Raw genomic sequence first — 57,671 nt, 5'->3', positions numbered from 1 at the left:
GGTGGTGGCGGCCAGCGCCGCGGCAGTGACGGTCGGGTTCGGGTACAGCCCGCCGAAGGTCCCGAAGTGCCGCTCGGGCGTCCACACGGCGGCGAACCCATGCTCGTCGGCCCAGCGGGCGCCCTCCAGCAGTAGCCGGTACTTGTTGCGGCCGCGCTCTCCGGCGTCGCTGGCAAAGTAGAACAGGCTGAAGTCGACGGGCTGGGTGGCGGCCGGTTTCCGGGCGCCGCTGAGCACCAGGTCCTCGCCGGCGAGCACGACCTTGAAGCCGCGGGTGAGGGTCCACAGCAGCTCCAGGACGGAGATGTCGAAGGTGTAGTGCGTCACCGCCAGCCAGGTGCCCGGCGTGCGGTCGCCGAACCGGTCGTCCATGGCGGCGAAGAAGGAGGCCAGGTTGCGGTGGGCGACGACGACGCCCTTGGGGCGGCCAGTGGAACCCGAGGTGTAGATTACGTACGCGGGGTGCTCCGGGGTGGTGGTGCGCTCCGGTGCCGCCCCGGCTGGAGCCGCAATCACCGTCGCGTCCGTCTCGGGGGTGACGAGCTCGACGCCGTCGGGCAGGTCCGCGGCCCGGCTACCGGGCGCGATCACATGACGCAGCCGCGCGTCCTCGATCATGAACGCGACCCTTGCGGCGGGGGCGTGCGGGTCCAGCGGTACGTACGCGGCGCCCGCCTTGAGGACCGCGAGCAGGGCGACGACCATTCCGGCCGACCGCTCCAGCCACAGGCCGACGAGGGCACCCTCGGCCACGCCACGTGCGCGCAGCCCGTGAGCCAACCGGTTCGCCGCTTCGTCCAGTTCGCCGTAGGTGAGGGCCCGGCCGCCGGAAACCAGTGCCGTGGTGTCGGGGCACTCCTCGACCCGCGCCTCGAAGGCGTCAGCCACGAACGGGGTGTCGGGGTAGGACACATGGTCCTCATTCCAACGCGTCAGCAGCAGCTCCTCCTCCGCCTCTGTCAGGCATCCGAGTTCACCGACCCTGGCCGCTGGGTCGCGGACGATCGCTCGCAGCAGCTCGGAGTAGTGGCCGGCCAGCCGCTGGATGGTCTCGGCGTCGAAGAGGTCGGTGCGGTATTCGATGCGCCCGGTGATGCCGTCGTCGCCGTCGAGCAGGTCGAGGGTGAGGTCGTACTTGGCGACGGCGCCGGGCAGGGCCAGTGGCTCAATGCCCACGCCGTCCATGACCAGGCCGGCGCCGGGCTCGGTCTGGTAGACGAACAGGGTCTGGAACAGCGGGGTGTGCCCGGGGTCACGGGGCGGGTTGAGGGCCTCGACCAGGCGCTCGAAGGGCAAGTCCTGGTGAGCCTGCGCGGCCAGGGTCGTCTCCCGCACCCGGGCGAGGAGTTCGTCGAAGGAGGGGTCGCCGGACAGGTCGGTGCGGATGACTAGGGCATTGAAGAAACAGCCGATGAGGTCCTGCACCTCGGCGCGGGTGCGGTTGGCGACGGGCGTGCCGACCGCGATGTCCTGCTGCCCAGTGTAGCGCGCCAGTAGCACGTCGAACGCGGCGAGCAGCGCCATGAACATCGTCGACTGCCGTTCGCCGGCCAGCGCGCGCAGCGCGTCGGCGGTCTCCCGGTCGAGGGTGAGCGGTTCGGTGGCGCCCGCCACCTGCTGGACGGCGGGCCGCGGCCGGTCGGTCGGCAGTTCCAGCAGGGCCGGGAGGTCACGCAGCTGGTCCATCCAGTACTCCAGCTGCGGGCGGATCTCCTCTCCTTCAAGACGCCGGTTTTGCCAGGAGGCGAAGTCGGCATATTGAACAGGGAGTTCGGGAAGACGGGCGGGCCGGCCGGCGCGGAAGTCCGAGTACAGTGTCACGACCTCTCGCCAGAGCACCGCGGTCGACCAGCCATCGGAGACGATGTGGTGCAGGCACAGCAACAGGACGTGTTCCGCGTCGCCGACGCGCAGGATCTCGGCGCGTAGGAGCGGGTCGTGCTCCAGGTCGAACGTGCGGGCCGCGAAGGCAAGGGCCAGGGGCAGCACGTCCACCGCGGCTACGTCCGTCACTGGCACGTCCAGGTCATAGGGCTCCCGGACGATCTGCATCGGGACGGTGTCCACGCTTACCACGTTCGTCCGCAGTGCCTCGTGGCGGCGGACGACCTCGCGCAGCGCGCGGACGAGGACCGCGACGTCCAGCGCGCCCGTCAGGCGCAGCGCGGCGGGGATGTTGTAAGCGGCGTTGGCGCCGTCCACCTGGGAGAGCACCCACAGGCGGCGCTGCGCGTAGGACAGCGGCAGCGGTCCGGTGCGCTCAACGGGCGTGATGGCGTCGGCGTCCGCCCCGGCGGCGGTGTCGGTGCGGGCGGCATCGATCAGCTCCGCCAGCCGCGCCACCGTGGGAGCCTCGAACAGCGTGCTGACCTGGAGCCCGACGCGGGTGGCGGCCCGTACACGGGCGACGACGCGGGTGGCGCCGAGTGAGTTACCGCCCAGTGCCTGGAAGAAGTCGTCGTGCAAGCCGACCTTTTCGCAGCCGAGGATGCCCCTCCACAGCTCGGCGAGGAGAACCTCGGTCTCGGTACGCGGCGCGACGTAGCTCTCGGCGCGCGAGGCGTCGGGGTCGGGCACCGGCAACGCCCGGCGGTCGACCTTGCCGTTCGGGGTGAGCGGCAGGGCGGGCAGCGTGACGACGGCGCCCGGGACCATGTACTCCGGCAGGTGGGCACGCAGCCGGTCGGTGAGATCGGCGGTGCGCAAGTGGGCGCCGCGCCGGGGGACGACGTACGCCGCCAGGTACGGGTCTCCGCCGTCGGTGCGGACCATTACGGCGGCATCGGCCACCCGCTCCGCGCGGCGCAGCAACGTCTCGATCTCACCGAGTTCCACACGGTGGCCGCGGATCTTCACCTGCCGGTCCGCACGGCCCAGGAACACCACCGAGCCGTCCGGCCGCTGCCGCACGACATCGCCGGTGCGGTACATCACGGAGCCCGGATCGCCGGCGAAGGGATCGGGCAGAAAGCGCTCGGCCGTCGCTCCCGGCTGTCCGGCGTAGCCGCGGGCGAGGCTCCGTCCCGCGAGGTATAGCTCGCCGGGCGCGCCTTCCAAGACGGGGCGCAGTTGCGCGTCGAGGACATAGACGCAGTAGTTGGCCAGCGGCAGCCCCACGGGGACCGACCCGTCGGCGTCGCCGGCGACGGCGGTCAGTGCACCGACGGCGGCCTCAGTGGGACCGTAGTGGTTGACCACCCGCAGTCCCGGGCGGAGCGTACGGACGCGCTCGACGAGGGGTGCGGTGAGCTCTTCGCCGCCGAGCACGAGGCAGGTAGTGGGCAGCAGTTCGGCCGCGTCCGGCGCGTCCAGCAGCGCGGCGAGATGCGAGGGGACGATCTTCAGCAGGTCGACCGGCTGTTCGCGGAAGCGGCGCACGAGGGCGTCGGGGGCCAGCACCTCGTCTGGGGCCGCGAGGAAGAGCGACCGGCCGGTGCCCAGGGCGCCGAAGACCGCGGTATGGCCCAGGTCGGCCGCCGTGGTGGCCAGCGTGCCCAGGACGGCGGCCTCGGGCAGGACGAGCCGGGCCAGGACGCTCTCGGTGTAGTTGTGGATAGCGCGGTGCGGTACACCGACACCCTTGGGGCGGCCGGTCGATCCGGAGGTGAAGACGAGATACGCGAGATTCTCCGGGTGCACAGGCACCTCGGGTGGAGTGTCCGGGAATTTAGCTGGTCCCACGGTGTTGTCCAGGTCGATGACCGGGATGCCGTCCGCCGTTCCGGGGGTGAGCAGACCGCGGTGGGTGACGACGGCCGCCGGGCGGGCGTCCTCGATCATCCCGGCCAGACGCACGGCTGGCAGCGCCGGGTCCAGGGGGACGAACGCGCCACCCGCCTTGAGGACGGCGAGCAGGGCGACGACGAAGTCGGTGGAGCGCTCGATCACGAGACCCGCCGGCACATCGGGACCGACCCCGTGCGCACGCAGCGCGTGCGCCAGCCGGTTCGCGGCCGTCTCGACCCCCCGGTAGGTCAGCCGCTGTCCACCGCAGGTCACGGCGAGTGTGTCGGGCTGGCTGGCGGCGTACCGAGCGAAGCGCGCGTGCACGAGTTCGGGGGCCGGGCGCGGCGCGCGGTCCCCGCGGCCGTGTGTGAGGACCCGCGTGGTCTCCTGGGCATCGGCCAGACCGAGGTCGTCGAGCGGTGCCTCGGGGGTGGCCGCGATGGCGCGCAGAAGCGAGGCGAGCTGCTCGGCGAGGCGCTGGGCGTGCCGCTGGGAGACCTGGCGTGAGTCGTGGTGGAGGCTCAGCCGCAGTACACCTCCGGACCCGTGGGCCAGGTCGAGGTGGAGGGCTGACGCCACCGGTCCGACGCTGAGGTCCGCTAGGGTCAGCACGGCGTCCCGGACCCGTACGGGGTCGGGCAGTGCGGTGGAGGCGCAGGTGTACGGGGGCGGCTCGGCCGCCCGCGTACCGTCGAAGGAGAACTGTTCCGCCTCGGCGTCGGCCAGCGCCGCATCCAGCTCACGGGCGACCTCGGCGAACGACGCCCTGGCGTCCATCGCGGCGAGACGCGGCACCGAACTCTCGAAGTTCCCCACCACGCCCTGGAGTTCGTCCAGGCCCCGGGAGGTGGGAATGAGCGCCATGGCGATCTGGTCGTCGCCGGTGAGCCGCCACAGCAGCACCTGCCAGGCGCCGAGGACCACGGCCGTGGGCGAGCAGCCGAGCCGGGCCGCGGCCTCCCGCACCGCCGCGACCCGGTCCGCGTCGAGGACAACCCGCACCGCACCGGGGCCGGTGCCCGCGCCGGGCTCGAAGGGCAGCGCGACCTCGCGCGCGGTGGGCAGTTCCCGCCCGAGCCAGTCGTCCATCCGTCGGCGCGCCGTGTCGTCGGCGACCTGCTCGTGCAGCCATTCCGCCGCATCCAGGTACTGGAGCGGTTCCTCGTCCTCCTGCTGCCGGCCGCCGAGCTCGGCAGCCAGTTCCGTGAACAGGACGCACAGGGAGCGGCGGTCGGCGAACAGACCGGAGACCGTCAGGACGAGCACGGCCCGGTCCGCGCCCGCCAGGAGACGGGCGCGCAACGCGCGGCCCTCCGGGCGGCGGGCGTCCTCCTCGGCCGCCCGCACGACCGCCGCGCCGGCCGTGTCACCGTCCGGGAGAAGGTCCTCGATCCACTCCGGCTCACTCGCGTCGTCCACCAGTTGCAGCGGGGCCGCAAGGCCGGGCACCGGTACCAGACGCGAACGCAGTGACTCGTGGCGCCCGACGACGGTACGGACTGCGCGCGCGACGTCGGAGGGCGGTATCGCACTGTCCAGTGCAATGCGGCACTGCGCCCACCGTGCGGCGGAGTGGGTCCACGCGTGGAGCTGCGGTGGGGAAAGGCGGAATCCGGCCGTGGCCGTGCCCGCCAGATCGGCGTCGTTCATCGAAAGCGACTCTCCATTGCTCATCAGCTGATTCGGTCGGGCGCGTACCAGCTGTACTCAGCCTCCGGCGGCGAATTCCGTGGCGCTCATCATGTCGCCGAGAGCCACGACGATCTTTCGCGTCCCGGTGAACGGACGGCGCGAATGCGCGACGAGCATGTTGTCGATGACGAGGACGTCGCCCTCCTGCCAGGTGAACGCGAGGGATTCGCGGTCCATGACTTCCCGCACCTCGTCCACCACCTCGTCCTCGATTACCGAGCCGTCACCCCAGTAGACGTTGCGCGGCATTCCCGATTCGCCGTACAACTCGACGAGCGACGCGCGGGTCTCAGGGTCCAGGCATGAAACATGGTGCAGGGCAAGCTGGTTGAAAAAGACAGGCTCCCCGGTCCGGGGGTGCCGCAATACCGCGTCGGCAATCCGCCAGGTCTTCAGGGTGCCGTCGGGACCCCATTCGAATCCCATACCGGCCTCGGCGCATTTGTGCTCGACCTCCTGTGGGTCGTCGGTGCCGTAGAACCGCTGCCAGCTCACATCGACAGACTCGATGAAGTTGCGGACGTAGCGGAGCTTCTTCCGCTCGAATTGCTCGACGAGTCCCCGGCGGAGCGCGGTGTAGACCGTGCGGCAATCGACGATTGGCGTCTCGCCGCCTTCCTGCGGCGCCACGATGCAGGAGAAGAACTGGCGCATGGGCCAGGTGTGCAGGTGGGAGCTCTCGTTGTGAAAGAGGATCGACTGGTCGGCGGGATAGGGCGTCGACTTGTAGATCCGGGCTGACTCACCCTCCCTGGGCAGATCACCGTACTCCCTGAAGAGAGTGGGACAGACGGCGCCCGCGGCCGCCTCGAAACTCTCCACCGACCCCTTGTGGAACCCCCGCAGGAGGACCGCGCCGTGGCGATGCAGATACGATTCGACGAGCTCCTTGTTCGAGCTCAGCCAGCCGGGCAGATCGGCTCCGTCGCCGGCGGGCTCGACCACGAGCGGGGTCTGCGGGAAGCCGGGCAGGAAGCCGGTCTTCACCGGGTTGATATCGGTGATCTCCACCGAGCGCCGCTTCGCACTGCGCAGGGAAAGGAGCTTGGACGTCCTGGAATTCGCTTCGGTCATGTTTCGCATCCTCGCCTCGTCGTCGGTCTCCATCCGCAGCGAGCCGATGCGCGCGTCGGGCGCCTCGACCGCGCTCGTCAGGATCTGCACCAGATGCGCCGACATGCCCTCGACCGTGGACGCATCGAAGAGTTCTGCGTTGTAGATGAAGCTTCCGGTGATTCCCTCGTCTCCTTCTTCCATGAACAGGGTCAGGTCGAATTTCGTGTGCAGCGCGTCGACTTCGATCGTGTGCGCGGAAATTCCCGGGAGTTCGAGGGTGATGTTCAGTTTCTGCAGCAGGAACAGGACCTGGAACAGGGGTGTGTGGGAGGGGCTGCGTTCCTGGCGCAGTGCGTCCACCAGCATGAGGAACGGCAGATCCTGGTGGGCGTAGGCGTCGACCGCCGTGGTGCGCACACGGGCCAGCAGTTCGCGGAAGGCCGGATTTCCGGCGAGGTCCGTGCGCAGTACCAGGTTGTTCACGAACATGCCGATCATCTGCTCGAACACCGCCCGCGTGCGGTTGGCGTTCGTCGTCCCGACGGCGATGTCGCTGGTGTTGGCGTACCGCGAGAGCAGCACCTTGAATGCCGTTAGCAGCACCATGAACAGGGTTGCCCCTTCGGCACGGCCGAGCTCGTCGAGGCGCCGTGCCAGCGGTGCGGTTACGACGAACCGGTGGACGGCGTTGCGGATCCGCTGCCGGTCCGGGCGCGGCCGGTCCGTCGGCAGCGGGAGCAGCGGCGGCAGTCCCGCGAGCTTGTGCCGCCAGTACCCCAGCTGCGTCTCGAAGACCTTGCCTTCGAGCCAGCGCCGCTGCCACTGGGCGAAGTCGGCGTACTGGTAGTCGAGCACGGGCAGGGGCGACGGCTCGTCACGGACGAACGACGCGTACAGCGTCACGAGTTCATGGACGAGGACGCCCAGCGACCAGCCGTCGGCGACGATGTGGTGGATGTTGACGAGGAGCACGTGGTCCTCGTCGTCGATCCGCAGCAGCGCCACCCGGATGAGCGGCCCCTGTTCCAGATCGAAGACGCTGCGCGCGTGTTCCTGCGCGAGGTCGTCGATCTGTTCCGGTCGCACCTTACGCACCGCCAAGTCGACGGTGACGTCCTCGTGGACCCGCTGAACGGGGACGCCGTCCACGTCGTGAATGGTCGTCCGCAGTACTTCATGCCGCTGGATCACCTCGCGCAGGGCGCGCCGCAGGACCTCGGTCCGCAGCCGGCCCACCAGGCGCACCGCGCTGGGGATGTTGTAGGTGGCGCTCGGCCCGTGGAACTGCTCGGCGAGCCACAGCGCCTGCTGGCCGAAGGACAGGGGCAGCGCGCCGTCGCGCGGCACGTGCAGCAGGGGAACGTCAACCGGCGCACCGCCGCCCAGGGCCCCACCGCGTGCTTGGCGGACCTTCGCGGCGAGTCCGGCGGCGGTCGGCGCGTCGAAGAGCACGCTGACCGGCAGATCGACGTCGAACCGCCGCCGGATGCGGGCGATCGCCTGGGAGGCCAGCAGCGAGTCGCCGCCCATGCGCTGGAAGTCGTCGTCGGGGCCGATGTCGTCGGTGCCGAAGAGCTGCCGGAAGATGACGAGCAGCTCGGCCTCGACGTCGTCGGCCGAGGCCGCCGGTGCGCTGCTGCCCTCCTGCGGCCTGCGCCGCCGTTCGGCGCGGGCGGCCAGGGCGGCGGCCGGGTCCTCGGGCGAGACGACGACGATGCCGGTACGGCCGAGGGCACACACCGCCCCGCTCGCATCACCGTCCTCGTCCCAGTGGACCGAGCAGGTGCGGTGGTCGTCCCGCTGGGTCGCCGCCAGGGCGTCGAAGAACGCGCCGAGGGCTGCGGATCGCGGCGCGTCCGGCCCACCGGTGACCGCTGCACGCCCCGAGACGAGGGCGAGGTGGCGCACGCCCGCCTCGGCCGCGGCATCGACGGCCAGGGCCGCACGTGCCCGGACGGACACCTGGGAGCGCAGCTCCGCGGGACTCGCGTTCGACACGGAGCTCTCGTCGCCTGGTGGGGGAGCGTGGAGGATGCCGTCAACCGTGCCGAAGCGGGCACGGGCCGCCGCCAGGGCGGCGGCGAGCTGCTCACGAGCGGCCGGGTCCGCGCGGACCACCAGCACCTCCGCACCCTGCGCTTCGAGAGCACGGACGGAGTCGATGTGCGCCCGGCGCGCGGCGAGGATCTCCGCGGCGCGGCGCTCCAGGTGGGCACGGTATCCCGGGGTGTCGATGCGCGCGGGCTGCTGGGCGAGGACGAGTCCATAGTCCGTGGTCGCGCGGGCGGCCTCCTCACGTGGGAAGGTCACCACGTCCGCGAAGGGCTGTTCGCCCAGGACCCGGTCCCAGGTGTCCAGGGAGACCAGCGGCGAGCGCGTCCTGACTTCCTCGTCCTCGAAGAGCCACCAGCCCTCGGCGAGCCCCCAGAGCATCTCCACCCAGCGCAGCGATACCACGGCCTCGACCAGGCACAACAGGCCGCCCGGAGCGAGCAGCCCACGCAGGTTGGCGGTCGTCTCGCCGATCCGCGGGGTGGCGTGCACGACGTCGAAGCCGATCACGGCGTCGAATGCGTACAGGTCCAGGCCCTGGGCGGCTGGGTCCCGGGAGATGTCGAAGACCTGGCAGCGCATCTCGGCGAATCCGTAGTCGACGGCCGCCTGGCGGGCCCGCCGCACGAAGGAGCTGCCGAGGTCGGTGAAGGTGTACCGCACCTCGTGGCCGCGCAGCAGCGGGGCGATCAGCCGGGTCAACTGCCCGTTGCCGCCGCCGACTTCCAGGATCCGCAGCGGCCTTTCCGGGCTGCGTTCGGCGATCCGGGCGAGCGCCCGGCCCAGGAGCTCGGCGTGGACGCCGTAGTTGCTGGCCGCCAGCAGCCCCAGGAACGCCGTCTCCAGCGGCTTGGGGTCGCCGTCGGGGAAGAGCACGCCGACGGCGTCGGTGTCGCCGCTCAAGGCCGCTGGATAGTGGCGCACGCAGTGATCGAGGAAGGCGATGGTGTCCTCGTGGCCGGGGAGCAGCGCCAGCGCGTCGGGTGTGTCGAGGAAGCCCGCGTCCTCGGGGCCGGCGACGACCTCGATGCGGTCCGGGTCCGCCGAGGCATCGCTGCGCCGGATGATCCCGTCTTCCTGGAGCACGTCCAAGAAGAAGTCTAGGAACTTGTCGAACGCGGGCAGCAGGCCCATCCGTGCGGCGATCTCCGCACGCCGGTAAGCGCACCCCGGGGTGAGGTCTACGCCCGTCGCGACCAGGGTGCGGTACACGTGGCCGCCGCAGAGTCGGTTGAGTGTGGCCTCCACGAGCCCCCGGTCGGGCCCCGGCCGTGCCGAGGCCGCGGCGGCCCGCTCGACCGCCCGCAGCGCCTCGACGTCGTCGCGCACGGGTGCCGGGACGGCACCCGCTTCCGCCGTGGCCTCGGCGCGGGCGCGCCGAGGCCCGGTGGTGGCATCGGACCAGTCGGGCCAGTCCGCTCGCTCGGGTACCGGGCCCGGCTCCAAGAGGGTGAGCCGCGCCTGATGCGCCGCCGCGAGATGGCGGGCCAGTGCCGCCGAGGCTCCGTGGAGCCCCCCGGTGACGGCATAGCTGCCCTGCTCGCGGACGGCGGCGCCCCCGCATCCGTCCGGTACGGCCTCGTACGCCTCGGTGCGCCGCACGCCGGCGCGGTAGGCGACGACGGGATCCGTGAGGCCGACGGCGGTCTCCGCGACGACCCAGGCCGCCGCTGCCTCGGCGTCGGCGTCGGCGTCGACGTCCAGGCAGCCGATTGCCAGCTCCGGGTGGCCCTGCGCCGCAGCGCGGCAGTATCCGCCCAGCGTGGCCTTGGCGGGGATGGGGGCGTCGCCGGATATCACCGCGTGCAGGCGGTCGGCGACGACGGCGAGCCGCACCGGCTGTCCTGCCGCGTGCGCGACCAGGACCTGGACCCATGCTGCGGCCGTCTCCAAGCCATCGCGCTGTGCCGCCTCGAAATCCTCTCCCGCGCCGCGGGCGCAGGCCAGGACGACGGCGTCCGGTAAGCGGCCTTCCTGCTCCAGCGCCGTGAGCAGACCGTCGATGTCCGTGGTGCGCGCCGGGTCGAGCACAAAGCCCTCACCCGGCAGGGCCGACGACGTGCTCCGGCGCGCCAAGACGACCTCATGCCCGGCCGCCTCCAGCCGTCGCGCCAGGGCGTCCGCGAACCCGTCGGCGTCACCCACCACGAGCCACCTGCCGCGTTCACGCAGCGCCTCGTGGACCGCCGCGTCGTCCAGCGGCGCCGCCCGCCACACGGGCACGTACGACTTCGCGTCTCCGGTGGCCGCCGCGGTGCTCTCCTGGGCCGCGGCCGCCGCGGGGGCCGGGTCGATCCAGTGGCGCCTGCGTTTGAACGGGTAGCCCGGCAGCGGGACGCGGCGGCGCGGCCGACCGTCCCAGAAACCGTCCCAGTCGACGGAGACCCCGGCGCAGTAGAGCGTGCCGAGCGCGGTCAGCAGTGCCTCCCCGTCGGTGCGCGGGTCGCTGCCGCTCCGGCCCGAGGTCACAATCCGCTCGGCGTCGATTCCCGTACGCCGCACCATGGGCGTGAGAGTGCGGCCGGGCCCGGCTTCCAGGAAGAGGTGCTGCGGGTCCTGGGCCGCGGTGCGCACGGAGTCGGCGAACCGCACCGTGCCGCGCATCTGGCGCGCCCAGTAGCCGGGATCGCAGACCTCGTCGCGGTCGAGCACGCGGCCGGTCAGGCATGACACCATCGGGAGGCGCGGCGCGCTGCGCGGCACCTGCGCGACGCGTGCCTCGAAGGCATGGGCGACGTCGTCGAGCATCCAGGAGTGGAAGGCGTGTGAGGTCCGCAGTCGCCGGTGCTCCACGCCCTGTCGCGTCAGTGTCCGCTCCAGCTCCTCGATCGCCTCTTCGGGGCCCGAAGCAACGCACTGCTGCGGGTCGTTGATGGCCGCCAGCGAGCAGTCGCCGAGCAGCGGGGTGAGCGCGTCCTCGTCGAGGGTCGCCGCGAGCATCGCGCCGGGGGGCATCTCGTGCATGGCCCGCGCTCGGTGGATGACCAGGTCGAGGGCGTCCTCGGTGCGGAAGACACCGGACACGGTCGCGGCGGCGTATTCGCCCAGACTGTGCCCTAACAGCGCCGAGGGCACCACGCCCCATGCCTGCCAGAGCCGCGCCAGCGCCAACGATGCGGTATAGAGCGCTGGTTGGGCGATCCAGGTCTCGTCCAGCCGCGCCCGGTGGTGCTCCTCGTCCCCTGCGGACGGGTAGATCACCTCACGCAGGTCGACGCCGAGCTGCGACCGCGCGTACTCGGCGCAGCGGTCCACCTCCCGGCGGAAGACCGGCTCGCCCTCGTATAGCGCCGCGAGCATATGCAGCCGTTGCGCGCCCTGTCCGGGAAAGAGGAAGGCGACCCGGGGCGGATCGGTGTCGTGCACCCCCGACATGACGGCAGCGGATCCTGCCCCTCCGAGGGTGGCGATCGCCTCCGTCCGGTCGCGGCAGACGACCGCGCGGCGGTGGGAGTAGGCGCGGCGCCCGTTGCTGAGGGTGAAGGCCAGATCCGGCAGCGCACCGTCCTCCGCGGCACGGAAAGCCGTCGCCAGGTCGGCGCTGAGGCTGTCGAGCGCCTGCGGCGAGCGGGCGGAGACGACAACCAACTGCTCGGGGCGGGTCGGCCCGGTGTTCTGCGTGGTGTCCTCGCGGGGCGGGGCCTCTTCGAGGACGACGTGGGCGTTGGTGCCGCCGATGCCGAAGGAGCTGACCCCGGCCCGCCGTGGCCCCTCCGTGATGGGCCAGGGACGCAGCTCGGTGTTCACGTAGAAGGGGCTGCCCTCGAAGTCGATCGCGGGGTTGGGCTGCTTCCAGTTCAGGCTGGGGGGCAGCGCCGCGTGCCGCAACGCCTGGACAGCCTTGATCATCCCGCTCACTCCGGCGGCGACATCGAGATGCCCAACGTTTGTCTTGACCGAGCCGAGCGCGCAGAACCCGCGCCGGTCCGTCTTCTCGCGGTAGGCCCGGATCAGGCCCGTGACCTCAATCGGATCCCCGATGACCGTGCCCGTACCGTGCGCCTCGACGTAGCCGATGGTCTCGGGCGCGGTTCCGGCGAACGCCAGCGCCTCCGCGATGACGGCGGCCTGTCCGGTAACGCTCGGCGCGGTGAAGCCGGCCTTGGAGGCCCCATCGTTGTTGACGGCCGAGCCCCGTATCACCGCGTGGATGTGGTCGCCGTCGGCCAGTGCGTCCCGGAGCCGCTTGAGCAGGACGAGTCCGACCCCGCTGCCGAAGAGCGTCCCCCCGGCGTCGGCGTCGAAGGCGCGGCAGTGCCCGTCGGGCGAGGCGATGCCGCCCTCCTCATAGCGGTAGCCGACGCCGCTGGGCAGCACCGCACTCGCGCCGCCCGCGACCGTCAGGTCGCAGTCGTAAGCCAGCAGGGCCCGGCACGCCTGGTGGACGGCGACGAGCGAGGTTGAGCAGGCGGTGTCCACCCCGATGCTGGGACCGGTGAGATTGAACTTGTGTGCGATGCGGGTCGGTGCGAAGCCCTTGTCGGTGGCGAAGAAAACCCGCTGCATCCCGGCCTGTTCGAGGACATCGGGTCGCTTGAGGACGTTGTGCACCAGATACGAGGGGAAGCCGACGCCCACGTAGACCCCAGTGAGGTCCTTGAGGGTGTCGGGGTTGTAGCCCGCGTTGTCGAACAGGGCCTGGGTGCACTCCAGCAGCAGCCGGTGCTGCGGATCGAGGATCGCCGCCTCCATCGGCGTGAGCCCGAAAAACTCGGCGTCGAAACGGTCCAGGTCCGCGAGGACACTGGCCGCCCGGACATAGTGCGGATCGCGCAGCTGTGTCTCGTCCACGCCGGCCCGCCGTAGGTCGTCCTCCGAGAGCCGGGTGATGGACTCGACTCCCTGGGCGATGTTGCGCCAGAACTCCTCCGGGTCCCGTGCCCCGGGAAAGCGGCCGGCCATCCCGATGACGGCGATGCTCTCGACATCCTCGTGCGCCCCGCGATCGGTGCCCTGGGCGTCGTCTGTCATGCGCTGGTTGTTCACGAGCCCTGCCTCCTGCGCTGCCGCCGCCGGACGGCGGCCTTCTGCCGGTCAGCCCGGCTCTGGACGGTTGTGCTCAGCTGCCGGGCACCGCCACCGTCCGGATCGGCGCCGAGGTGCGTGGCGAGTTGGGCGATGGTGGGGTAGGTGAAGAGGTCGACGAGTTCGACGTGGCCGAGGTCCGCGGCGGTGATGCGGGCGTGTGCCTTCGCTGCGAGCAGTGAGTGGCCGCCGATCTCGAAGAAGTTCTCGTGGATGCCGACGCCCTCGCGGTCCAGGACCTCCTGCCAGATCCGTTGCAGCGCATCCTCGATACGGTTGCGCGGCGCGACGTACGCGACCTGGCCGCCGCCCTTGAGATCGGCGGCCATGGCGCTGAGCCGACCGCGGTCGACTTTCCCGTTGAGGGTCAGCGGCAGGCTGTCCACGGCGACGACCCGGGAGGGCATCATGTACTCCGGCAGCGTCTCCCGCGCCCGTTCGCGCACGCTCGCCTCGTCGTACGGGGCGCCTTCTCGCGGCAGGACGAACGCCACGATGGAGGCGTCCCCGTCGTGATCGGAGCGGGCGACCACCGCACAGCCCGCGAGTGCCGGGTGGGCGCCGAGCACGGCCTCGATCTCGCCGAACTCGATCCGGAAGCCGCGGACCTTAACCTGATGGTCGGCCCGGCCGAGGAATTCGAAGCGGCCGCCACCCAGCGGCCGGACGATGTCACCGGTGGCGTACATCCGGGCCCCCGCCCGGTCGGTGAACGGGTCGGGCCGGAAGCGTTCGGCCGTCAGGGCCGGGCGATTCCAGTAGCCGCGCCCCACGCCCGTCCCGCCGATGTGGAGTTCGCCTGAAACGCCCATCGGCACGGGGCGGAGCGTTGCGTCGAGCACGTACAGCGCGGTGTTGGCGAGGGGGCCGCCGAAGGTGACCCGGCCATGACCGTCGGGCTCCAGGGGCTGGACCGCCGACCAGACGCAGGTCTCCGTCGGCCCGTACATGTTGAAGACGTCCGCCACCCCGGCCTCGCGCAACCGGGCGGCGAGCTCCGGGGGAGTGGCGTCACCACCGACGAGGAGCCTGCGCAGCGGTCCGCCGGGCGCCGTGCCGCGCTCCCGCTCCAGCAGCAGGTAGCGCGCGAGGGCCGGGGTGCATTGCAGGTGCGTCACACCGTGCCTGGCGAGGGATTCGGCGGGGGTGTGCGCGGGCGAGGCCAGCTCCCGGGCCAGTGCGCCCTTGAGGTGGGCGAGGTGCTCCAGCGCCTCGGTCGTCAGGTGCTCGTCGACACCGAAGTCGATGAGGCAGGCGATCTCGTCCACGCCGGCCTCAGACAGCTCGCGGACGAATCCGGCGCAGGATTCCGGCGTTCCGAACAGCGCGCTGGTGGCGAAGTATCGCTCGAAGGCGTGGTCGACGAGCACCTCGCGGTGCAGCTCCGGGTCCAGTCCCAGCGCCTGGGCTAGCCCTCGCATCAAGTCGATCGAACTGCGGAGGTAGTTCTTGAACGGCTCGCGGACGGCCTCGCGCACCACGTCCATATCGGGGTGAACGAAGGTGTGCAGCATCAGCGTCACCACACCCTCGTCGTGACCGGCGGCGGCGCGCGCCGCGCGGTAGACACCGACCTTGCGGGCCAGTTCACGGACGTTCTGGCCCAGCAGATGGGTCAGCAGGTGCGCGCCGTTCTCGCCCGCGCGGCGGAAGGTTTCCTCGCTCCCCGCGGCCGTCGCCCACACCGGCAGTTCCGACTGCACGGGCCGGGGGAGCGGGCTCACCTTGACCTCGTCGCCGAGCCCGTTCCGGCGCAAGATCTCCTCGCCCTCCCAGAGCCGGCGGACGGTGTCGATGTTGCGCCACATCGACTCCTTGCGGTCGGCGAACCGCTCAGGCGCCAGCACGAAGTCGTCCGGCTGCCACCCCGAGGCGAAAGACAGTCCGACACGGCCGTCCGAGAGGTTGTCCACCGCGGCCCACTCCTCGGTGACTCGCAGCGGGTCCTGGAGCGGCAGCACGACGCTCCCGGCGCGGATCTCGACGCGGTTGGTCACCGCGGCGACGGCGCCCGCGAGGACCGAGGGATTGGGGTAGGCGCCACCGAACGCGTGAAAATGCCGCTCCGGCACCCATACGGCACGGAAGCCGTTGCGGTCCGCGAAGCGCGCTCCGTCCATCAGCAAGCGGTACAGCGCGCTGCCCTTGCGTTCCCCCGTCTCGGCGGCGAAGTAGAAGAGGCTGAAGTCCACCGGCCGCACCGCCTTCCGGGCGACGTGCGAGGCGGTGGCCTCCGGGCGGGAGGTCCAGCGCGCGTTCTCGACGACGACCTTGTACCCGCGGCACAGGGTCCACAGAAGTTCCAGGACGGAGATGTCGAAGCACACGCTCGTCACGGCGAGCCAGACCGGCTGCCCGTCCCCGGTCGGCGGTTCGCCACCCACCGCCTCGTCCAGGCCAGCGAACAGATTGGTGACGTTGCGCCGGGTAATCATCACGCCCTTCGGGTGCCCCGTCGACCCGGAGGTGTAGATGACGTAAGCGAGCGCCTCGGGCGCGGCCGTGGGCAGCGGCGCCGGCGCCAGGTGCGCGGCCTCGGCGGCGAGGGCGTCCAGGGGGACAACGGTCCCGCCGTACGACCGCAGCGCCCGGCTGCCCGTCTCATCGGCGACGCACAGCGCGACGCGGGCGTCGTCGACCATGTATGCGACGCGGTCCGGCGGATAGGCCGGGTCCAAGGGCACGTAGGCGCCGCCAGCCCGAGCGATCGCGAGCATCGCCACGACCAGGTCGACCGATCGCTCGGCGCACAGACCCACCCGGGTCTCCTCTCGTACGCCCCGTGCGCGCAGTGCTGCGGCAAGCCTGCCGACGCGCTCGTCGAGCCGCTCGTAGGAGACCGACTCCTCGCCGCACACCAGCGCCGGCGCCCGGGGCGTGCGCTGCACCTGGGCGACGAACTCGGCCAGCCACGACTGCTCCTCGAGCGGCACGGCCGAGCCGCGCGCGTCCCGCAGCAGGGTCCGCCGCTCACCGTCGGCAAGCACCGGGAGCGCGGAGACCGGGGCGTCGGGGCGGTCGGCGAGTGCGCCGAGCAAGGTGTGCAGGCCCCGGGTGAGTCGCTCGACGGTGCTCCGTTCGAACAGTGCGGTGTTATACGTCCAGGTGCACACATACCGCTCGTCCGCCTGATGCACCGCGAGCACCAGGTCGTACGGGGCGCCCCGCTGCCCCGAGGCGGCCAGTACGTCGAGTGGCGAGTCCTGATTCCACTGGCGGGTCTGCTGCCAGACGTACATGACCTGGAAGAACGGCGAACGGCTGGGGTCCCGCTTGGGATTGAGGTGCTCGACGAGCAGCGGGAAGGGGTAGGGGTGGTCGAGGGCGCGGAGCACCTCGGTGCGCGTCGCGTCCAGGACGTGCGTGAAGGCGGGGTCCCCTGCCAGGTTGGCGCGCACCACGACCGGGTCGGCGAAGAAGCCGACGGTGTCCTGGTAATGGGGGGCACGCGGCCCGGCGGCCGGGGTGCCTACGATCACCTCGTCAGAGCCGCCGTACGTGCGCAGCAGTACCTGGAGGGCGGATAGGAAGAGCATGTTGGGCGTGGCGTCCGCGTCCCGCGCGAGGCGTGCCAGCCGCCTCGACAGCGCCGGGTCGAGCTCGGCCGAGAGGCGGTCGCCACGGAAGGTCTGCGCCGCGGGGCGCGGCCGGTCCAGCGGCAGATTCGTCACCGGCACGCCGCCACTCAGCCGCTCGCCCCAGAAGGCGAGGTTCCGCTCCGCCTCAGCACCGTTCAGCCAAGCGGCCTCGGCGTGCACGTGAGACACGAACGAGCCGCTGAGCTCGGGTAGTTGAGCGCCATGACCTTGCAGGTGGGCGCGGTAGGCCGTCAGCCACTCCTCGACGATCACATCGATCGACCACAGGTCCGAGGCGATGTGGTGGACGACGAGCACCAGCACCGGTCGCCGGTCCTCCGGCGAGGTGCGCAGTAGCAACGCCCTGACCGGAAGGTCGCCTTCCAGATCGAACGGGCGGTCCATGAACGACTCGATGACTCTGTCGGCCGTGCCTTCGCCGACCGTCTCCGTGTCCAGGACACGCTCGGGCACCCGGTCGGCGTGCTGGATCGGCTCGCCGTCGTCCCACGTGTACGTGGTGCGCAGCACCGCGTGCCGGGCGAGCACCGTGCGCAGCGCGCTGTCGAGCGCCTCCTCGTCGATGGGGCCGTGGTGGTGGGCCGCGAAGGCGAGGTTGTAGGCGGGACTGTCCGAGGTGAGGCGCTGGTGGAGGAGGAGGCTGCGCTGGCCCGCGGTGAGCGGGTGCGGGCCGTCCTCCCCCTCCAGGTAAGCGACGATCCCTTCCTTGTGTGAGCGCACCTCCTCCAGCAGCGCGGGCGTCAGGATGTCCCGGGGGCCGCGGCACTCGAGCCGGCCGTGCTCGGCGAAAACCCGTACGCCGTGTTCGGTGAGCGTCTGCACGAGTTCGGGGACGCTTTCCGGCATCGTCATCTCCTTGCCCCATTCGGGCCGGTCAGCCGAGCGCAACGTGGACCTCGCCGCCAGCCTCGCCGCCCCGCGCGCGGCGGCGGACGACTTCGGCGAACTCCTCGACGGTGTGCGCGTCAGCGACGTCGGACAGGCTGAGTTCGTAGCCGCTCGCGGCGCTCAGATGGCCGAGCAGCGCAGTGGCCTTGAGGGAGTCCCCGCCGAGTTCGAAGAACCGGTCGCGGATGCCGACCCGTTCCACGCCGAGGGCCTGGCTCCAGGCATCGGCCACGGCCCGCTCGATCTCGTCCCGCGGCGCGGTGTACGGGGCACGGGAACGCTCCTCGGGCTCGTACTCGCCCGCGAGATAGGCAGCCCGGACCGCGGACCGCTGGAGCTTGCCGCTGGACGTGCGACGGATGCCACCGCGTGGCGCGAAGGCGATCTCGTGGACGGCCACGTCATGGTGTTCGCCGATGCGGTTCCGGATCGCCTCGGCGACCGTCCGGCGGTCCGCAGCACTCGCTCTGGGGGGAGTCTCGACGGCCAGGACGAGCTTCTCGGCTGCGCCGGCGTCCACGGAGAAGGCGGCGCACCGGCCGATCCGATGGGCAGCGCACGCCTCCTCGGCGGTGCGCTCCAGGTCATGCGGGTAGTGGTTGCGTCCGCGGAGAATGATGAGGTCCTTCAACCGGCCCGTGACGAACAGCTCGGCCGTGCGGAGGAAACCGAGATCGCCGGTGCGCAGGAACGGGCCCTCGCCGGTGTCGGCGACCGTCGCCCGGAAGGTGGCCTCGGATTCCTCGTTGCGGTTCCAGTACCCGTGTGCGGCACTCGGGCCGCTCACCCATATCTCGCCGACGACGCCGTCCGGGCAGCGCAGCCGGGTCAGGGGGTCGACAATGGCGATGTGTTGGCTGGTATCGGCGCTGGGGCCGCATCCGACGACCGCGCGAGTGGTCTTCCCGGGCGTCGTCTCGAGCACCCGGCCGCGTTCGAACTCCGCCGCGTCCAGATGCACGAGGGAGGTGCCCTTGGGGGCGGTGGCCACGACGAGGGTGTTCTCCGCGAGTCCGAAGGACGGGTGGAAGGCGTCGCGGTGGAAGCCCGCGGGTGCGAAGGCTCGGGCGAACCGGTCCATCGTCGTGGCGCGAACGGGCTCGGCGCCAGAGATTGCCACCCGCCAGCGAGACAGGTCCAGTTGGGCCACCTCGTCCGGAGCTGCGGCGGCCGCGCGGGAGCACATGTCGTAGGCGAAGTCGGGGGCGGCACTCACATACGCGCCGTACTTCGCCATCGCGCGGACCCAACGCATCGGCTCGCGCAGGAACGCCAGCGGTGCGAGCAACTGCGCTTGCCCGCCGCAGAAAAGGGCCATGAAGATTCCGCCGATGAGGCCCATGTCGTGGTACGGGGGCAGCCAGAAAACGCCGTGCATCCGCCCCGCTAGGCCGTACACGTCCCGCTCGGTGCGCAGGTTCGCCAGCAGGTTCGCGTGCGAGAGCATGACTCCCTTGGGGCGCCCCGTCGAACCCGACGTATACTGCAGCACGGCGAGGTCGTCGGACTGTGTGCGCAACGGCCGCCATTCCGAGCTGAGTTCCACGCTGACGCTCGGGGTGACGATCCGCTCGACCGTGGCGAGCGGGCCGTCGACGGAGCCCCCCAGAGCGTGCGCGGTGTTGTCGTCGACGAGCGCGCAGCACGGCCGGCAGTCCTCCACAATGGCGCGGATGCGCTCCAGCCCGCGGCCGATCCGTGTCTTCTCTGGGGGGTACGCGGGTACCGCGACCGTTCCGGCCAGCATGCTTGCGTATACGCCGACGAGGTAGTCCGGCCCTGGCTGATTGAGGATCAAGGTCCTCTCACCGGACCGGGAGACGGCCTGGATGCGGGCTGCCAGGGCCCGGGCCCGCAGGTGGAGTTCCTCGTTCGTCAGAGCGTGTTCGCGCCACGTGTCCCCGCCCTGGAACTGGTCGAGGAAGGTGTACGTGATGCCTGTCGGATCATCTTCCGCACGCCTGCTCAGCACACTGTTCAGATCGTTTTCTTCGGCCACGACGTCCTCGACGCCCCTTCCTGGCGAGTAGAGAGGCACGTTGTCTCGCTCAGAGCTGTCCGGTGCCGGGCAGTCCCGACAGGGCCTGGCCGTCGCCCATGGCCCTGCGCAGGCCGAGCGGTCTCATGTCCGTCCAGACCTCGTCGATATGCGCAAGGCAGGTGTCCTTCGGCCCCGTGAAGCCGGTTGCCTCCCAGCCGGTGGGCAGCTCCCGGTCAGCCGGCCAGACGGAGTACTGCTCTTCGTGGTTGCGCACCACCACAAAGGATTCCCGCACGGTTTCTGCTGTCACTTGTCCAACTCTCCTAGGCGTTTGGCAGCGATCTCCCCGGCGACGATTTTCGGGGCCGGCTGCAGACGCGCCGGGCCATGACCCGGCACCGCTGGGCCATTCGAATAATGTGTGGATCGAGCTGTAAAAGGTGGGGCGGCACGAGTCGTAGGTGCGGCTCACCAATCAGCAGGGACGATGCACAGGAAGAGGCCGACTAGACGGTGGTAGACTTCCGCGAAACTGGTCAAACCATCTCCCTCGACGGCACTGACCGCGCGAACAGTAAAAGCTCAGCCCCGGTCGCACACCGCGCGAGAGCGCTGCGCCCGGACCGGTGAACGCAACATTACTCGTGCCATGATTCAGAGTCCTGTCACCAGAAGAGGTGACATCCGGAACGGTGAAGATCAGGTAGTCTCGCGCCGGTCCCCCTTATCGCCACCACCGAAGCCATCGCCCTCGGTCTCGCTACTCGGGACAGGACGCGATACGGAGTGCTGCCCGCGTGAGATCCGCTTTATTTCCCAGATTGAGCTTGGTCCGCACCCGCTTGATGTACGTGTTCACCGTGTTCGTGCTGATACTGAGCCGCCGGGCAATTTGGGCATGGGTGAGGCCGTCGGCGATGAGCCGGAGCACCACGCGTTCGCGGGTCGATAGGGAGGTGCCCCCGTGCTCCGAACTGTCCTGGTTTTTTCGGGGTTTTCCTGCCGCCGCCCGGCGCACGGTCTCGGTAAAACGTTCTAGGGTGCTGTTCTTGGGCACGTGTGCCACCGCCCCGGCCCTGATGTACTGCTCTACGTCCGCAGCGTTACGGCATTCGGAATGCACCACCACGAGCACCGACCGGGAGAGCGTCTCGATGCTCGAAAGGAGCGTCCCGTCCAGCCCCGAACAAGCCTCCATTAACACCACGTCAACACGTCTCAGGTCTAATAATTCAGGTATTGTTCCAGAGGTCGTGACGGATATGTCGCTGGCCGATTCCAGAGCTCGCTCCAGCCCCAGCAGAACTATCGGATGACTGTCGACGAGTCCAACGCAAATCATGCTATCTCCATATCGATCACGATGCAGTTAGGTGATACATGCACGCGTTTCTCGCGCGCTAAACATGAATATCGAGTTCCGCTTAAGTAAAGCGCGTTTGGTTTGAGTAAAGTCGCGCGATCTGCCCCCGACTATGTTGCTACTTCAACAATTGGCGGCGGGGCAGGGGAAGTGCACGAAACCACTGCCGACAGGGATGGGGAGTTGGACGAGATGCGGACATCGCCGGAAAGGTCGGACACTAGCGCGCGGACGCCCGACCCGGAGACGGTGGAGCGGGGATCGCCACAACAGACGAATCCGAAAAAAGCCAAAAGGCGCCGGAGGATGAAAACCGTCGCTGCGGTGCTGTCCTTCGCGCTCATCGTCTGCGGCGGCGCGGCCACCTGGTACGTCTACCGGACCGTGCATGCTGCGTTCCCGCAGGTTTCCGGAACGCTCCGGCTGGACGGCCTTAACTCTCGGGTCGAGGTGGACCGCGACGAACGGGGTATCCCCCAAGTCTACGCTGGCACGGCCCATGACCTGTTCTACGTACAGGGCTACGTCCAGGCGCAGGACCGGTTCTGGCAAATGGACGTCTATCGCCACACGACCGCCGGCAGCCTGTCCGACATGTTCGGGCCGGGCCAGATCGGTACGGACACCTTCATACGCACCCTGGGCTGGCGTCGAGCCGCCGAGCGCAATTACGACAGGCTCTCCCCGGCCACCAAGGAATATATCGCCGCCTACTCCGCCGGCGTCAACGCCTATCTGTCCGGACGCTCGGGCGCGGCACTGGGCCTGGAGTACGAACTCCTGTCCCTCCGGGTCTCGTACCAGCCTCATCGCTGGACCTCGCTGGATTCGGTCGCCTGGCAGATGGCGCTCGCCTGGGACCTGCGCAACAACGTGCAGCAGGAGATCGACCGTTCGCTGGCCGCCGGGAAGCTGCCCCCGCGCCAAGTCGACGAGCTCTATCCGCCCGACCGGCTCGATGTCCATCCGCCCATCGTGCCCCAGGACGCAGTCGCGAGCGGCGGCGCCGCGAGGGGGAAACCGGCTTCGGCTCCCGATCTTCCGGAGGGAGCCCGCACCCAGCTCGCGCACGTCACGGAACTCATCCGGTCGATGCCAGCAGCGACGCTTCCGGTGAACGACGGTGCCGGTTCTAACTCCTGGGTGGTGTCGGGGCGTTACACCACAACAGGCAAGCCCCTCCTGGCTAACGATCCGCACCTGGGACCCGAACTCCCCTCCATCTGGTACCAGATGGGATTGCACTGTACTAGGAACAGCTCCAACTGCCCCTTCGATGTGACCGGTTTCACCATCCCTGGGATGCCGGGCGTGTTTATCGGCCACAATGACCGCGTCGCTTGGGGGTTCACCAACGGCGCGGAAGACGTGGCGGACCTGTACCTGGAGAAGGTACGGGGGAACTCTTACCTGTACGAGGGGCGGTGGTATCCGCTCGAAGAGCGCAAGGAGACCCTCACCGTCGCAGGGCGGAAACCGGTGACCGTTACCGTGCGCGCCACCCGGCACGGCCCCCTGATCTCCGACGCTAACGACGATCTGAGGGAGGTGGGTACGAGCGCGCCCGTGCCGGGCTCGGAGCGCGCCGCGCCGCATGGCGGAGGCAGCGGCTACGCCGTGGCCCTCCGTTGGACGGCACTAAACCCCAATCGCACCATGGACGCACTGTTCGAGCTGGACAAGGCACGGAACTGGACCGAGTTCCGGTCGGCCGCCTCCGACTTCAGCGTCCCGTCGCAGAACATGGTGTACGCCGACGTCGAAGGGAACATCGGCTATCAGGCCCCGGGACAGGTGCCGATCCGGAAGAGGGGCGACGGCGCCTGGCCGGTGCCGGGCTGGACCGGCGCATACGAATGGACCGGCTACATTCCCTTCGGCAAACTTCCCCACGCCTACAACCCAGCTGCCGGATATATTGCCACGGCCAATAACACCATCATCGGCCCGCCCTACCCGTACCTCCTATCCAAGGACCCCGACTACGGCTACCGCAGCACGGAGATCCTCCGGCAGCTCAGGCAGGCCACGGTGAACGGCAGGAAGATCTCGCCGGCCGACATGAGCCGCATCCAGAGCGACCAGTACAGCCCGATCGCAGCGTCCCTGGTCCCCTACTTGACGAAACTGAAGGTCAACGACAGCACGGCCAAGGCCCAGAGCCTGCTTGAGGAGTGGGACTTCACCCAGCCGGCCACCTCGGCACCCGCGGCGTACTTCAATCAGGTCTGGGCCCTCGTGCTGCGCCACGCGTTCGCCGGCAGGTTGCCGAAGAGTGTGCGCGTCGACGGCGGTTCCCGCTGGTTCGCTGTGGTCGAGAGACTCCTTCCGGACGCTAGCAGCGCGTGGTGGGACAACCCGGACACCAAGCGGCGCGAGAACCGTGACCAGTTGCTGACCCGCGCTATGGAGGAAGCCGCCGCGCAGATGGGCCGCGCCTACGGCACCGACCCGAAGGCATGGCGGTGGGGCGCCATGCACACCCTCACCCCGACCAACCAGACGCTGGGCACCGCAGGCCCCGGCATCGTCAAGTGGCTCCTCAACGGTAGCCCGCTGCCGGTCGGCGGTGGCACAGCACTCGTCGACGCGACCGGCTACAACGCCGAGAAGGGATTCGCGGTGACGATGGTGCCGTCGATGCGGATGGTCGTGGACGTTTCCGCGTTCGACCGATCGACCTGGATCAACCTCACCGGTGCCTCGGGGCACGCCTTCCACCCGAACTACCTCGACCAGGTGCCGTTGTGGCAGCAGGGCCGCACCCTGCCCTGGTCGTACTCCCGAACCGCAGTACGTGCCGCCACGAAGCACAGTCTCGTCCTGCTACCGCGCCATACATAGGCCGCGCTCCGACATGCGCCGGTCATACCTGCAGTGGCCGGCAGTAAGCCGTTGCCCCGGCCGTCTGCTCTCACGAAGCCCGAGGTGGGTGCCCCGTGCCCGACACCACCCCTTCCGCCCCCGCGTCCGTGCCGGAGACCCCCGACGGCCGACGCTGGACAGTACTCGTCTTCCTGGCTCTCACCCAGCTGATGACCGTGCTCGACTCGACCATCGTGAACATCGCACTGCCGGCCGCCCAGCACGACTTGGGCATTTCCGGGGCCGACAAGCAGTGGGCCGTCACTGCCTACGCTCTTGCCTTCGGCGGTCTCCTCCTGTTGGGCGGCCGCATCGCCGACCTGTGGGGCCGTAAGCGGGCTCTCGTGACCGGCCTCGTCGGCTTCGCGCTGGCCTCCGCCCTGGGTGGTGCCGCCCCAGGAGGAGCGACGATGTTCGGTGCCCGCGCCCTCCAGGGCGTCTTCGCCGCGCTGCTCGCCCCGGCCACCCTGTCTCTGCTTGCCGTGTTGTTCACCGACACCAAGCAGCGTGCCAGGGCATTCGGCATCTATGGCGCGATCACCGGCGTCGGCGGCGCGTTCGGTCTGATTCTCGGTGGTTTTCTCACCGAGTACCTGAGCTGGCGCTGGACCTTCTTCGTGAACATCCCGTTCGCCGTCGTAGCGACGACGGGTGCGCTTTCCGTCATCCGTGAACCCGCCGACAGCCGCCACCGCGCACCACTCGACATACCGGGCGGCCTGCTGGCCACCACCGGCCTGGTGGCGCTGGTATGGGGCTTCACGCGTACCGAGGCTGCGGACGGGCCGGGCACCCTGACGGTGTCATTGTTCGTCGCCTCGGCCGTGCTGCTCCTCGCCTTCGTGCGCACCGAGGCGAAGGTGCGATTCCCGCTGCTGCCCTTACGCATCCTGACCGAGCGCAACCGCGCCGGCGCCTACCTCGTGCTTGCCCTCGCCGCCGTCCCGATGTTCGGTCTCTTCCTGTTCCTGACGTACTACCTCCAGCTCGTGAAGGGCTACTCTCCCGTCCGGACGGGCTTTGCGTTCCTGCCGGTGATCGCCGGCCTGATCGTTGGCTCCACGCAGCTCAGCCCCCGCCTGATGACGCGTGTCCCGCCACGCCTTGTCATGGCGCCGGCCCTGCTGCTCGCCACGGTCAGCATGGTGCTCCTGACCCGACTGGAGGTGGGCTCGGCGTACGCAAGTCTGCTCCTGCCCGCGCAACTGATGTTCGGCCTCGGCACAGGCACGGCCCTCACGCTCGCCATGTCGCTCGCCACGCACGGCATCGAGCCGCACGACACCGGAGTCGCCTCCGCCATGGTCAACGCCTCACAGCGGGTCGGCGGCGCCGTCGGGACAGCCCTGCTGAACACCGTCGCGGCCTCCGCAACGGCGGCCTACCTCACCACACACACGGCAGATACGACCACCCCAGCCGCACACCAGCTGCTCCAGGCCCAGGCCCTGGTCAACGGCTGCACTCAGGCCAGCTGGTGGGCGACCGGCATCCTCGTTCTGGCTACCCTGACGTCCATCGTGCTCGTCAATGCCGGTATCCCCCTGAGCAGTCCCCCATCCTCGCACGTCAACACGACCAGCACCACGGACACCGAAGGCGCGTCGCAGATGCCCGAGCGATGAGATTGCCGATCGGCGGGGAATGTCATGGTGTGTGTCTGGAAGCTGAGCAGGAGGCTTCCGCCGAAGACAACAAGGCACAGCAGTGACGGGAAATGACATGGAAGCCCCACCGGTAGCGTCTTCAGGCTAGCGTCGCTTAAGTGAACGCGGCTTGCCTGGTAGCCGTGCTGAATAATGCGTGAGATCCGAGATCGAGAATTCCCCCTTCGCGTATCCAACCTGAGTAAACGTCAAACCGGTGTGAAACATGTAAGTGCATTGACGTAGGGCCTACAGTGAGTGCAGGGCGTTGCCGCGGCGCGGCACGAGGCTGGGGCGAGAACGATCTTCGGGCGTCCGCCGCTCGGCGACGCGGTCGGTGGAAGGGGGTCGATGGAGCGGATGCTTAGAAGGCACTCGCCCCATCATCCTGTGCATGGCGCCTGACCTGCAAAAACGTGGCCCGCTCATACTGTCCCCTCGGGGCGTGGGGGACACATGGGGGAACGGCAGGCTCCTGGTGACTGGGGGACACGGGGGTTCCAAGTGACCGCGTTCAGGCTCTCATATCAGCTTCACCGCTTGGCGGGCCTTTGTGGAAACAACCTTGGACCTTGCGGACGTTGCAGGTCCCGGAGCGAGGAGAGGAAGGTGTCGGGGCTGAAGCTGTTCCACACGATGAACGGCGGTCTGAGCGAGGTCGCGCCGCGTCTGGCTGAGGTCGAGGCGGATGTGCAGCACCTCATTGAGGCGCACATGGAGACGATGCTGGGCGTGCGGTTCCTGGCGAGCGAATACGGCACCGGGCCGGTGCACGGCGGGCGGATCGACTCGCTGGGCCTGGACGAGAACGACGCGCCGGTGGTGGTCGAGTACAAGCGCGGCACGGATGCGGGCGTGATCAACCAGGGCCTGTTCTATCTGGCGTGGCTGATGGATCACCGGGCTGAGTTCGGTTACCTGGTCCGCGAGCGCCTAGGGGCGGCCGCTGCCTCGCGCGTGCGGTGGAGCGCGCCGCGGCTGATCTGCGTGGCGGGCGACGTCACCCGCTACGACGTGCACGCGGTGCGCGAGCACCGGCGCTGCATCGACCTGGTTCGCTACCGCTTCTACGGCGAGCAGTTCGTCGGTTCGGAGACGGTGGCATCCATCGTCAGGCAGGCGGCGGTTTCCGGGTGCGGGGCGGCAGGTCGGGCGGCCGCTCTCTCGGTACACCCCTGCGTCGGGAGAGAAGGCGTCCGGTGCTGCTGCGGTCCGGTCGGTGCAGGGGTTGCAAGCCCTGTGGTGGCGGGTCCCTTCCCTGAGCAGGCGGGCGGCCGGACGCCGCAGGTGGGTTTCCCGGCCCCCTGCGGCGGGGGAAGGGGCGGTTCCGTCGGGGACGTGACGCGCTGTGCGGGTCGGTGCGGGGAGCCGGTGCGCCTCGGTGGTGGGCGGTCTCGTGTCAGCCCGGCGTGATCGACTGGGAGACGGATGGGAAATCGGCGCGGCGGTTGCCTGCGGGCAACTGCCGCGAGGTGCCGGAAACTGCGGGAAACGGACAGGCGTGGGCGGCGGTGTGGCCGGTGCGGGTCTCGGCGGGGTGGCGCACGCATCGGAGCCGCCGCACCGCGTCCCGGAGGCCGCCACCCGGGCGGAGCGGGGCACCGCCGCCGTCTCCGGCGGCCCTACCGGCAGCGCCGCCCCCGCCCCGCAACGCCCCGTCAGTCCTCCGCGGAGTGCCCGACCTCGGCCAGCGTCCCGCCCCCGGTCAGGCGTGCGCTGACCTGCGCCCGTGCGTTCGCGGGGGCCCGTACGGCGAGGGTCCGCCCCGCCGCCGAGGCCCGCACCGCCCCCGTCGCCTCGATGCCGGTGACCGCCCGGCTGCCCGCGGCCAGCAGGTAGGTGTGTCCGGACTGCGCGCGCCAGCCTGTGCTCGCGACGACGTGCTGACCGAAGCGGCTGCACGCTGCGGTCGACCGCTCTCGGGCCACCACCCGTGGCGCCGCCCCGGGCGCGGTGAACCGTACGCTCACCTCGCCCGGCCCGCGCCAGGTGTCGGCCCGGACGCAGGACCACACAGCCTGGCCGGCTCCCTCGGGAAGGGGGTGTCCGGCGAAGTCCCATACGTTGACGGCGCGTACGTCCTCGGGCAGCCCGGCCAGGTGGCAGGCCGTGCGTGCCCAGCTCGTCAGTGCGGCCGTGCCGGTGGCCTCGCGGGGCTGTCGGGTCGGGGTGCCGCCGCCAGGCAGGGGAGTGTAGGTCAGGTGGGCCGGCACGTGGCCGCCCAGATCGGTGACGAGGAAGGTGTGCTGCTCGACGATGCGGGCCGAGGAGCGCAGTTGGAGCGCGGGCCAGGAGGCGCACGGGCCGGATGCGTCGGGGCTGGTTGCGGCGGGACCGCGCAGCGGTTCGGTGATGCCTTCGGCCGAGATCCGCACCGGTCGTGCGGGCACATCGGGCCGCAGCAGGTCGCGTGTTGCTGAAGCGGCGATCCACGGAGCGGTCAGGTAGCGGGCCGCGCCGTACGTCCGGCTGACGACGAGTGCGGCGGCCGTCGTCACGTCGCTGCTGTCCGTACGGGCGAAGTCGAGGGTGGCGTGGCCGCCGGGGGAGAGGGGCTCGCTGTAGCGGACGGTACGCAGGCCGTCGTGGAGCAGCACCACGGCGTCGCCGTCCACCTCTCCCGCGTACAACAGCTGCGTACCGTACGGGGGAGGGCCCGTGAACGTGCCGGGTGTACGGGTGATGCGGGTGTCGCGCGGCGGCCGGGACCAGGTCGTGAGGGCGCGGTCGAGCAGGTCACGGTCTCCGGCCCGTCCGCCTCGGGGCGGCCAGGCGGTGAAGTCGACCCTGGAGGTGTCGGCCCACTCCGTGCGGGGAACCCGTACCAGGCCCGCGGCGGTGACCTGGCCGACGGCCGGGCGTGCGAGCCGCTGGTCCGGTGCCGAGCCGGTCGCGGTCAGGACCAGGGCGCCGACCGCCACCACCGCGGCCACGGCCCCGGCGAGACGGTACCGCTGCCTGCGGCGCAGCAGGTCGGTGGGCCGGGTCTGCACGGAGCACGCGTTGAACTCCGCGGATCGCAGGAGCGTCTGGGCGGCGGCGACGGCCGGGGCGTCGAGCTGCCGCGCAACCCGCAGGGACCGGTCCGGACGGCCGGCGCCGGCGGCTTCGAGCAGCGCCCGGACCTGGACGTCGGGCAGCTCGTCCGCCCGGGAGAGCACGAAGGCCGCGCGGACGTCGGCGGACAGCCCGGACAGTGCCTGCCCCAGGGCGATCTCCTCCCGTCCGCCCGCGCGCGGGAACAGCCGCAGCCCCCACACCACCGGCAGCATGGGCCGCAACGCACGCGGCGGCGGCAGGCCCTTCGGCCACCAGCGTGGACGACGCTCGTACGCCAGCGCCGCGCGCAGCACCCGCTCCCGCACCCACGCCGGCCCGAGCCGCTCGGGTCCGAGCCGCGTCGGCCCCGGGCGCTGGGCCGGGACCCGCGGGGCGCTCTTCCGGAGCCGGAAGCCGGGCAGCGCGCGCTGCACCAGGCCGTGGGCCGTCAGCACTCTGCGGTGTCTGCTGAGCGACGGGGGAAGCGTGAGGTAGGCGAGACGGACCAGAGCGGTGTAGTGCTCGACGAGGCCGGCCTCGGCTTCGTGGAGCGTCATCCGTTCACGGCCGTCCGGAGAGCGGCGCTGCGACGTGACCATGGGGCGGAGCGCCTCCCGAAGGCTGACGGCAGCAGGGCACCTACCTCCTTCAAACGAGTGAACGCCGATGGGGTCACCGCGCAGGTCCGACGGTTGCCGGCCCAGTTCGGCGAGACGTCGGCAGACGCGTACGCCGGTCGATTCCGTGGGGAGCCGGTACGGGCCCAGGGGGCTCGCCGAAGACCTGCCCGAACGCCTGCCCGGAGACGCGCTCGGCGGTGCGGGGCGTGAGGGCCTGCGTGGTCAGGGTCGGGTTGGGGCCGCCGGGAAGACACGCCGGGGCAACGGCACCGGCGACGGCGGGGGCTCGGTCATGGGCGGCTCCGTCCGGCCCTGCGCCAGCGCCCCGCGCCCGGTCCAGCGCCCCGCGCCCGGCTCGTCGGCCCCGCACACCGCGGTGAACGCCCGTCAGGTACCAGGAAGGGTCAGGTACCGGGCAGGCCCGGCGCCCTTCCGTCAAAGGGCGGTCGCCACCTCGCTGTCGGGGTGGCAGGTGAAGACCTGATCGAGGCCGACATAGCGCAGGATCCGCAGCGTGTTGGCGGGCACGGCGGCCAGCGCGACGTCCGCCTCGGCGGCGATCGCGTGGTGACGGGCCGCCAGCAGGGCGGTGATGCCGCTGGAGTCGCAGAACTCCATCGCCCGCAGGTCGAGCACCAGGCGCTGGCCCGGCTCCAGCGTGAGGCCGGAGACGACGGAGCGGAGCTCGTCGGCATGGTCGTAGTCGAGGTCCCCGGCGATTTCCAGTACAGGACCGGTCGCGGCGTCTCGGGGGGTTATCTTCAGTGAGCTCATCTCTGGGGTGGGGTCGTAGGGGCAGGGGCAGGGGCAGGGGCGGAGGCGTCAGGGCAGGCGCCGGCCGGAACGCCGAGGGCGAGTAGGGCGGTGTCGTCGTCCAGACCGTCACCGAAGCTGTCCAGCAGTCCGGTCAACGCCTGGATCACGGTGTGCGGTGGCGCCCCGCTGTGCCCGGCGGCGAACGCGCGCAGGGCGTCGTCCCCGTAGAGAGCGCGGTCGGGGCCTGTACGGGCCTCGGTGATGCCGTCGGTGTAGAGCAGCAGGCTGTCGCCCGGCGCCAGGGTGGTGGCGGCGGTGGTGAACCGCGGGTCGGGCAGGATGCCGACGAGCAGCCCGCCGGGGGTGGGCAGGAAGTCGCACGTGCCGTCGGCGCGCAGGACCAGTGCCGGAGGATGGCCGCCCGAGGCGATCCGTACGGCCGTCTCCCCGGTGTCCGGGTCGGGCTCCAGCACGCCGAATATGGCGGTGCAGTAGCGCGGGTCGCCGCCGCTGTAGCGCTCGTGCAGGACCGTGTTCAAGGTGGCCAGAGTGACCACCGGGTCCGGATCGTGCAGGGCGGCGGCGCGCAGGGTGTAGCGGGTCAGTGATGTCAGGGCGGCGGCCTTGGGCCCCTTGCCGCTCACGTCCCCGAGGAAGAACGCCCAGCGCTTGCCGTCCAGGGCGAACAGGTCGTAGAAGTCGCCGCCGAGCCGGTCGGGGGAGGCGGTGTGGTAGTACGTGGCCACTTCCAGGCCGGGTATGTCGGGCAGCACGGTGGGCAGCAGGCTCTGCTGGAGGGCGGCCAGCGCCTCCTGCAGCCGCGCGCGGTCCGCCTCCGCCTGCTTGCGGGCCTTCTCCGCCTCCTGCTGCCGCCGCAGCAGCTCCTCCTCGTACGCGCGGCGGTCCCGCGCGTCGAAGAGGGTGGTACGGATCAGCAGCGGCTCGCCCTCGCTGCCGTACTTGACGGTCGAGGAGACCAGGACCGGTATCCGGGAACCGTCGGCGCGCTTGACCTCCAGCGCGATGCCGCTGATATCGCCCTGCATGCGCAGCAGCGGCGCGAAGTGCGTCTCGTGGTAGAGCTTGCCGCCCACGGTGAGCAGGTCGGTGAACCGCATCCGCCCGACCACCGCCTCACGGGCCAGGCCGAGCCAGTCCAGCAGCGTCGCGTTGATCTTCGCGATGGTGCCGTCCATGAGCGTCGAGACGTAGCCGCACGGGGCGGAGTCGTAGAGCTCCTCGGCGCTGTCCTCCAGCAGCGCCGCGAACGCGGCGTCCGTGGTGCTGTCGCCGCCCGCACCGTACGGGTCGGGGCCCTCCTGTCCGGCGCGGCTCATGACCGCAGCCCCGTGAGGAAGCCGGTGATCGCTTCGTTGGTGGCCTCGGGCGCGGACAGGTGCGGGCAGTGGCCGGTGGCGTCCAGGGTGACCAGCGTCGAGCCGGGGACCTGGGCGTGCACGTACGCGCCGACCTCGCGCGGGGCGATCACGTCCTGGGTGCACTCCAGCACCAGGGTGGGCACCTCGACCGTCTTCAGGTCGTCGCGGGAGTCGGACAGGAAGGTGGTACGGGCGAAGACCCGGGCCATGTCGGGGTCGGTCGCGCAGAAGCTGTTGGTCAGCTCGTCGCCCAGCTCGGGGCGGTCCGCATTGCCCATGATCACCGGAGCCATGGCGGCCGACCAGCCCAGATAGTTGGAGTCCAGCGAGGCCAGCAGCTCGTCGATGTCCTCGGCGGTGAAGCCGCCGCGGTAGCCCTCGTCGTCGATGTAGCGCGGGGACGGCGCGACCATCACCAGCGAGCCGATGCGCTCCGGGGCCCGCCGGGCGGCGAGCACACCGGTCATGGCACTGACCGAGTGCCCGACGAAGGTGGCGTCGCGCAGGTCGAGGGCCTCGGCCACCTCCACCACGTCCTGGGCGTAGCCGCCGAGGGAGGCGTAACGGTCCTCCTGGAACGCCGACAGGTCGGAGCGGCCGCAGCCGACGTAGTCGAACAGCACCACCCGGTAGGCATCGGTCAGGGCAGGCACGGTCAGGCGCCACATGTTCTGGTCACAGCCGAAACCGTGCGCCAGCACTACCACCGGCCCGTCAGGGTTACCGGTGACGGTGACGTTGTTCCTGCGCAGGATGTCCATACGGCCCATCCTCGCATTCCCCGCGAGCGGCCCGGAGCGCGCCCGGCGGCGGAGCGCCGGACCCGTGCGGGAGCCGTGCGGGAGCCGTGTCGGCGGTGTGTCGGTGACATGTCGGAGGCCGCCGCGATCTTGGCGTACGGGATGGCCCGGCGCCGCAGCGGACGGCCGGGGCACCCGCCGCCACAACGGCCCGCCGCACGCTGTCGAGGAGTCACGATGTCTGACCGCGCCCAGCCCTCTGCCCAGCCCTCTGCCCAGCGTCCCTCCCGTCCCTCCGCCCCGTCTCCCGGCCGGTCCGCCGCCAAGCCCCGGCCCCCGCGCCGGTCGCCGTCCCCGCCGTGGGACGTGCACCGGCTGCCGTCGGCCGAGGGCAAGACCTTCCTGGTCACCGGCGGCAACGCGGGCATCGGCTACTTCGTCGCGGAACAGCTCGCCGGAACCGGGGCCACCGTCGTCCTCGGCAGCCGGAGCAGCTCGAAGGCGGCGGCCGCCGAGGCCTGCATCCGCGCCCGCGTCCCCGGCGCCCGCGTCCGCCACGTCCCGCTGGACCTGGCCGACCTGCCGTCCCTCGAAGCCGTGGCCGGCGCGCTCGCCCTCGGGCACCTCGACGCGGTGGTCCACAACGCCGGGGTGGCGCTCGACGACCCGCCCCGGCGCGTGACCGAGGACGGTCATGAGCTGATGTTCGGGACCAACCACCTCGGCCACGTCGCCCTGACCCGGTGGCTCGCTCCCCTGCTCGCCGCCGCGCCGGCCGCCCGCGTCGTGACCGTCGGCAGCTTCGCGGCGAAGACGGAGCGGCTCGACCTGGCCGACCTGGAGTCCGCCGGGGACGACTACCGCCCGAAGCGGACCTACGGCCGGTCGAAGCTGGCGCAGATGTACTTCGGTCTCACCCTCGACCGCCGCCTGCGCGCGGCCGGCAGCCCCGTACGCAGCCTGGTGGCCCACCCCGGCGGCGCGCTGGACTCCCTGACGCCGTCGCGTCCGCCGGTGCACGTACGGACCTCCGGCGAGCGGTTGCGCGGGCTGCCCGCCGGTCTCCTCGTCCAGGGCAAGGACGCCGGTGCCTGGCCTGTCGTACGGGCCGTGCTCGACCCGTCGGCGACCGGCGGGTCACTGTGGGGCCCGAGGGTTTTCGGACTGCGCGGGGAGCCCCGTAGGGAGCCGGTGTGGGACCACCTGAAGGACACCGCCGTCGCGGAGCGGCTGTGGGACGTCAGCTGTGCGCTGATCGGCGCGGAGCCGGGTCCGGGCTTCGGGTGAGCGGCCGGGCGGTCCGCTCGGCACGCAGGATCTCGTTGACCCGCGCACTGTCGAGGACGCGCTCCCAGCGGGCGACGACGAGGGTGGCGACGCTGTTGCCGGCGAGGTTGGTCAGGGCGCGGCACTCGGACATGAACTTGTCGATACCGAAGATCAGCATGATGCCGGCGGCCGGTACGGTGCCCACGGTCGAGAGGGTGGCGGCCAGGGCGATGAAACCCGCGCCCGTGACACCGCCGGAGCCCTTCGAGGTCAGCAGCATGACGGCGAGCAGACCGAGCTGCTGGCCGAGACCGAGCGGTGTGTCGGTGGCCTGGGCGATGTAGACGGCGGCCAGCGAGAGGTAGATCGAGCTGCCGTCGAGGTTGAAGGAGTAGCCGGTGGGCACGGTCAGGCCGACGATGTCGCGGCGGATGCCGAGCCCTTCCAGCTTCGCCATGAGCCGGGGGAGGGCGCTCTCGGAGGACGAGGTGCCCAGGACCAGCAGGAATTCCTCGCGCAAGTGGTGCAGCAACCGGAAGAAGCTGATCCTCAGCAGCGCGGTGACACCGCCCAGGACCACGACGACGAACACCAGTGACGTGCCGTAGAAGAGGGCGATGAGCCGGCCGAGGCTGGTGAGGGTGGAGATGCCGTACGTTCCGATGGTGTACGCCATCGCGCCGAACGCCCCGAGGGGGGCGGCCAGCATCACGTGGTGCAGGATCTTGAACACCACGACACCGAGCCGCGCCACCCCGTCGACGATCGGCTGCCCGGCCGCGCCCACGGTCTTCAGGGCGACCCCGAAGAGCACCGAGAAGAAGATGACCTGGAGGACGTTGCCCTCGGCGAAGGCACCGGCCGCGCTGCTGGGCACCAGGTCGGTGAGGAAGTGCCACCAGCTCTGGTCCGACCCGCGTGCCGCGTACCGGGCGGCGTCGCCCTCCAGCCGCAGGCCGCCGGGATCGGCATGTACGCCGACGCCGGGCTGGAAGACGTTGACGGCGAGCAGCCCCAGGAGGAGGGCCAGCAGCGTGCCCGCCTGGAAGTAGGCGAGCGACTTCAGGCCGACGCGGCCCACCCGGCCGAGGCTGTCGACGCTGCCGATCCCGGTCACGATCGTCAGAAAGACGATCGGCGCGATGAGCATTTTGATCGCGGCCACGAACGTGGTGCCGACCGGACCCAGCGCCGCCCCGGCCGCCGGCCACAGCCAGCCGGTCGCGATGCCGGTGACGATGGCGGTCAGCACCCAGAAGTAGAGCTGCCGGTACCAGGGTTTGGCCGGTGGCCCGGCCGGCCCGGCGGACTCGGGTGGTGCCATGGTGCATCACCTCGTCTCACCTCGTCGCGGAGGAACCGGCTCGCGAAGGAACCGGCTCGCGAAGGAGCGGGCAGGTCAGAGAAGTTCGAGGAGCGCCTCGGTGAACTCCGCCGTCGTGGCGGTGCCGCCCAGGTCGGGCGTGCGGACGTCCGTCTTGGCCAGGACCGCCGCGATGGCGTCGGTGACGTCCCTGGCCGCCGCGGGGTGTCCGAGGTGGTCGAGCATCAGGGCGGCGGACCAGATCGCCCCCAGGGGGTTGGCGATGCCGCGCCCAGCGATGTCGGGTGCCGAACCGTGCACCGGCTCGAACATCGAGGGGAACTCGCGTTCCGGGTTGAGGTTGGCGGCCGGTGCGATGCCGATGGAGCCGGCCACGGCGGCCGCCAGGTCACTGAGGATGTCGCCGAAGAGGTTGGAGCCCACCACCACGTCGAACCGGGCCGGTTCCAGCACGAACTTGGCGGCCAGCGCGTCGATGTGCTCCTGGTCCCAGACCACTCCGGGGTGCGCGGCGCCGCGTTCGGCCACCAGCTCGTCCCAGAAGGGCAGGGTGTGCACGATGCCGTTCGACTTGGTGGCCGAGGTCAGCCTGCCCCCGCGGCTCGCCGCCAGCCCGAAGGCGTAGTCCAGCACCCGCGTCACCCCGGCCCGGGTGAACACCGACTCCTGCACGGCCGCCTCCTCGGGGAACCCGCGGTGCAGACGTCCGCCGATCTCGCTGTACTCGCCTTCGACGTTCTCCCGTACGACGACGAAGTCCACCTCTCCGGCCGTCGCGCCCCGCACCGGGCTGTCGATGCCCTCGAAGACGCGCACCGGCCGCAGGTTGACGTACTGGCGGAAGCCGCGGCGGATGGGGATCAGCAGTCCCCACAGCGAGACATGGTCCGGTACGTCCGGGCGGCCGACCGCGCCGAGCAGGACGGCGTCCTTGTCGCGCAGCTGGTCGAGGCCGTCCGCGGGCATCATCGCGCCCTCCCGCAGATAGCGTTCGCAGGACCAGTCGTCGTACGAGGTGCAGGAGAACGTGAAGCCGTGGCGGCGGCCGACGGTGTCGAGCACCTGCTGCGCCGGGGGCAGGACCTCGGTGCCGATGCCGTCGCCGGGGATCAGGGCGATGCGGTGGTTCGTCATGGCTCCGATTGCAGCAGCGGGGCCTGCCGGCGGTCCAAGACCCAGTTCCGATCTGCCTGATCAGCGGGGGCTATCAGCGGGCGTGGAGGTGGGGGAGACCCGTCAGCGCCCGGCCCTCAGCACTTGGCCTCAGCGCCCGGCCCTCAGCACTTGGCCTCAGCGCCCGGCCCGGGGCAGCGCCGTCGTCACAAAGGCCCGTGCGGCCGGCGACAGCCCCGTACGGCGGCTGACCAGCCCGATGTTCAGCGTGCTCCGCGGTGCGATGTCCAGCACCCGGGCACCGGCCTGTTCGGCCATGGCCCGCCATGCCTCCGTCACCACCGCCGACCCCACCCCCGCCAGGACCAGGGGGAGCAGGGCGACCCGGTGCTCGGTCTCGGCGGCGACGGTGTACGTGACGCCGCGTTCGCGCAGGCCGTCCACGTAGGCGCGCATCCCGGTGCCCCGCTGGCCGACGATCAGCCGCTGCCCCGCCAGTTCCTCGCAGGCCACCTCGCGCCGCCCGGCGAACGGCCCGTCGGGGGCGACCACGAGCACGAAGCGCTGCTCTCCGGCGGGCAGCGCCACCACCTCCTTGTCCGGCAACGGGCCCGTGGTGGCCAGCAGTCCGAGTTCGACCGTGCCGGTGCGGACCATCTCGACCACGTCCCGGGAGGTGAAGGCGGCCTTGATGACCACGGACACTCCCGGGTGGCGGCCGCTGAAGGCGCGGATCATCGTGGTCAGCGGCTCCACGGCCTGGGACGGCATGGCGGCCACGTCCACCGGGCCGGTGCGCAGTTCGTGCACCGCCGCGACGCTGGCCCGCGCGGTGGCCAGGCTGCGTACCGCCGCACGGGCCGGTTCGATCAGGGCCCGGCCTGCCTCCGTGAGCACCGCCCGCCGGCCGACGCGGTGGAAGAGGTCGCTGCCCAGGTCGCGTTCCAGCGCCCGGACCGACTGCGACAGCGACGGCTGGGAGACGTACAGAGCCGTGGCGGCGCGGTGGAAGCCGCCCTGGTCGACGATGGCGAGGAAGTACTCCAGCTGCCGGATGTCCATCCGCCGATTCTCACCCGTACGGCCACCGGGCCCCGGACGGCCCCTGTCCCTCCTTCCGCGCCGCTCAGTTGCCCTCCGCGGGCTGGGGTAAGGCGCCGTTGCAGCCCGGCGCCAGTTCGGTGACCGTCCACGGCCGCCCGGAGGCGGGCAGGGCGGCGACCGCGGCCTCGACGTCGCGGTGGGCGGGCAGCAGCCAGGCGGTGCCGGTACGGGCGGTCAACTGGCGCGCCACGGGGCTGGCGCCGACCAGCACCACTCCGCCCCCGGTCGAACGCAGCAGCATCGACAGGCGGGCCAGCGCCCCCAGCGCCTGCACGTCCAGGTCACCGGCCGCGGTCACGTCCACCAGGACCGTCGGGGTCGTCGCCCCGGACCGGACAGCCCTGACCAGGCGCGCGGCGGCCGTCGGGGGATGGCCGGTGAGGGTGAGCAAGTGGTAACGGGAACCCGCGGCAGGCGAGGTCATGGCCGGCCACCTTTCGTCGGAGCGGTTCGGGAAGCGCGCTGCGCGAAGGTCCGGGTTCTCCGACGACGCGTGTGTTACGCCTCCGCCGACGTACGCGAAAATCAGTTCCCATGGCGCGGTCGCACGTTTGTACGCGCCCTCCGGCGGGCGGAGATGGCGAAGATGCAACGTTCTCGTCCGTGGCGGGCGGCCGATCCGCCGGGAGGTCCGCGCCCCTGACCCGAGCCGTGCGGGAGTGCCCGGATGCCGGGGGCCGGAGAGGCGGGGGTCTGCCCTGGTCGAACCGGAATGTCAGACCCATGCATTACTGTGCGTCGCGTAAGTAACGGAACCGGCCCAGGTGGCGTTTACGCAGCACCGCCACGGGTGGAGCAACAGGGGTGGGACGTGCACAAGCACATCGCGCGGCGCGTGGGAGCGACGCTGGCGGCCGTGGCCGTGGCGGCGAGCCTGACGGGCTGCCAGGACGGCGGGGACAAGACCAAGGCGGACCGGGGCGCCGAGCAGAGCGCGGGGCAGAGCACGTCGGTGCAGGCGCTCACGGCGGCGTACAAGAAGACGGCGGCGGCGAAGACCGCCAAGGTCTCGATGACCATGACGGTGCCCGCGTCGCTGAAGGGCGGCGGCGAGAAGCGGGTGGTCGGCGTCATGGGATGGCATCCGCTGGCCATGGACGTGACGGTGACCGACGGCAAGCCCGGCGCGGCGGCCGGCGACGCCGGGAAGAATCACGTGATCTGGGCCGACGACGCCTTCTACACGGACCTGCGTACCGGTATGGGCGCGCCGGCCGACGAGTACGGTGACAAGAAGTGGGCCAAGATCGACCTGAAGGCGGCCGCGGCGGAGGCCGGCGGCAAGGCCGTCCAGCAGATGGCCGCAGGCTTGCAGGACATGCAGCAGGACCCGTCCCAGCAGCTCGCCGTGCTGCTCAACTCCCGGGACATCAAGGACCTCGGGCCTGCCGAGGTGGACGGCCGGAAGGTGCGGCACTACCGGGGCTCGCTGACGGTCCAGGAGGCGATCAAGGGCCGGAAGACCGTGGAGCTCCTCACGCCCGCCGAGCGCGAGAAGCTGGTCGCGAACATGGAGAAGACCGGCATCAAGGGGTACGACTACGACGTCTGGGTCGACGGTGACCAGTACCCGGTGAAGATGGACTCGCAGATCAAGACGCCGCAGGGCACGATGCGTATCACCTCGACCTACTCCGACTACGGCATCACGGCGTCGGTGAAGGCGCCGCCCGCCGGCGAGACGGCCGACCTGATACAGATGCTCAAGGACATCGCGGCCCAGGCGAAGGGGGGCGCCGGCGCCGCCTGACGCGTGGCCGGGCCGGGACGCGGGCCGCTTCCAGGAGTGCCGTGTGCCGGCCTCCGGGGGCGCCACGTTCCGGCTGCCGTGGGCCCGGTGGCCCGATGCGCGCCGGGCGGATGCGCGGACGTGCGGCCGGGCAGACGTGCGGCCGGGCGGCCGGGCGGCCTCGGCTGAGCCGAAGGGATCGGTGACACGTTCGGTCGCATCTCGGTCCCGTCGGCGTGCACCGGGCGGTTCCGGGGGTACCGGTCCAGCCTCGGCGTCGTCGGAGGAGGCAGCATGGCAGTCAGCCCGTTCCCGGAAGAAGGCGGGCCCGGCGGCCCGGAACCGGAACCGGAAGCGGAGGAGGTGCCCCTGCGGGGTTACGCCGTGCTGGCCGGGACCTATCTGACGGCCACGGCCCTGTTCGCGCTGGGCTTCCGGAGGTCCGGACGTCCCCTGCCCGCCCGGGTGCCCCCGTGGGACGTGCTGCTCCTGGGTACGGCGACGTACAAGGTGTCGCGGCTGCTGGCCAGGGACAAGATCACCAGCCTGGTGCGGGCGCCGTTCACCCGGCGTACGGGAAGCGGTGACGCCAGTGAAGTCATGGACGAGCCCCGGGGCCACGGGCTCCGCCTGGCCACCGGCGAACTGCTCGCCTGCCCCTTCTGCCTCGCCACCTGGGTCGGCACCTCGCTGGTGTGCGGTTACGCCGTCGCCCCGCGGGCCACCCGGCTGGCCGCCTGCGGACTGACTGCCGTCACGGTCTCGGACTGGCTGCAGTACGCCTGGAGCGTCACACAGGAGCGGGCCGAGGGGTGAGAGGCACCGCCCGGGAGTCAGAGTGTCGGCGGCTCCAATGCATAGGTGGTGCCGCAAGCGCCGCAGGCGAAACGGCCGTTGAGGCCGTCGTTCGCGCTCTGGCACTCCGGGCAGGTGGCGGAGGTGAAGTACACCGGCAGCGGTTCGCCGGCGCTCACACTTTCCTCCGTCGGGACACCATGGTTCTCTGTCATCCGGCTGCTCCGCAGTTGCATGACGATCTGCCGTCGGGCCCGTGGATGACCTGGGCGCCGTACTGGCTGTCACACATGATGCCCTCCCCCCGGCCCCCGAAGTCCATGACTCCCCCAAGCACAGAGTGCGCCTACAAAAACATCACAAAACCCCCTAGGAACGGTTACGTCGAGGCCACGGACGCGCGGCACCGGCGCACGAAGCGCATACCGGAGCACGGGGCGTCATCAGGGGGCGCAGAAATCATCCACGGCGCACCCCGCCACTGATCAGCCGCCCCAGAGGCCGCCGCACGGCCGGGCCCCGGACGGCTCACCCGCCCGGAACCCGGCCCACCACTCCGCCGCGCAGCAGCACTCCCTCAGGGAGCGCTGGGCCACCGACGGAGCACTACTCCATCCGCGGCACGTCGCCCCGCCCGCAGCACGTCACTGCCCGGCGAAGCCGCACGCCACCCGCGGCCCTCTCAACTCCCCGTATCGCTCGCTGTCGCCGGGCCGCCTCCTGAAGCGTCCGTGTGCTTGGGGAGCAGCAGCATCAGTGCCGCCGCCACGACGTAGCACGCGATCTGCCACGGCAGGACGGAGGAGAACGCTTCTCCGTAGGCCGTGAGCGGGGGAGCCCCCGCCGCTGAGGCCGTGTCCAGTGCGGTGAAGAATCCCACGCCCAAGGCGGCCACACCGATCGCGTTCCCGATCTGGCCGACGGTGGTGAGCACTCCGCCGGCAGCGCCGGCGTCCCGCGCGGGCACCCCCGTGAGGACGACGTCGACCAGCGAGGGCGAGGTGAGCCCCAGCCCGAGTCCGCCGATGAACAGCGGCAACGCCAGCTGCCAGTACGAAGGGGCGGCCCCGTCGCGTACGACGAGCAGCAGGAGGAGCTGCGAGACGGCGAGGACGAGCGAACCGGTGACGAGCAGCAGACGTCCGGCGCGGGCAGCCAGTTGCACACCGGCTCCCGACGTGAGGATCGAGCCGGCCGCGTACGGGAGGATCACCAGCCCGGCTTCCAGGGCCGAGCGTCCGGTGCCGTACTGGAGGTAGAGCGACAGCAGCAGGAAGAACGATCCGATGGCGCCGAAGAACAGCGCGGAGGCGGCCAGCCCGCTGCTGAAGGCCCGTACCCGCAACAGTCCCGGATCGAGGACCGGCTGTCCGCCGCGCGCGACCAGGCGGCGTTCCCTCCTGAGGAACAGGGCCGTGGCCGGTACCGACAGGGCCAGGAGGACGAAGCCCCACCAGGGCCAGCCTTGGTCGTGCCCCTGGACCAGAGGCAGGAGGACGCACACCGCGGCCGCCGCCGCGAGCGCCGCGCCGGGCAGGTCCAGCCGGGCCCGCCCGGCCCCGTCCGACTCGGGCAGGAACCGCACGCCGAGTACGAGTCCGACAGCCGCGACCGGAACGTTCACCCAGAAGATCGTCCGCCAGCCCAGGCCGAACACGTCCGCGTCGACGAGCAGACCGCCGAGCAGCGGACCCGCCACCGAGGCGAGCCCGAGCACCGCACCGTACGCGCCGAACGCCTTCGCCCGGGCGGCCGGCGCGAAGGACGACCGGATGATGCCGAAGACCTGGGGCACCATCAGGCCGCCCGCCAGCCCCTGGCCGACACGGGTGGCGACGAGGACCGCTGGGTCCGGCGCGAGCGCGCAGGCCGCCGAGGCCACCGCGAACGCCGCCAGCCCGGTCAGGAAGACGCGCCGCCGTCCGAACTGGTCGCCGACGCGCCCGCCGGTGATCAGCCCGGCGCCGAGCGCGAGGGTGTACCCGGCGACCGTCCACTGGAGGGCGGCCGCACCGGCCCCGAGCCCGTCGGCGATCGCCGGGGCGGCGACCGTGACGATCGTCGCGTCCAGAAGTTCCATGAACGAGGCGACGAGCACCACGACGAGGGCGATCACCGCGGAAGGGCCGGAGGCGGCGGCGAACTGCGAGCCCGGCTCCGGCTCGGGTGCCGTCTGATCTGCCGGGGCGGCGGCCGCCGCGCCGCCGCCCGGGTGGGAAGAAGTGGTCATGCAGGCCAGCGTCACAGGGGTACCGGCCACCTGACGGCCGCTATTCCTGGCACGTTGGGGCCATGGCAGAAACATCGGCGCGTCTTCTCCGCCTGCTCTCCCTCTTCCAGTCCCGGCGCGACTGGCCGGGTCCGGTACTGGCGGAACGCCTGGAGGTGAGCCCGCGCACGGTGCGCCGGGACATCGGCCGGCTGCGGGAACTGGGCTATCCCGTACGCGTCAGCAAAGGGCCGGGAGGCGCCTACCGGCTGGACGCGGGCGCGAAGATCCCGCCCCTGCTGTTCGACGACGAGCAGGCCATCGCGGTCGCCGTCGCGCTGCAGACCGCCCCCTCCACGGTGGCCGGTCTCGGCGAAGCGGCCGCCCGCGCACTCGCCACCGTCCGCCAGGTCATGCCGCAGCGGCTGCGGCAACGGGTCGACGCGGTGCGGGTGACGTCGATCGACAACGCCTGGGACCTCGCGGCGCCCCCGGTCGACTCCCGGGTGCTGCTCGCCGTGGGCACCGCCGTCCGCCACCGCGAGGTGCTGACCTTCGACCACGCGAGCAGCGGCGGGCCCGGCCGTACGGCGGGGGCTGCGGACAGGGAACCGGGGCGGCCGTTCCGGGTGGAGCCGCATCACCTCGTGATGTGGTCGGGCCGGTGGTACCTCGTCGCATGGGACGTGGAGCGGTCCCACTGGCGTACCTTCCGGGTCGACCGGATCGCCCCGCACGCGCCCACCGGGCTCCGCTTCGCGCCGCGGGACCTGCCCGGCTCCGACGTGACGGCGTTCGTCGTCGGGCAGCTCGACCGCGGTGACGCGCCCGACCAGTGGGCCTGCCACGGCGAGGTGATCCTCGACGCCCCCGCCGCGGTCGTCGCCCGCTGGGCGCCCGGCGGTGCCGTGGTCGAGGAAGCCGGGCCGGGCCGCTGCCGGCTCGGCCTCGGCGCCTGGTCGTGGCCGGGGCTGGCGGCCCTGATCGGGACCTTCGCCTGCGACATCGAAGTGATCGGCCCGCCGGAACTGGCCGCGGCGTGCGAGGAACTGGCCCACCGCTACGCGAAGGCGGCGGCGGGCCACCAGGCCGGACGGCCCACCGGTGGGGAGGCCCCGGGGAGCCCGGCGTCGCCGGTCAGTTTCCGTGCGCCGTGACGGCGTACCCCTCGGGGCCGGCGAAGGTGAAGGCCAGGCCGAACGGAGTGGTCCGCGGCGGGCTGAGGATGCTCACCCCGGCGGCGACGAGCTGGTCGTGGAGCTCCTGGGCGTCCGTGGTGCGGAACCACAGGGCCACCCCGAGGCCGGGCCGGTCGGCCTCGTCGAGGTCCACGCCCGGCAGCGGCTCGCGGACGGCGAAGGCGACGGGCTCGGTGGCGAACACCACCGCGCCGGGGGGCGACGCGGGGGCCCGGCGCAGGCCGAGGTGCTGCTCGCAGAAGGCGGCCGCCGCTTCGACGTCGCGTACCTGCAGAGCGACGAAGTCGGGGCCGAGGAGGGTGGCGGTCATAGGGCTTCCCCATTCCGTGGTGTCCGGCATGCCGGGACCGGTTAAGTCAGGACTTTGACATCGAGGAATGTACGGACGGCGGGAAGCTGTGTCAAACTCCTGACATGGAAGACCGGAAGCCCGCAGAACACCGGAAGCCCGCGCAGGAGCGGACGGCCGCGGAGGGCCGCGCGCCCGTGCAGCCGCCGCACCCCGCCCAGGACATCACCGAGCACGTGGGATACCGCCTCAAACGCTCCGCCGCCGCCCTGCGCGGAGCCATGGACAAGGCCCTGCGCGAGTACGGCCTGACGGTGCCGCAGTACTCCTGCCTCGAACTGCTCGACCACCAGCCCGGCCTGTCCAACGCCGAACTCGCGCGCGGCACGTTCGTCACCCGGCAGTCCATGAACGTCGTACTGCGCGGCCTGCAGGACGCGGAGCTGGTCTCCCGGCCACGCACCACGGACCACGGGCGCGCCCTGCCCGCCCATCTGACCGACGCCGGACGCGACCGTCTCGAACTGGCCCGTGACGCCGTCTACGCCATCGAACGGCGGATGGTCGCCGCCGTCCCGCAGCAGCGCCTGACCGCCCTCCTCGCCGACCTCGACCGCATGACGGAGGCCCTCGGCGACTGACCGCGGCCGCCACGCAGCGAGCCCCTGCCGCCGCGGTGTCGCGGAACATCGGCAGGGGCTCGGTGCGCCGTGTCGGCTCGCCGTGCAGGTGCGCGGCGTCAGCCCGCGGTGTTGGTCTGCCAGATCGGGCGGCCGTCGGCGTTGTAGATGACGACGTTGCCGTCGTCCTGCACGGAGAACAGGGCTCCGGGGTTGCCGCTGGTGTCGGAGTGCCAGATCTGCCGGCCGTTGGAGTCGTAGACGACGAGGTCGCCGTTCAATTCGAAGGCCGCCGTGTCGCCGTTCGGGTACACGTTGTCCGCCTGCCAGGCCGCCTTGCCCTGGCGGTAGACGACGAAGTTGCCGTCTTCCTGCAGGCGCAGAAGGGTGTTGCCGTCACCGGATGTCCAGGCCTGGTTCCGGCGGATCGACGTCCTGGCCCGGAAGTCCGCGTTGGCCATGTCTTCCCCCTCGCTCCGGCTCGGGGCCGCTCCCCGGGCCGCCAGCCAAGATAGCCCTGCGGGAACCGGAATCCGCAGGGCGAATGACGCCGACCGGTTCGCTCGGTGCGCAGGCCAAGAATGCGGCCATCCGCCGGTGCACGGCACATCCCGTCGTCGCCTCGGGCGGGAGGGGCGCCGGTGAGGGGCGGGGGGCCGCTGGGTCGGCAGCGTCGCCGGAGGGACGGGTTTTCTGGCGGAATACCGCCCGTGCCGGAGCATCAGAATGCCCGTGGGCCGCACGGGACGGCCGTACTCCGGCCAGTCGACTCCCGTCTTCGGCCGCCCGGCCTGGCGCACCGGCCACCTTGTGGGCGGGGCCGGAGGTCCGGATGGCCCGGTTGTTCGCGGAGAGGTGTGGGCGACAGCACCTGGCGCGGTGGATTCATACAGGTGAAGGTAGGGGCAGATTGTGGGGCGGGGCTCGTGATGTGAGCTCTCGTCGTATGTGTCCGTAATGCTGGTTGTTCCTGGAGTTGTCGTGTCGCTGACGCACCGTTCGCTGTTCCCGTTGGTCCCGCAGGCCGATCCGGCGCAGGAGGCGAGACAGCTCCATACGGAAGGGGGCCTGGTGCCGGTGAGACTTCCGGGTGACGTGGCGGCCTGGGCGGCGGTGGACCACACCACCGCCCAGCTGGTCCTCGGTCACCCGGATCTGACCAAGGACGCCGCGTACTGGCCGGACCTGGCCTCCGGCCGCGTCCCCGACCACTGGGAACTGATCGCCGTCATCCGCGGCGCCGGCATGCTGCACGCCGGCGGTGACGATCACCGGCGGCTGCGGAAACTGGCGAGCAGCGCGTTCACCCGGGCGCCCATCGCGGCCCTCGAAGGCCGGATCACGGAGATCGCCGGGCAACTGCTCGACGACCTCGCGGCGGCGGACCCGCGCGAGCCGGTCGATCTGCGCGACCGCTTCGCCTACCGGCTTCCGGTGCGGGTCATCTGCGAGGTGCTGGGCGTGCCGGACACCGCGGTGTCCGGGCTGCGCGACGCCTTCGAGCGCCTGGTCACCCCGCAGGAGGACGGAGCGGAGGACATCCGCGTCGCCCAGGCGGAGATCCACCGGTCGCTGACCGCGCTGATCGCCACCAAGCGGGCGGCGCCGGGCGACGACCTGACCAGCGCCCTGATCCAGGCACGTGACGACGGTGACCGGCTCAGCGAGGAGGAACTGGTCGAGACGCTCTTCCTGATCCTCATCGCCGGACACGAGACCACGCTCAACCTCATCAGCAGCGCGGTGCACGCGCTGCTGGAGCATCCGGAGAAGCTGGCGCACGTACGCGAAGCGGCCCGTGGGGGGAGTGGAGGGGGTACGTGTCCGTACGCTCACGGCGGCGGCCGTGGCGTCCGTACCGATGCGGGTGCCGACGACGGAAGCGCGGACACGGACGCCGAGGCCGACGACACGGGCGTCAAGGCCGACGACACGGGCGTCAAGGCCGACGACATGGACACCGGCATGGACACCGACATCGCGGACCCGGACGACGGCATCTGGACCGCGCTGGTCGACGAGACGCTGCGGTTCTCCTCGCCGGTACGCCACGCGCTGATGCGTTACGCCGTCGAAGACGTCGACATAGCCGGTGTCCGGGTGGCCCGGGGCGAACCCGTCCTCGCCGGCCTGTTCGCCGCGGGCCGGGACCCGGGCCGCCATACGGAACCCGACGTCTTCGACCCGGCCCGCCCCACGCGCCGTGACCACCTCGCGTTCGGTCACGGCGCGCACTACTGCCTCGGGGCGCGACTGGCGCGCCTGGAGGCGAGGATCGCGCTGGCGGCGCTCTTCACCCGCTACCCGGACCTGGAAGCCGCCGGAACCCCGGAGCGGCTGGCGTCCATCTCCGTCCAGGGCGTCCGCGCCCTGCCGGTCCGTCTGAACGCCGGACGCCCGCGCGGCTGACGGTACGTCCAGGGGCTGTGACCGGGGGCTGTGACTCCGCCCGTGCGCGGTCACAGCCCCCGGTCACCGATCTGTCGTCGCCGCCCGCCTACCGCGGAAGAACCCGCTTCCGCCACGACCCGCGGCCGGGAGCCGCGGCCGCTGGGTCCGCCGCGGCAGCCGTGGCGGACGTGGCGGACGTGCTCCGGGACTCGACGCGGGGCTGCGGCTGGGCACCCGCGGGCGCGCCCTGCTTGGGCCGCTGCGGGGTGAAGTGCACGGGCAGGGTGTTCAGGCGGCTGGACACCATCGAGGTGGTGACCGACAACTCGGTCTCCGGCACCGAGAGTTGAATGTCGGGGAGCCGTGCGAGCAGCGTGTCGATGGCGGTGTCGGCGATGGCCCGTCCGATGTCCATGCCGGGGCACTCGTGCGGGCCCTTGCCGAAGGCCAGGTGCGAACGGTTGCCGTGCACGGGCGTGGACAGGTCCGGGCGTACGGCGGGGTCGCGGTTGCCGGCGGACAGACCGAGCAGCACCATGTCGCCGCCGTCGATCCGCTGCCCGCCGAGCACCGTGTCGCCGGTGGCCCAGCGGTTCGGGATCAGCGAGAGCGGCGGCTGGTCCCACATCACCTGGTCCAGCGCGTCCGGCAGGGTCATCTGACCGCCCGCCAGGTTGCCGCGGAAGCGGCGGTCGGTGAGCACCATCCGCAGCGTGTTCGCCACCAGGTTGGCGGTGTTCTCGTTCGCGGCGACCAGGGCGTGCCGCAGGTGCTGGAGCACCTCGTCGTCGGACAAGCCTGCCTCGTGGCGCAGCAGCCAGCTGGTGAGGTCGTCGCCGGGCGCGACCTTCTTGCGCCGGATCAGCTCTTCCATCGTCTCGACGACGATCTGGTTGCTCTTCACGGCGGTCTCGGTGGGCCGCACCAGGTCGCGGACGGCCTCGCCCAGCGGCAGCGCGTCCTGCTCGGGTATGCCGAACTGCCGGCTCAGCACCAGGATCGGCAGCTTCTCCGCGAAGTCGGTCACCAGGTCGGCCTGGCCGGCCGCGGCGAACGCGTGGAGCAGGCGGTCGGTGTAGCGCACCACGTAGCGGCGGTTCCCGTGCCGGTTGATGCGCGCCAGGCTGTCGGTGACCGCGCTGCGCAGCCGGGCGTGCTCGTCGCCGTCGGCGAAGGCGATGACCGGCTGGTACGCGGTGATGGGCAGCAGCGGCGAGTCGGGCGCCAGGCGGACGTTCCAGCGGCGGGAGTCGGCGGAGAACAGCAGCGGGTTGCGCAGGACCTCCAGGTTCTCCTGGTGCCCCAGGACGAGCCATGCCCTGATCTCGCCGGGCAGCAGTACGGGCGCCACCGGCCCGTGCTCCTGGCGGAGCCGCTCGTACAGTTCGTGCGGTGCGCGTTCTGCCTCGGGCCCGTACAGCCGCCGCAATCCGCCGGCTCCCTGTGCGTGAGCAGGGCACTGCGCGGGCGGGGACGGCAGGGACGGGGTGCTGGGGGAGCCGGGAAAGGGGCTGGTCACAGGTCCTCCGAGAAGCAACGGCGGGGCAACGCGCAGCATATCGCCGGGGCGTGGCGCTCCCGTACCCAGCCCGTACACGGTCCGCACGCCCTGCGGCCGGAGCGGCTCCGGGCCGAACGGAACGGGCCGGAAAGGGCATGCAAGGAGGAGATGAACGGTCCCCCCGGGGCGGAAACCGGCCCGGGACGCCCCCTTTACGGCACCTGCCGGACAATTGATCATGATGGATGGCCGGTCGGACCGGAACGGAGAGGCAACGATGTCAGTGCGGCACGACGGAAGCGCGGCGGGCACAACGCCGCCCCTTCGCACCGCCCTTGACGGCGCCTCTCCCGCTCCGGCCCGCCGGTGTGCGCCGTACCTTCCGGTGCGGCGTTCCGCCCGAGCAAAGGACGAGTCGTGGCAGTAGCGGAGCAGTCGGTCGGTACGGAGTCGGTCCCGCGCGCGCCCGGAGCGGTGCCGCTGCTCGGGCACGCGGTGAGCTTGTGGCGCAACCCCTTCGGGTTCATGACGTCCCTGCGGGAGCACGGCGAGCTCGTCCGACTCGACCTCGGCACGATGCCCATCTACGTGGCGACATCCGCCGAGGTCGTCCACGAGGTGACGGTGCGCCAGGCCCGCTCCTTCGAGAAGGGACGTTTCTTCGACCGGCTGCGGCCCCTCGCGGGCAACGGCCTGGCCAACGCCAACGGCGAACTGCACCGCGCGCACCGGCGGCTCATCCAGCCGATGTTCGCCAAGGAGCGCATCGCGGCCTACTCCGACACGATGCGGCGCAACGCCCTCGCCGTCTCCGACCGGTGGACGGCCGGTCAGGAGCTGGACGTGGCCCACGAGATGGCCGCCTTCAGCATCGAGACGCTGGCCTCCACCATGTTCTCCTCGGACATCGGCCGGCCCGCGGTGGAGGCCATCCGCAGAAATCTGCCGATCGCCCTGAAGAACCTGCTCCTCCGCGCGGCCTCCCCGAAGATCCTGGACCGGCTGCCGATCCGCCCCAACCGCGAGTTCGACGCCGCGGTCGCCGAGCTGCGCCAGGTCATCGACGAAGTGATCAGGACCGCGCGTACCGAGCAGCACACCGGCCACGACGACCTGCTGTCGCTGCTGCTCGCGGAGGGCGACCGGCTGTCCGACACCGAGGTACGGGACGAGCTGAGCACCATCCTCTTCGCCGGCGCCGAGACCACGGCGGGCACGCTCGCCTGGGCCTTCCACGAACTGGCCGGGCACCCCGAGGTGGAACGGCAGGTGGTGGCGGAGATCGCGGAGGCCGTCGGCGACCGCCCGGTGACCGTCGAGGACGTGCCCCGCCTGCCGACCGTGCGCCGGGTCCTGGACGAGGTGATCCGCCTGCACGGTGTCACCCTCCTCATGCGCCGGGCCACCGAGCCGGTGGTCATCAACGGCGTGCGGCTGCCGGCCGGCACCGAGGTCGCCTTCAGCCTCTACGCCCTGCACCGCGACCCGAACGTCTACGCCCACGCCGACCGCTTCGACCCCGACCGGTGGCTGCCCGAGCGGCAGCGGGAAGCCGGCCTCGGCCGCGAGACGTTCATCCCCTTCGGGGCCGGCAACCGCAAGTGCCTCGGCGACCAGTTCATCTACACCGAGGCGACCATCGCCCTGGCCACCTGGCTCCCGAGGTGGCAGCTCGTCCCCGTACCCGGCCACACCCCGAAGGAGATCGCCTCCGCGGTGGCGGCGGCCGACCGCATCCCCATGACCGTCACCGAGCGCCGCCCCTGACATGGCCGGAAAGCCACCACTCATGATCGTGCCGCGCGGAAGTCCGATAGGTTCGCGGCGCGGTCCCCGGGCCCGGCCCCGGCAGCTCCGGCCCGGCGGCCCCGGTCCGGCTCCGACCCAGGCCCCGGCATAAGGAAACTCCCTGATGAGCACCTCGGACAGCGTCGACGTCCCGGACGCGCTGGCCGCGTCGTACGGCAAGAGCGACGCCGGACGGGCCTGGCTCGCCGCCCTGCCCGCCCAGGTCGCGGATTTCCTGGAGCGCTGGGAGCTGAGGCGGGACGGTGCGGCCCGGTCCGGGATGGCCTCGCTCGTCCTCCCGGTCGTGCGTACGGACGGGACGCGCGCCGTACTGCGGTCCCAGATGCCCACGGAGGAGACCGACGCCGCACTGGTCGGACTGCGCACCTGGAACGGTGACGGCGCCGTACGGCTGATCGCGCACGACCGGCCGAGCGGCGTCATGCTGCTGGAACGGCTGGACGGAGCCCGTACGCTCGCCTCCGTCGCGGACGACGACACCGCGACGGCCATCCTGGCCGGACTGCTGCGGCGCCTCGTCGCCGTTCCCGCCCCAGCGGGCCTGCGCGGACTCGGCGACATCGCCGCCGGCATGCTGGAGCAGACGCCGGAGGCGGTGACGGCGCTGTCCGACCCCGCCGACCGTCAGCACCTGCGGCACTGGGCCTCGGTGGTGGCCGACCTGGCCGGCGAGCCGGGCGACCGGTTGCTGCACTGGGACCTGCACCACGGCAACGTGCTGGCCGGGGAGCGCGAACCGTGGCTCGCCATCGACCCGGAACCGCTGGCCGGCGACCCCGGCTTCGACCTGTGGCCCGCCCTGGACAGCCGGTGGGAGGAGATCGCCGCGACGGGCCGGGCCCACCGCGTGGTGCGCCGCCGGTTCGACCTGCTCACCGAGGCGCTCGGGCTGGACCGCGAACGGGCGGCCGGCTGGACGCTGGGCCGGCTGCTGCAGAACTCCCTGTGGGACATCGAGGACGGGGCGACGGCACTCGCCCCGTCGCAGGTCACCGTCGCGGAGGCGTTGCTGCGCCGGTAGCGGGGCGCCGGTGCGACGCGCGTGCGGCGGGGTGGCCGTACGGCGTGGCCGTGTGAGGAGCCGGCCGTACTGCGGGGCCGTCCGGCAGGGGTGCCCGCTCCGTGACTCAGACCACAGCGACAACGCCCGGACGCCGGGTGTAAGGCCGGTCGGCCGGGACACACGAGCGGCAGTGCTTCGGAACCGTAGGCACCCTTCCCTTTTCTCGGCCGAGGGGCCCGTCTGCCGTCTTCCGGACCGGCCTCTCGCCTGCCTGTGACCACCCAAGTGAAGCGGTAAAGGAGAGCCGGCGATGGCCACCCCCGCGACCGCGCGCCCCCATGAGCGCGGTGCCAAGGATGTCGACACCAGTGACGAGTTCCGTCTGCTGGCAACGCTGGAGGACGGGCCGGTCAAGGAGCAGATACGCCGGCGCATCATCACCGCCTGGCTGCCGATGGCCCACCGCCTCGCGTACCGGCTGCGGGAGCGCGGCGAACACCTCGACGACCTGAAGCAGGTCGCCGCCCTCGGCCTGGTCAAGGCCGTCGACCGCTTCGACCCGGACCGCGCGGACGCGTTCGAGCAGTTCGCCGTGCCCACCATCACGGGCGAACTCAAGCGGCACTTCCGCGACCACACCTGGCACGTGCACGTACCGCGCCGCATCCAGGAACTGCGCAACAAGGTCCGTCTCGCGGTCAAGGAACTCAGCACCACCCTGGACGGGCGGACGCCCGGCACCGAACAGATCGCCGCGCACACCCGGCTGTCGGAGAAGGATGTCACGCTCGGGCTGCGGGCGCTGGAGAGCTACCGGTCGCTGTCCCTGGACGCCGCCCTCGACCAGGGCGGCGAAGGCGGCGACGAGCACACCCTGCTGCACGTCCTCGGCGCCCTCGAAGACGCCTTCGCGCTCGTCGAGGACCGCGAGACGGTCAAACCGGTGCTGGCCCGGCTGCCCGAACGGGACCGCCGCATCCTGTACCTGCGGTTCTTCGAGGACATGACGCAGAGTGCCATCGCCGCCGAACTGGGCGTGTCGCAGATGCATGTCTCCCGCCTGCTCAACCGGGCGCTGACCCGGATACGTACGGAGGCGACCCGGGCCCCGGCGGAGCAGTACCGCAAGGCTGCCTGAGCAACCGTACGGCCCCTGCGCGGCCCCACCTCGTCCCTTGCCTCCGCCCTGTTTCCGCTCCGGCGGGACGGGCGGGGCATGAGGTGTGGCCGCGCCGAAGGGGTACCGAGTGAAAACGTACGGTCCACCGACAGAAGCGGACCGGAAGAGGAACGGAGCATGCATGGCCGGTCAGTCGCGGAAGCAAGAGCCCGTACAGCGCGGGCCCGCACGGCAAGGAACCTCGCAGGGCCACCGCGAGCAGCCCGCCGAGCAGGGGCGCCTCGCCCGGGTGCGGCAGTGGTGGAGCCGGGCCTGGGGCTCGGCGGGGCACGAACGCCACACGCTGCTGCTGATCGGCAAGAGCACGCTGGCGGCGACCGCCGCCTGGGTGCTCTCCTACAACCTGCTCGACGCGGAGTCACCGGCGTTCGCGCCGTTCTCCGCGGTCCTGATCATGCAGGTGACGGTGTACCAGTCCCTGCTGCAGTCGCTGCGGTACGTGGGGGCGGTGGCGACCGGGGTCGCCGTGCAGGCCGTCCTCGGGTACCTGGCCGGCCCCGACCTGCTCACCTTCGCCCTCGTGGCGGTGGTGGCGCTCACCATCGGCCGGTGGCCCGCCCTCGGGTCGCAGGGCTCCCAGGTGGCGACGGCGGCCTTCTTCGCCTTCTCCACCTATGTCTCGGCACCGGCCGGAATCGGCAAGATCACTCACCTGGGGCAGATCATCCTGCTGGTCCTCATCGGGTGCGGCGTCGGCGTGATCGTCAACGTCGCCCTGGTCCCGCCGCTGCGCTACCGCAGCGCCGAACACGGCATCCACACCCTCGCCCGCGCCCTGTGCGACCTGGTCAGCGACATGTACCCGGCGATGCGGGAGGGCGAGATGGAGGAGGAGCGCATCAGCCACTGGCGCAGCCGCGCCGAACAGACCGGCGGGCTGATCAACCAGGCCGAGAACGGGCTGCGGACGGCGCGCGAGAGCCTCTACTACAACCCGCGCAACCGCCTGGGCCGCCACCGGGGCCGTAAGGGCTTCGAAGGGTACGGCACGGTGCTCAGGGCGCTGGAGCGGACCATGTACCAGATGGCCTCGCTCACCCGCAGCCTCGACCAATGGCGCCAGGACGGCAGCGAACGGGACCGGCGCTTCCTGCGCGGCTACGCCGACTTCCTGGAGTCCGTCTCCCGGATCACCCAGGTCCTGGGGCAGCTGACCGAGGAATCGCTGTCCGACCAGGCCGGCGAACTGTGCGGTCTGGCGGACCAGGCCCAGGAGTGCTGCCGTGGGGTGACCGAACAGGCCGAGCAGGACGGGCTGCCGCTGACCGACCCGGCCTACCCCTACGGAGTGCTCGTGGTGGAGGCCACCCGGCTGATGGACGAGTTCCAGTACACCTGTGACGTACTCCAGCAGCAGGTCGATGACGCATGACGTCCGTGCCGGGTTCCCCCAGGTGCGGACCTGTCCGGGTGATGTTCGCAGCCGGCCGGCACCAGCACCGTGCGCCGCCGCCGTCGTTAGTCCTTTCAACCGACAAGGAGAACGACATGTCTGCTGAGACCACCGACGCTCCCACCCTGCCGGGTGACGGGTCCCTGTGCATTCACAACGACTGGTTCGAGAGCGGCTGGCCCGTCGTCATGCCGCTCCACCAGGCCATGTGGGCGGTCATGCTGTTGAGCACCGCGACGGCCCGGGGGGTGAGGGGCGACCTCGACGCCGTCGCCGTACAGGTCTTCGGCGACGACCCCCGGCGTGCCCCGCGCGGTATCGGCGGCCAGGGACTGGAGTCGCCGCTGGTATGGCTGGACGCGGAGGCCGTGGAGGCGGCGGACAGCCCCGAGGAAGCCGCGCGGATCACGGCGGACGCGCAGAAGCACCGCGCGTGGTGCGAAGAGGCGCTGCGCGCGGCCGGCCTCCCGGCCCCGTCCACCATGCGGGACCTGGCAGTGGTCCTGGAGCGCCTGGGGATCGCCCGGTGCGAGGACGGGCGGTGGACGATGCCCGACTGCTTCCCCCGGCCGGAGGACGTGCTGCGGCTGCCGGAAGAGCTCCTCGAACGCCTCCGGCGCCTCCGGCGGATGCAGGACGGCGAACCGGCCGAACGCGCCCTGCTGCACTACGTCACCCACACGCTCGGCCGCCCCGCGCAGTTCATCACGACACTGCAACGGCTGAAGCAGGCCACCGGCTTCGGGGCCGGCAGGCTGCGGGACACCCTCGACCACCTCGTCACCGTCACGGGCGAGATCAAGCTGTACCGCGGCCAGCCGCCCGTCACCGTCATGGCGAAGGATCTGACCGGGCAGAGCCGCTTCCTGGTCGCCGTGGACTGGGCCCGTATCGACGAGGGCCGCAACCAGGTGGTGCGCGTCGTCTGACGGTCCCGCGTCCTCCTCGTCCTCACGATGGGCGCCAGGCGATGCTTACCGCCGACTTACCGCACTTCCGTGCAGGATGGGCAAGGTTTGCACCGCCGCGTACTGCCGTACTCCCGTTTACTGCCGTACTGCGCAACACCTGAGGAAGGAACAGCAGTGGGCCCGTTTCCCGTCCCCGTCCCCGTACCGGTCGCCTTGTCCGTTCTGCGGGGCTGCCGGGGCTGACCGCCGTGCCTGTCCCCGCCGAGCCGCACCCGTCGACGGTCCTGCCTCCGAAGCCGTCCGCCGGCCCGGAGCCCGCGCTCCGGCCGGTGCGATGGTTCCGGCCGACCATCCGGATACGGCTCACGCTGCTGTACGGCGGCATGTTCCTGATGGCCGGCGTCGTGCTGCTCGCGATCATCTACATGTTCGCGGCGAACACCCTCAAGGAAGGCACCCCGGAGTTCCAGGTCTTCGGTTCGGACATCAGCCTGGGCAACGTGAACTGCCGGGACCTTCCGGCGGTCGCCACGGTCGACGACATCAACGCGGCCATCAGCAACTGCCTCCGCGAGCAGCGCGCCTCGGTGCTCCAGACCTTTCTCAACCGGTCGCTGCTGGCGCTGCTGGGCCTGACCGTCGTCGCGTTCGCCTTCGGGTACGCGATGGCGGGGCGGGTGCTGTCGCCGCTGGGGCGGATCACCCGTACCGCGCAGCGGGTGGCCGGTTCGGACCTGCACCGCCGGATCGAGCTGGGCGGTCCGGACGACGAGCTCAAGGAGCTGGCCGACACCTTCGACGAGATGCTGGACCGGCTGGACCGGGCCTTCGAGTCGCAGCGCCGGTTCGTCGCCAACGCCTCGCACGAGCTGCGCACGCCGCTGGCGATCAACCGGACGCTGCTGGAGGTGCAGCTCGCCGATCCGCAGGCCTCGCCGGAGCTGGCGCAGCTGGGCAAGACGCTGCTGGCCACCAATGAGCGCAGTGAGCAGCTGGTCGAGGGTCTGCTGCTGCTGGCGCGCAGCGAGAACAAGATCGTGGACAAGAAGCCGGTCGATCTGGCCGAGGTGGCCTCGCAGGCCGTCGACCAGGCCCGCGCCGAGGCGCAGGCCAAGGGCGTGGAGATGCGCGGCGTGCGCCAGCAGGCGTTCGTCCAGGGCAACGGTGTCCTGCTGGAGCGCATCGCGCTCAACCTCGTACAGAACGCGGTGCGCTACAACGTGCCCCAGGACGGGTGGGTGGAGGTGACGACGGAGCCGCAGCAGGGCTGCGCGGTGCTGGTGGTCTCCAACACCGGCCCGGCCGTCCCGGCCTACGAGGTGGAGAACCTCTTCGAGCCGTTCCGGCGCCTGCGCACGGAACGCACCGGCAGCGACAAGGGCGTCGGCCTCGGCCTCACCGTCGTGCGCTCGGCGGTACGCGCCCACGACGGCACCACCACGGCGACACCCCGCGAGGGCGGCGGGCTGACCGTCCGCGTCGTCCTGCCGCTCTGAGACAGCCGTACCCGGCCGGGAAACCGGCCGGGTACAGGGTTGTCGGGGCCTTCGCGGACCGGTGACCTACTTCTTCACGATGGCGAAGGTGTCACCGGCGACATCGCTCACCGTGCAGTCCATGCTGTTGTAGCGGTCGACGAAGGTGCCGGTCAGGTAGGCGTACGCGTCGTACGCCTGATCACCCAGGGGCAGCCCTTCCCGGACCCGGAACCGCAGCTGCACATGGACGGATTCACGCGGCTTGAGCGTCTTGGGGGCCGGGACGGCGCCCGAGGCGACCTCGCCTTCCCGCAGCGTCTGCCACGCCTTCCGCGCCGGGTCCCAGTACTGCAGGTCGGCGTAGGGGCTCAGGTAGCGCTCGCCCGGGTTGTAGACGTGATTGCTCACCTTGGCGCTGAGGCTGAAGGACTTCATCTCCTTCTTCGAGGTGTTGGTGAGGGTGGCGTTGAAGGTGTTCCACCTGGTGCCGAGGGTGATCGTCTGGGGTACGCCGAAGGACCGGCCCACGAACGCCTGGTTGTGGTGCCCGCCGATCTCGTGGCAGGGCGGCATCTCCTCGGCGGGAGCCGCCTGTGCGACGGGCGCCGCGGCCAGCGCCACCGGGAGCAGGACGGCCGTCGCCGCCGAGGCCGAAAGGGCACGGCGTATCTTCATGGGAACCTCTTTCTCGTACTTCTTCTTCGTACGTTCGCGGATCGTGCGGGGCGCGGTCCCGCCGCTCACGCGGTGGCGTCCGTGCCACCCTGGGCGGCCGCGCCCCGGCGCCGCCGCGAGCCGAACACGGCTCCCGCGCCGACGGCCATCGCGGCGCCGCCGGCGAGCGCGACGGTCGGCAGTGCGGTGGCGGAGCCGGTCCGGGCGAGCTGACCACCCTGCGGCCCGGCGCCGCCGTCGGAGCCGGCACCGGCGTGAGTGCCGCTCTGGGCCGCGTCGCCGCCCGGCTTGCCGGACTGGCCCGGCTTCGTGGCCGGGGGCTGTGTGGGCTTGCCGCCGGCAGGCAGGATCGTGAAGTCGGTGAAGGACTCCTTGGCCGAGCCGCAGGAACCGTCGCGGTTGCGGTAGTCGCCCGAGGCGAGCATGAACCCGGAGCCGGGCTTGGCGTTCTTCACCACACGGGTACGCAGCTCCAGCGTGACACTCTTGTGCGCGCCGATCGCGAAGGAGCCGAAGAGCTCCCTCGTGTCCGCGTCCTGGAAGGTCTTCCAGGAATTCGTCCTGCTGTCGTGGTACTCGGTCTCCAGCTCCAACCACGGCCGGTCCACGTCCTCCGAGGAGGACACGTGCAGGAACGGCTGCACCTGCTCCATGGCCTTGCCGGTGGTGTTGCCGAGCGTCATGGAGAACCGCGTCCAGGCGCCGCCCGCGACCAGCTGGGGCGGAACCTTGTTGACCGCCACCCGCAGCTGGTCGGACGCGAACGCGCAGGTCTGGTCCTGGCCTTCGGTGCTCTCGCTGCCCTTGGCGGCTTCGGAGCCCTTCGTGCCTTCGCCGCCCTCGGGGTTCTTGCCCGTACCGGCGGCAGGGCCGGTACCGGGGGCCTTGCCCTCCTTGCCCGCTTCGGTGTCCTTATCGGCCTTGTCGGCCTTGTCGGCAGGCTTGGCGTCCTGGCCTTTGTTCCCGCCCTGCTCGCCCTTCTCGCCCTCATCGGCTGTGCCGGCCTGGCCCGGGTTCCCGGCTTCCGTGGGGCCGGCGGAGGCGGGGGTACGGACACCGGCCCCCGGCGCCGGCTCCGTCGCGAACGCGGCGGCGGGCGCGGCCATGACGGCGACGGGTGCTAGTACGGCGGCCGCCGCGGCGACCGTCAGGGCACGGCGTATTTTCATCCAGCACACCTCTCGAATTCCAGCTGCCACATAGGTGGCACGAGCATCTGTACACCTGTCCTGACGGCCGGTGCCGAGGAACG

The 57,671-nt window shown here is 71.3% G+C and carries 36 protein-coding genes (1 of these 36 running past the window's edge); 15 read left to right on the top strand and 21 right to left on the bottom strand.

Features of this window, described 5'->3' with window-relative positions:
- The 6 genes from OEIGOIKO_RS02190 to OEIGOIKO_RS02165 all read right to left on the bottom strand — a co-directional run.
- Positions 1-5,376 carry the 5' portion of a non-ribosomal peptide synthetase gene (locus OEIGOIKO_RS02190; protein WP_125051305.1) on the bottom strand. It extends 3,372 nt beyond the left edge of the window, so the window shows 5,376 of its 8,748 coding nt (coding positions 1-5,376); it begins with the start codon at positions 5,374-5,376; its stop codon lies off the left edge, out of view.
- Positions 5,377-5,433: 57 nt separating this feature from the next.
- Positions 5,434-13,512, bottom strand: a complete 8,079-nt coding sequence (locus OEIGOIKO_RS02185) for a type I polyketide synthase (protein ID WP_125051303.1) — start codon at positions 13,510-13,512, stop codon at positions 5,434-5,436.
- Complete coding sequence (locus OEIGOIKO_RS02180; protein WP_246177145.1) at positions 13,509-17,996, bottom strand: MupA/Atu3671 family FMN-dependent luciferase-like monooxygenase; 4,488 nt, start codon at positions 17,994-17,996, stop codon at positions 13,509-13,511. Before OEIGOIKO_RS02180 ends, OEIGOIKO_RS02185 begins: the two co-directional genes overlap by 4 nt.
- Positions 17,997-18,024: 28 nt before the next feature.
- Positions 18,025-20,037, bottom strand: coding sequence for an AMP-binding protein (locus OEIGOIKO_RS02175; RefSeq protein ID WP_246177142.1), 2,013 nt, complete (start codon positions 20,035-20,037; stop codon positions 18,025-18,027).
- Positions 20,038-20,086: 49 nt separating this feature from the next.
- A complete protein-coding gene (locus OEIGOIKO_RS02170; protein WP_218039967.1) occupies positions 20,087-20,329 on the bottom strand; it encodes an MbtH family protein in 243 nt (80 codons plus the stop codon).
- A 450-nt stretch (positions 20,330-20,779) separates the two neighbouring features.
- Complete coding sequence (locus OEIGOIKO_RS02165; protein ID WP_125051299.1) at positions 20,780-21,361, bottom strand: response regulator transcription factor; 582 nt, start codon at positions 21,359-21,361, stop codon at positions 20,780-20,782.
- 327 nt (positions 21,362-21,688) lie between these two features.
- Between OEIGOIKO_RS02165 and OEIGOIKO_RS02160 the strand changes: the two genes are divergently transcribed.
- The 3 genes from OEIGOIKO_RS02160 to OEIGOIKO_RS42465 all read left to right on the top strand — a co-directional run bounded on the left by OEIGOIKO_RS02160 (position 21,689) and on the right by OEIGOIKO_RS42465 (position 27,306).
- Positions 21,689-24,226: a penicillin acylase family protein gene (locus tag OEIGOIKO_RS02160; protein WP_246177140.1), complete on the top strand. Its 2,538-nt coding sequence runs from the start codon at positions 21,689-21,691 to the stop codon at positions 24,224-24,226.
- A 191-nt stretch (positions 24,227-24,417) separates the two neighbouring features.
- Positions 24,418-25,872 (top strand): MFS transporter, encoded by a 1,455-nt coding sequence (locus OEIGOIKO_RS02155; protein ID WP_125058387.1) that lies wholly within the window; start codon positions 24,418-24,420, stop codon positions 25,870-25,872.
- Between the two features lie 630 nt (positions 25,873-26,502).
- Positions 26,503-27,306 (top strand): PDDEXK family nuclease, encoded by an 804-nt coding sequence (locus OEIGOIKO_RS42465; RefSeq protein WP_246177137.1) that lies wholly within the window; start codon positions 26,503-26,505, stop codon positions 27,304-27,306.
- A 245-nt stretch (positions 27,307-27,551) separates the two neighbouring features.
- On the opposite strand, the gene OEIGOIKO_RS02145 is transcribed toward OEIGOIKO_RS42465, so the two are convergent.
- The 4 genes from OEIGOIKO_RS02145 to OEIGOIKO_RS02130 all read right to left on the bottom strand — a co-directional run bounded on the left by OEIGOIKO_RS02145 (position 27,552) and on the right by OEIGOIKO_RS02130 (position 32,448).
- Entirely contained in the window at positions 27,552-29,489 is a 1,938-nt protein-coding gene (locus OEIGOIKO_RS02145) for a hypothetical protein (protein ID WP_246177135.1), read from the bottom strand.
- A 498-nt stretch (positions 29,490-29,987) separates the two neighbouring features.
- Complete coding sequence (locus OEIGOIKO_RS02140; RefSeq protein WP_125051295.1) at positions 29,988-30,326, bottom strand: STAS domain-containing protein; 339 nt, start codon at positions 30,324-30,326, stop codon at positions 29,988-29,990.
- On the bottom strand, positions 30,323-31,645 hold the full coding sequence (locus OEIGOIKO_RS02135; RefSeq protein WP_125051293.1) for a PP2C family protein-serine/threonine phosphatase: 1,323 nt from the start codon (positions 31,643-31,645) through the stop codon (positions 30,323-30,325). The genes OEIGOIKO_RS02140 and OEIGOIKO_RS02135 overlap by 4 nt, the downstream gene beginning before the upstream one ends.
- Positions 31,642-32,448: an alpha/beta fold hydrolase gene (locus OEIGOIKO_RS02130; RefSeq protein ID WP_125051291.1), complete on the bottom strand. Its 807-nt coding sequence runs from the start codon at positions 32,446-32,448 to the stop codon at positions 31,642-31,644. Before OEIGOIKO_RS02130 ends, OEIGOIKO_RS02135 begins: the two co-directional genes overlap by 4 nt.
- Before the next feature lie 216 nt (positions 32,449-32,664).
- On the opposite strand from OEIGOIKO_RS02130, the gene OEIGOIKO_RS02125 reads away from it, so the two are divergent.
- Entirely contained in the window at positions 32,665-33,714 is a 1,050-nt protein-coding gene (locus tag OEIGOIKO_RS02125; RefSeq protein WP_125051289.1) for an SDR family NAD(P)-dependent oxidoreductase, read from the top strand.
- Here OEIGOIKO_RS02125 and dctA read toward each other — a convergent pair.
- The 4 genes from dctA to OEIGOIKO_RS02105 all read right to left on the bottom strand — a co-directional run bounded on the left by dctA (position 33,668) and on the right by OEIGOIKO_RS02105 (position 37,661).
- Positions 33,668-35,020: a C4-dicarboxylate transporter DctA gene (gene dctA / locus OEIGOIKO_RS02120; RefSeq protein ID WP_125051287.1), complete on the bottom strand. Its 1,353-nt coding sequence runs from the start codon at positions 35,018-35,020 to the stop codon at positions 33,668-33,670. The genes OEIGOIKO_RS02125 and dctA overlap by 47 nt on opposite strands.
- Positions 35,021-35,095: 75 nt before the next feature.
- Entirely contained in the window at positions 35,096-36,154 is a 1,059-nt protein-coding gene (locus OEIGOIKO_RS02115) for a tartrate dehydrogenase (protein WP_125051285.1), read from the bottom strand.
- Between the two features lie 156 nt (positions 36,155-36,310).
- Positions 36,311-37,195, bottom strand: coding sequence for a LysR family transcriptional regulator (locus OEIGOIKO_RS02110; RefSeq protein ID WP_125051283.1), 885 nt, complete (start codon positions 37,193-37,195; stop codon positions 36,311-36,313).
- Positions 37,196-37,259: 64 nt separating this feature from the next.
- Positions 37,260-37,661 carry an STAS domain-containing protein gene (locus tag OEIGOIKO_RS02105; protein WP_125051281.1) on the bottom strand — a complete coding sequence of 134 codons (402 nt, stop codon included), beginning with the start codon at positions 37,659-37,661 and terminating at the stop codon, positions 37,260-37,262.
- Between the two features lie 387 nt (positions 37,662-38,048).
- On the opposite strand from OEIGOIKO_RS02105, the gene OEIGOIKO_RS02100 reads away from it, so the two are divergent.
- Positions 38,049-38,987: an SCO4651 family lipoprotein gene (locus OEIGOIKO_RS02100; protein WP_125051279.1), complete on the top strand. Its 939-nt coding sequence runs from the start codon at positions 38,049-38,051 to the stop codon at positions 38,985-38,987.
- Between the two features lie 273 nt (positions 38,988-39,260).
- A complete protein-coding gene (locus OEIGOIKO_RS02095) occupies positions 39,261-39,782 on the top strand; it encodes a DUF1360 domain-containing protein (protein ID WP_125051277.1) in 522 nt (173 codons plus the stop codon).
- 17 nt (positions 39,783-39,799) lie between these two features.
- Here the strand turns inward: OEIGOIKO_RS02095 and OEIGOIKO_RS41350 are convergent, their stop codons facing one another.
- Positions 39,800-39,940, bottom strand: coding sequence for a hypothetical protein (locus tag OEIGOIKO_RS41350; RefSeq protein WP_154806352.1), 141 nt, complete (start codon positions 39,938-39,940; stop codon positions 39,800-39,802).
- A 503-nt stretch (positions 39,941-40,443) separates the two neighbouring features.
- Complete coding sequence (locus OEIGOIKO_RS02090) at positions 40,444-41,991, bottom strand: MFS transporter (RefSeq protein ID WP_125051275.1); 1,548 nt, start codon at positions 41,989-41,991, stop codon at positions 40,444-40,446.
- Positions 41,992-42,053: 62 nt separating this feature from the next.
- Here OEIGOIKO_RS02090 and OEIGOIKO_RS02085 point away from each other — a divergent pair, with 62 nt between their 5' ends.
- Positions 42,054-43,127 carry a helix-turn-helix transcriptional regulator gene (locus OEIGOIKO_RS02085; protein WP_125051273.1) on the top strand — a complete coding sequence of 358 codons (1,074 nt, stop codon included), beginning with the start codon at positions 42,054-42,056 and terminating at the stop codon, positions 43,125-43,127.
- On the opposite strand, the gene OEIGOIKO_RS02080 is transcribed toward OEIGOIKO_RS02085, so the two are convergent.
- Positions 43,108-43,479 (bottom strand): VOC family protein, encoded by a 372-nt coding sequence (locus OEIGOIKO_RS02080; RefSeq protein ID WP_125051271.1) that lies wholly within the window; start codon positions 43,477-43,479, stop codon positions 43,108-43,110. The genes OEIGOIKO_RS02085 and OEIGOIKO_RS02080 overlap by 20 nt on opposite strands.
- A gap of 104 nt (positions 43,480-43,583) precedes the next feature.
- Between OEIGOIKO_RS02080 and OEIGOIKO_RS02075 the strand changes: the two genes are divergently transcribed.
- A complete protein-coding gene (locus tag OEIGOIKO_RS02075; RefSeq protein ID WP_125051269.1) occupies positions 43,584-44,099 on the top strand; it encodes a MarR family winged helix-turn-helix transcriptional regulator in 516 nt (171 codons plus the stop codon).
- A gap of 98 nt (positions 44,100-44,197) precedes the next feature.
- Here the strand turns inward: OEIGOIKO_RS02075 and OEIGOIKO_RS41345 are convergent, their stop codons facing one another.
- Positions 44,198-44,539, bottom strand: a complete 342-nt coding sequence (locus OEIGOIKO_RS41345; RefSeq protein WP_170251497.1) for a hypothetical protein — start codon at positions 44,537-44,539, stop codon at positions 44,198-44,200.
- 520 nt (positions 44,540-45,059) lie between these two features.
- Between OEIGOIKO_RS41345 and OEIGOIKO_RS02065 the strand changes: the two genes are divergently transcribed.
- Entirely contained in the window at positions 45,060-46,487 is a 1,428-nt protein-coding gene (locus OEIGOIKO_RS02065; protein WP_125051265.1) for a cytochrome P450 family protein, read from the top strand.
- A gap of 88 nt (positions 46,488-46,575) precedes the next feature.
- Here the strand turns inward: OEIGOIKO_RS02065 and OEIGOIKO_RS02060 are convergent, their stop codons facing one another.
- Complete coding sequence (locus tag OEIGOIKO_RS02060) at positions 46,576-47,988, bottom strand: cytochrome P450 (RefSeq protein WP_246177133.1); 1,413 nt, start codon at positions 47,986-47,988, stop codon at positions 46,576-46,578.
- Between the two features lie 399 nt (positions 47,989-48,387).
- Between OEIGOIKO_RS02060 and OEIGOIKO_RS02055 the strand changes: the two genes are divergently transcribed.
- The 6 genes from OEIGOIKO_RS02055 to OEIGOIKO_RS02030 all read left to right on the top strand — a co-directional run bounded on the left by OEIGOIKO_RS02055 (position 48,388) and on the right by OEIGOIKO_RS02030 (position 55,762).
- A complete protein-coding gene (locus OEIGOIKO_RS02055) occupies positions 48,388-49,737 on the top strand; it encodes a cytochrome P450 (protein ID WP_125051263.1) in 1,350 nt (449 codons plus the stop codon).
- Positions 49,738-49,882: 145 nt separating this feature from the next.
- Positions 49,883-50,800: an aminoglycoside phosphotransferase family protein gene (locus tag OEIGOIKO_RS02050; protein ID WP_125051261.1), complete on the top strand. Its 918-nt coding sequence runs from the start codon at positions 49,883-49,885 to the stop codon at positions 50,798-50,800.
- Positions 50,801-51,092: 292 nt separating this feature from the next.
- Complete coding sequence (locus tag OEIGOIKO_RS02045; RefSeq protein ID WP_125051259.1) at positions 51,093-51,920, top strand: SigB/SigF/SigG family RNA polymerase sigma factor; 828 nt, start codon at positions 51,093-51,095, stop codon at positions 51,918-51,920.
- A gap of 163 nt (positions 51,921-52,083) precedes the next feature.
- The gene (locus OEIGOIKO_RS02040) at positions 52,084-53,334 is read left to right on the top strand and encodes an FUSC family protein (RefSeq protein WP_125051257.1); all 1,251 of its coding nucleotides are present in this window, start codon (positions 52,084-52,086) and stop codon (positions 53,332-53,334) included.
- A gap of 116 nt (positions 53,335-53,450) precedes the next feature.
- Positions 53,451-54,284, top strand: coding sequence for a DUF6042 family protein (locus tag OEIGOIKO_RS02035; protein WP_125051255.1), 834 nt, complete (start codon positions 53,451-53,453; stop codon positions 54,282-54,284).
- A 266-nt stretch (positions 54,285-54,550) separates the two neighbouring features.
- Positions 54,551-55,762 (top strand): sensor histidine kinase, encoded by a 1,212-nt coding sequence (locus tag OEIGOIKO_RS02030; RefSeq protein WP_246177936.1) that lies wholly within the window; start codon positions 54,551-54,553, stop codon positions 55,760-55,762.
- A gap of 66 nt (positions 55,763-55,828) precedes the next feature.
- Here OEIGOIKO_RS02030 and OEIGOIKO_RS02025 read toward each other — a convergent pair whose 3' ends face one another.
- Complete coding sequence (locus OEIGOIKO_RS02025) at positions 55,829-56,419, bottom strand: hypothetical protein (protein ID WP_125051251.1); 591 nt, start codon at positions 56,417-56,419, stop codon at positions 55,829-55,831.
- 65 nt (positions 56,420-56,484) lie between these two features.
- Complete coding sequence (locus tag OEIGOIKO_RS02020; RefSeq protein ID WP_125051249.1) at positions 56,485-57,588, bottom strand: hypothetical protein; 1,104 nt, start codon at positions 57,586-57,588, stop codon at positions 56,485-56,487.
- Positions 57,589-57,671: the final 83 nt, after the last annotated feature.

The organism is Streptomyces paromomycinus (assembly GCF_003865155.1).
Classification (GTDB): domain Bacteria; phylum Actinomycetota; class Actinomycetes; order Streptomycetales; family Streptomycetaceae; genus Streptomyces; species Streptomyces chrestomyceticus.
This window is presented reverse-complemented; position numbering and strand designations above follow the sequence as displayed.

Excerpts from the sequence above, each read along its gene's own strand:
- OEIGOIKO_RS41345 (WP_170251497.1), bottom strand. The coding sequence starts at position 44,539 with ATGGCCAACGCGGACTTCCGGGCCAGGACGTCGATCCGCCGGAACCAG.
- OEIGOIKO_RS02035 (WP_125051255.1), top strand. The coding sequence starts at position 53,451 with ATGTCTGCTGAGACCACCGACGCTCCCACCCTGCCGGGTGACGGGTCC.
- OEIGOIKO_RS02130 (WP_125051291.1), bottom strand. The coding sequence starts at position 32,448 with ATGGACATCCTGCGCAGGAACAACGTCACCGTCACCGGTAACCCTGAC.
- dctA (WP_125051287.1), bottom strand. The coding sequence starts at position 35,020 with ATGGCACCACCCGAGTCCGCCGGGCCGGCCGGGCCACCGGCCAAACCC.
- OEIGOIKO_RS02080 (WP_125051271.1), bottom strand. The coding sequence starts at position 43,479 with ATGACCGCCACCCTCCTCGGCCCCGACTTCGTCGCTCTGCAGGTACGC.
- OEIGOIKO_RS02050 (WP_125051261.1), top strand. The coding sequence starts at position 49,883 with ATGAGCACCTCGGACAGCGTCGACGTCCCGGACGCGCTGGCCGCGTCG.
- OEIGOIKO_RS02165 (WP_125051299.1), bottom strand. The coding sequence starts at position 21,361 with ATGATTTGCGTTGGACTCGTCGACAGTCATCCGATAGTTCTGCTGGGG.
- OEIGOIKO_RS02075 (WP_125051269.1), top strand. The coding sequence starts at position 43,584 with ATGGAAGACCGGAAGCCCGCAGAACACCGGAAGCCCGCGCAGGAGCGG.
- OEIGOIKO_RS02045 (WP_125051259.1), top strand. The coding sequence starts at position 51,093 with ATGGCCACCCCCGCGACCGCGCGCCCCCATGAGCGCGGTGCCAAGGAT.
- OEIGOIKO_RS02140 (WP_125051295.1), bottom strand. The coding sequence starts at position 30,326 with ATGAGCTCACTGAAGATAACCCCCCGAGACGCCGCGACCGGTCCTGTA.
- OEIGOIKO_RS02020 (WP_125051249.1), bottom strand. The coding sequence starts at position 57,588 with ATGAAAATACGCCGTGCCCTGACGGTCGCCGCGGCGGCCGCCGTACTA.
- OEIGOIKO_RS02155 (WP_125058387.1), top strand. The coding sequence starts at position 24,418 with ATGACCGTGCTCGACTCGACCATCGTGAACATCGCACTGCCGGCCGCC.
- OEIGOIKO_RS02040 (WP_125051257.1), top strand. The coding sequence starts at position 52,084 with ATGGCCGGTCAGTCGCGGAAGCAAGAGCCCGTACAGCGCGGGCCCGCA.
- OEIGOIKO_RS02105 (WP_125051281.1), bottom strand. The coding sequence starts at position 37,661 with ATGACCTCGCCTGCCGCGGGTTCCCGTTACCACTTGCTCACCCTCACC.
- OEIGOIKO_RS02090 (WP_125051275.1), bottom strand. The coding sequence starts at position 41,991 with ATGACCACTTCTTCCCACCCGGGCGGCGGCGCGGCGGCCGCCGCCCCG.
- OEIGOIKO_RS02160 (WP_246177140.1), top strand. The coding sequence starts at position 21,689 with ATGAAAACCGTCGCTGCGGTGCTGTCCTTCGCGCTCATCGTCTGCGGC.
- OEIGOIKO_RS02115 (WP_125051285.1), bottom strand. The coding sequence starts at position 36,154 with ATGACGAACCACCGCATCGCCCTGATCCCCGGCGACGGCATCGGCACC.
- OEIGOIKO_RS02085 (WP_125051273.1), top strand. The coding sequence starts at position 42,054 with ATGGCAGAAACATCGGCGCGTCTTCTCCGCCTGCTCTCCCTCTTCCAG.
- OEIGOIKO_RS02025 (WP_125051251.1), bottom strand. The coding sequence starts at position 56,419 with ATGAAGATACGCCGTGCCCTTTCGGCCTCGGCGGCGACGGCCGTCCTG.
- OEIGOIKO_RS02095 (WP_125051277.1), top strand. The coding sequence starts at position 39,261 with ATGGCAGTCAGCCCGTTCCCGGAAGAAGGCGGGCCCGGCGGCCCGGAA.
- OEIGOIKO_RS02145 (WP_246177135.1), bottom strand. The coding sequence starts at position 29,489 with ATGACGCTCCACGAAGCCGAGGCCGGCCTCGTCGAGCACTACACCGCT.
- OEIGOIKO_RS02180 (WP_246177145.1), bottom strand. The coding sequence starts at position 17,996 with ATGCCGGAAAGCGTCCCCGAACTCGTGCAGACGCTCACCGAACACGGC.
- OEIGOIKO_RS02135 (WP_125051293.1), bottom strand. The coding sequence starts at position 31,645 with ATGAGCCGCGCCGGACAGGAGGGCCCCGACCCGTACGGTGCGGGCGGC.
- OEIGOIKO_RS02110 (WP_125051283.1), bottom strand. The coding sequence starts at position 37,195 with ATGGACATCCGGCAGCTGGAGTACTTCCTCGCCATCGTCGACCAGGGC.
- OEIGOIKO_RS02125 (WP_125051289.1), top strand. The coding sequence starts at position 32,665 with ATGTCTGACCGCGCCCAGCCCTCTGCCCAGCCCTCTGCCCAGCGTCCC.